General features: G+C 44.2%; 33 protein-coding genes and 1 pseudogene. 7 read left to right on the top strand and 27 right to left on the bottom strand.

Features of this window, described 5'->3' with window-relative positions:
* The 3 genes from KFO40_RS16965 to KFO40_RS25740 all read right to left on the bottom strand — a co-directional run.
* Nucleotides 1–1,220: SusC/RagA family TonB-linked outer membrane protein (locus tag KFO40_RS16965; protein WP_211146619.1), on the bottom strand; the 1,220-nt coding region annotated here is incomplete at its 3' end.
* Between the two features lie 29 nt (nucleotides 1,221–1,249).
* A complete protein-coding gene (locus tag KFO40_RS16960) occupies nucleotides 1,250–2,902 on the bottom strand; it encodes a glycosyl hydrolase family 18 protein (protein WP_004312871.1) in 1,653 nt (550 codons plus the stop codon).
* Nucleotides 2,903–3,148: 246 nt separating this feature from the next.
* On the bottom strand, nucleotides 3,149–3,547 hold the full coding sequence (locus KFO40_RS25740) for a hypothetical protein (protein ID WP_141408668.1): 399 nt from the start codon (nucleotides 3,545–3,547) through the stop codon (nucleotides 3,149–3,151).
* A gap of 175 nt (nucleotides 3,548–3,722) precedes the next feature.
* On the opposite strand from KFO40_RS25740, the gene KFO40_RS16950 reads away from it, so the two are divergent.
* Nucleotides 3,723–3,911: a hypothetical protein gene (locus tag KFO40_RS16950; RefSeq protein WP_008770498.1), complete on the top strand. Its 189-nt coding sequence runs from the start codon at nucleotides 3,723–3,725 to the stop codon at nucleotides 3,909–3,911.
* A gap of 48 nt (nucleotides 3,912–3,959) precedes the next feature.
* Here the strand turns inward: KFO40_RS16950 and KFO40_RS16945 are convergent, their stop codons facing one another.
* Both KFO40_RS16945 and KFO40_RS16940 read right to left on the bottom strand, forming a co-directional pair.
* Nucleotides 3,960–5,717, bottom strand: coding sequence for an AAA family ATPase (locus tag KFO40_RS16945; RefSeq protein ID WP_009040686.1), 1,758 nt, complete (start codon nucleotides 5,715–5,717; stop codon nucleotides 3,960–3,962).
* Between the two features lie 136 nt (nucleotides 5,718–5,853).
* Nucleotides 5,854–6,102, bottom strand: a complete 249-nt coding sequence (locus tag KFO40_RS16940; RefSeq protein ID WP_225450099.1) for a hypothetical protein — start codon at nucleotides 6,100–6,102, stop codon at nucleotides 5,854–5,856.
* Between the two features lie 142 nt (nucleotides 6,103–6,244).
* On the opposite strand from KFO40_RS16940, the gene KFO40_RS16935 reads away from it, so the two are divergent.
* Nucleotides 6,245–8,692 (top strand): glycosyl hydrolase family 95 catalytic domain-containing protein, encoded by a 2,448-nt coding sequence (locus KFO40_RS16935; RefSeq protein WP_211146618.1) that lies wholly within the window; start codon nucleotides 6,245–6,247, stop codon nucleotides 8,690–8,692.
* Nucleotides 8,693–8,728: 36 nt separating this feature from the next.
* Complete coding sequence (locus tag KFO40_RS16930; RefSeq protein WP_151921356.1) at nucleotides 8,729–12,673, top strand: hybrid sensor histidine kinase/response regulator transcription factor; 3,945 nt, start codon at nucleotides 8,729–8,731, stop codon at nucleotides 12,671–12,673.
* Nucleotides 12,674–12,830: 157 nt separating this feature from the next.
* On the opposite strand, the gene KFO40_RS16925 is transcribed toward KFO40_RS16930, so the two are convergent.
* From KFO40_RS16925 to KFO40_RS16915, 3 genes are read right to left on the bottom strand one after another with little or no spacing between them, the layout of a single operon-like run.
* Nucleotides 12,831–14,195 carry an efflux transporter outer membrane subunit gene (locus KFO40_RS16925; protein WP_117809331.1) on the bottom strand — a complete coding sequence of 455 codons (1,365 nt, stop codon included), beginning with the start codon at nucleotides 14,193–14,195 and terminating at the stop codon, nucleotides 12,831–12,833.
* Nucleotides 14,196–14,207: 12 nt separating this feature from the next.
* Nucleotides 14,208–17,387, bottom strand: coding sequence for an efflux RND transporter permease subunit (locus KFO40_RS16920; protein WP_087322053.1), 3,180 nt, complete (start codon nucleotides 17,385–17,387; stop codon nucleotides 14,208–14,210).
* A gap of 14 nt (nucleotides 17,388–17,401) precedes the next feature.
* Complete coding sequence (locus KFO40_RS16915) at nucleotides 17,402–18,508, bottom strand: efflux RND transporter periplasmic adaptor subunit (RefSeq protein WP_195564055.1); 1,107 nt, start codon at nucleotides 18,506–18,508, stop codon at nucleotides 17,402–17,404.
* A gap of 223 nt (nucleotides 18,509–18,731) precedes the next feature.
* Between KFO40_RS16915 and KFO40_RS16910 the strand changes: the two genes are divergently transcribed.
* Nucleotides 18,732–19,643, top strand: coding sequence for a helix-turn-helix domain-containing protein (locus KFO40_RS16910; RefSeq protein WP_004313768.1), 912 nt, complete (start codon nucleotides 18,732–18,734; stop codon nucleotides 19,641–19,643).
* An 87-nt stretch (nucleotides 19,644–19,730) separates the two neighbouring features.
* Here the strand turns inward: KFO40_RS16910 and KFO40_RS16905 are convergent, their stop codons facing one another.
* From KFO40_RS16905 to KFO40_RS16860, 10 genes are all read right to left on the bottom strand, one after another.
* A complete protein-coding gene (locus KFO40_RS16905; protein ID WP_049701447.1) occupies nucleotides 19,731–20,741 on the bottom strand; it encodes a type II toxin-antitoxin system HipA family toxin in 1,011 nt (336 codons plus the stop codon).
* 2 nt (nucleotides 20,742–20,743) lie between these two features.
* Nucleotides 20,744–21,067, bottom strand: coding sequence for a HipA N-terminal domain-containing protein (locus KFO40_RS16900; RefSeq protein ID WP_004308471.1), 324 nt, complete (start codon nucleotides 21,065–21,067; stop codon nucleotides 20,744–20,746).
* A gap of 11 nt (nucleotides 21,068–21,078) precedes the next feature.
* Nucleotides 21,079–21,273, bottom strand: coding sequence for a helix-turn-helix domain-containing protein (locus KFO40_RS16895; RefSeq protein WP_004298788.1), 195 nt, complete (start codon nucleotides 21,271–21,273; stop codon nucleotides 21,079–21,081).
* A gap of 808 nt (nucleotides 21,274–22,081) precedes the next feature.
* A complete protein-coding gene (locus tag KFO40_RS16890; RefSeq protein ID WP_211146617.1) occupies nucleotides 22,082–24,121 on the bottom strand; it encodes a fimbrillin family protein in 2,040 nt (679 codons plus the stop codon).
* A 30-nt stretch (nucleotides 24,122–24,151) separates the two neighbouring features.
* The gene (locus KFO40_RS16885; protein ID WP_061447914.1) at nucleotides 24,152–24,625 is read right to left on the bottom strand and encodes a hypothetical protein; all 474 of its coding nucleotides are present in this window, start codon (nucleotides 24,623–24,625) and stop codon (nucleotides 24,152–24,154) included.
* Nucleotides 24,626–24,637: 12 nt separating this feature from the next.
* On the bottom strand, nucleotides 24,638–25,819 hold the full coding sequence (locus tag KFO40_RS16880) for a glycoside hydrolase family 88 protein (RefSeq protein ID WP_117683662.1): 1,182 nt from the start codon (nucleotides 25,817–25,819) through the stop codon (nucleotides 24,638–24,640).
* 15 nt (nucleotides 25,820–25,834) lie between these two features.
* Complete coding sequence (locus KFO40_RS16875; RefSeq protein WP_117683612.1) at nucleotides 25,835–27,766, bottom strand: heparinase II/III family protein; 1,932 nt, start codon at nucleotides 27,764–27,766, stop codon at nucleotides 25,835–25,837.
* A 24-nt stretch (nucleotides 27,767–27,790) separates the two neighbouring features.
* Nucleotides 27,791–29,605 (bottom strand): heparinase II/III family protein, encoded by a 1,815-nt coding sequence (locus KFO40_RS16870; protein ID WP_117683611.1) that lies wholly within the window; start codon nucleotides 29,603–29,605, stop codon nucleotides 27,791–27,793.
* 20 nt (nucleotides 29,606–29,625) lie between these two features.
* Entirely contained in the window at nucleotides 29,626–31,437 is a 1,812-nt protein-coding gene (locus KFO40_RS16865; protein WP_134985294.1) for a RagB/SusD family nutrient uptake outer membrane protein, read from the bottom strand.
* 30 nt (nucleotides 31,438–31,467) lie between these two features.
* Nucleotides 31,468–34,740 carry a SusC/RagA family TonB-linked outer membrane protein gene (locus tag KFO40_RS16860; protein WP_087322066.1) on the bottom strand — a complete coding sequence of 1,091 codons (3,273 nt, stop codon included), beginning with the start codon at nucleotides 34,738–34,740 and terminating at the stop codon, nucleotides 31,468–31,470.
* A 266-nt stretch (nucleotides 34,741–35,006) separates the two neighbouring features.
* Here KFO40_RS16860 and KFO40_RS16855 point away from each other — a divergent pair, with 266 nt between their 5' ends.
* Entirely contained in the window at nucleotides 35,007–36,440 is a 1,434-nt protein-coding gene (locus tag KFO40_RS16855) for a sialate O-acetylesterase (protein ID WP_049701441.1), read from the top strand.
* Nucleotides 36,441–36,607: 167 nt separating this feature from the next.
* Nucleotides 36,608–40,618 (top strand): hybrid sensor histidine kinase/response regulator transcription factor, encoded by a 4,011-nt coding sequence (locus KFO40_RS16850; protein WP_151935834.1) that lies wholly within the window; start codon nucleotides 36,608–36,610, stop codon nucleotides 40,616–40,618.
* On the opposite strand, the gene KFO40_RS16845 is transcribed toward KFO40_RS16850, so the two are convergent.
* A complete protein-coding gene (locus tag KFO40_RS16845) occupies nucleotides 40,558–41,835 on the bottom strand; it encodes an ATP-binding protein (RefSeq protein WP_151923239.1) in 1,278 nt (425 codons plus the stop codon). The two genes, KFO40_RS16850 and KFO40_RS16845, sit on opposite strands and share 61 nt — an antisense overlap.
* Before the next feature lie 176 nt (nucleotides 41,836–42,011).
* Here KFO40_RS16845 and KFO40_RS25960 point away from each other — a divergent pair.
* Nucleotides 42,012–42,191 (top strand): annotated as a pseudogene (locus KFO40_RS25960) (helix-turn-helix domain-containing protein); the annotation flags it as partial.
* A gap of 210 nt (nucleotides 42,192–42,401) precedes the next feature.
* Here KFO40_RS25960 and KFO40_RS16835 read toward each other — a convergent pair.
* The 8 genes from KFO40_RS16835 to KFO40_RS16800 all read right to left on the bottom strand — a co-directional run bounded on the left by KFO40_RS16835 (nucleotide 42,402) and on the right by KFO40_RS16800 (nucleotide 56,375).
* Nucleotides 42,402–43,175, bottom strand: coding sequence for a radical SAM protein (locus KFO40_RS16835; protein ID WP_004298756.1), 774 nt, complete (start codon nucleotides 43,173–43,175; stop codon nucleotides 42,402–42,404).
* A gap of 115 nt (nucleotides 43,176–43,290) precedes the next feature.
* Complete coding sequence (locus tag KFO40_RS16830) at nucleotides 43,291–45,402, bottom strand: DUF5117 domain-containing protein (protein WP_211146616.1); 2,112 nt, start codon at nucleotides 45,400–45,402, stop codon at nucleotides 43,291–43,293.
* 25 nt (nucleotides 45,403–45,427) lie between these two features.
* Nucleotides 45,428–47,776 carry a zinc-dependent metalloprotease gene (locus KFO40_RS16825; protein ID WP_211146615.1) on the bottom strand — a complete coding sequence of 783 codons (2,349 nt, stop codon included), beginning with the start codon at nucleotides 47,774–47,776 and terminating at the stop codon, nucleotides 45,428–45,430.
* Nucleotides 47,777–47,791: 15 nt separating this feature from the next.
* A complete protein-coding gene (locus KFO40_RS16820) occupies nucleotides 47,792–49,459 on the bottom strand; it encodes a PKD-like family lipoprotein (protein WP_004298749.1) in 1,668 nt (555 codons plus the stop codon).
* A 17-nt stretch (nucleotides 49,460–49,476) separates the two neighbouring features.
* Nucleotides 49,477–50,160, bottom strand: a complete 684-nt coding sequence (locus KFO40_RS16815) for a DUF4843 domain-containing protein (protein ID WP_004298745.1) — start codon at nucleotides 50,158–50,160, stop codon at nucleotides 49,477–49,479.
* A 9-nt stretch (nucleotides 50,161–50,169) separates the two neighbouring features.
* Nucleotides 50,170–51,693, bottom strand: a complete 1,524-nt coding sequence (locus KFO40_RS16810) for a RagB/SusD family nutrient uptake outer membrane protein (RefSeq protein ID WP_004298743.1) — start codon at nucleotides 51,691–51,693, stop codon at nucleotides 50,170–50,172.
* 16 nt (nucleotides 51,694–51,709) lie between these two features.
* Nucleotides 51,710–55,063 carry a SusC/RagA family TonB-linked outer membrane protein gene (locus KFO40_RS16805; protein ID WP_211146614.1) on the bottom strand — a complete coding sequence of 1,118 codons (3,354 nt, stop codon included), beginning with the start codon at nucleotides 55,061–55,063 and terminating at the stop codon, nucleotides 51,710–51,712.
* Nucleotides 55,064–55,196: 133 nt separating this feature from the next.
* On the bottom strand, nucleotides 55,197–56,375 hold the full coding sequence (locus tag KFO40_RS16800; protein WP_004316101.1) for a FecR family protein: 1,179 nt from the start codon (nucleotides 56,373–56,375) through the stop codon (nucleotides 55,197–55,199).
* Nucleotides 56,376–56,480: the final 105 nt, after the last annotated feature.

The raw sequence follows: 56,480 nt of genomic DNA, 5'->3' as shown, positions 1-56,480 counted from the left end.
CGATCTTTATTTAGGTTGAATCTCAACCAGTCAGTAGGCTTCGCCTGTAGCTTTGTATTCAGATTATACTTGCTCAAATCATCCTTAACATGATCCAGAAAGCCCTCCTGATAGACATATCCCATACCGATATAGTAGTTTATCTTCTGCGATCCACCCTGTACACTCAAATTATGTGAATGACGAATGGACTTATCCTTGTAATAGTATTTAAACCAATCCGTATTGCCATACTGGGCATAATATGCACTAGCCCAGTCTTCTCCGTTACTAGATACATCTATTCCCGGAAATTCCTCTGAATATGGATTCTGCATGAATCCCTTAATCTTTTCTATAACCGAGTCTGAGATTCTATTAATCCCCGAAGCAGATGCACCGGCATCATACAAAGCATTATTATAATAAGCAAACTCCAAAGAATTCATCATCTGTGGAGTACGGATAGGAGAACTAAAACCAACTGTTCCCGAATAACTTACTTTAGCTTTTTCCGAATTTCCACTTTTAGTTGTAACCAATACCACACCATAGGCGGCACGGGCACCATAAATCGCGGCTGCCGAGGCGTCTTTCAACACACTGATACTAGCAACATCGGCGGGATTCACATTCTGCATACTTTGTTCGATTCCGTCTACCAATACATACGGTTCGCCACCATTGATAGAGCCAACACCACGGATATTGAATTTTATATCCGTACCCAACTCACCTCCTTTAGCTCCTCCCATTGCATCCGATGCGAAATTTAATCCTGCTACATTACCTTGCAAAGCGCTGGTGAGGTCCGTTATGGGACGATTGACGATATCATCTCCTTTCACTACAGATACCGCCGCCGTAATTGTATTTCTCTTTTGCGTATCCATACCGACAACAACAACCTCATCAAGCACTTCCGTGTTTTCCTTCAATACGAATCGATTGTTTTGTAATTTTGTAATTTTCACATCCAATGGAGTATAGCCAACATAACTTATAGAAAGCGTTTGCCCCGCTTTTCCCTGAACAGAAAAATTTCCGTCCAAATCCGTAATTGTTCCGGTTTTTGCACCTTTCACCATCACACTGGCGCCAATAACAGCTTCTCCCTGTTCGTCCACTACTTGCCCCGTAATCATCTTTTGTTGGGCAATGACCCCTATCGGCAATAAGAATAGGAAAATCAGAAGAAAAACAAGTCGTTCTTGTATCTTCATTAATTTTTCTTTTTTCATAATATTACATTTAATAATTAAGATTACATTTACTTGGGATTATTAATCTCATAAGCAACAAACTCCTCTTGTATCGCTTTCAACAATGATTTTTCATTATTTACCGACACATCGGACCCCCAACTCATTATTCCTCTATAGCCTTCCTCACAAGCATACTTCGCTTTTTTACGAATCGTATTCTGACCATTAAGAGTATACGTTTTGCCATTATACGTAAATTCATCCAAAGCAACATCCGAAAGTCCACCATTTATAAAATCAGAGTAAGAGACTTGTTCTCCATTTACACCGGTAGTCCCGATAAAAGGCACACCGAGAACCAGTTTATCTGCCGGAATCCCGTACTCAACAGCCATTTCTGCATCTTTTACAAATTGCTCGTAAGAATATCGCATCACTGCCGGTCCGTAGCATTGGTAAGACATAAAATCCAAAGCTTCAATCGCATTTTTCGAAATTTTATAAGCAACCGGATGAAGGGATACGGAGAAACATACGTCTTTGCCAAGTATCTGTCTGATTTTCACAATCGTCGCACTGTAGTTAGCATATTCTGTCTCCGTAGTAGGCCATTCAATATCAAGGTCTACTCCATCAAATTCATATTCCTTCAAAACACTCTTCAAATTATTAGCAAATGCGGTACGCGTATTATCAGCACTCATCATTTGCCTCCATTGCCCGCTGCCGAATCCTAATCGTAATTTTCGGCTGTCATTACCTACCTGAGCTGCCAAGGTTTCGCGTATTTTTTTCCAACGGTCCAACCAAGTGTGAGAGTCCTTCCCCGGATTGGTAGAATCATCATATTGCCAATAAGCCAACACTTTTGCTACCATATTCCAATTATCGAATTTTATACCATTCTTCCCACCAGTACCTGCTGCCATACTCCAAAAAGAAGTTTCATCCAAACGGCCTTTGAAGTTTTCACCTATATAAAAATCGGCACGGGCAGTAGGCAATACGATTTCTTTGTCAAGCGTAGAAGACCACGCATCTACAAAAATCCTGAATTGCTTTTTATTGCCATCATAATCTACCGCCAGATAATGCCAAGCTCCCGGAGCCAAACCCTTGGCATCCACATAGGTACCTGCTGTCACTGATGCATTTCCCAACGCCCAGCTCACAGTCTGCTCGTTAGCACCTAATTGTAAGGCAGCCAACACTTTATCTCCACTTGTTTTTTTAAAGATATATGCTCCGGGCACCCACTCATCTATAAATATATAGGTAGCAAAAGTGAAACTTTTATTAAATGTCTCTTCTGTAGAATGCAATAATCCATCTTTTCCATTCATTTTTCCGGTTCCGTCAAATTTTATCACACCGCTACGTCCCTCATAAGTAGCTTCATGCGAAACCCCGCCTGTAAAAGTTGCATCATTTATAGGCAAGTCAAAAGCTATATCTCCATTAGCATAAGGACGCGCAGCCAAATAAATAAGATCATTGCTGACAATCAGATTTTCTACCGGAATACGGTTTAATTCGAAAGGGTCACCACCAATGTATTGACAATTGATTAATGTTTTCTCAGCCGGATCATCCACTCCCGGCTGTCCGGTGATTGCTCCTTCAGGGGGCATTCCACCCGGAACTTCTACCCATTTAGTGTCTTTACAAGCTGTTAGCGATACTAACACGAAAAGACATAAAAAGAATTTGTTTCTCATAAATTTAAGTTATTAAGATTTTCTATTCGCTGACAATAAGAGTCTCCATTAATCAAACAATTGGTTTTTCTCCTAAAATCAACGTCACAAAAATAGGTACAACAACAAAAATCAATATTTAAAAAATAGCCATTAAATATTCACTTTTCACCAAATCAACCCGTTCCATCGGAGAAATGGTTCTTATCTCAAAAAGACAATGATTAAAACACCCAACTATCCGGTTCTGACCTTGCCAAAACCCTCTTATTGAATATTCATGTTATAATCCGGTTTCAGCCGTTTCAGTGTTGTCTGCAAACGCCTTGATAGGAGGAAATAGCGGCTGAAAGCGGAAAAAGACATCCCTCGCAGAAAGATACTGCAAACAAGGTAGAGTGCTTTCAGCGCATTCAGTTTTCTCAAATTAGCTGATGGATCTATATATTCAGCGTAGTAGGTATATATACTCACCACGCTGAATATATATGCCCAACAAGCGGGGTATATAGATTCATCACGTGGGCAAAAGTCGGTGGAATGTGGGCTTGGGTTCCTTTGAGTGGGGGATGGAGTACTACATACAATGAAATGATGTAAGAGACTTGAGCAAGTCAAGTACATGGCTCTGCTTACTTCAGTACTGGTTTGAACAAGTTCATCCACACATAGTTTTATTCCTTACCGCATCACCATCGAGCAAGATTAGTAAAGCTATTTCGTAATTAGTTTCAACCCTATTTGAAACTAAAAGTTTCACGCCGGGAAACAAAGTGTTTCACCGTATGAAACGAAGTGTTTCTCGGTGTGAAACGGATTGTTTCAAGCCTTGAAACAATTTTTGAAACTAATCGCCACAGGTGAAGAGATGGTGAAGTTATTGCACTTCACCCGCAAACTCCTTATTCATCGGAGAGACAGAGAAAAGGTGAAAGGGGAGATGGAAAGATGGAAAATAAATATCCAGTGGGGAAATTTATTCGATACTGTAATGATTCAGTACTATACCGAAATGAATATTACTTTATAAGCTCTCTACTTCTTTTCCTGATAATTAACAGCTATCGAATGCTGTATCTCAAGAATTTACCTCCTCGCAAACTCTCATTTCCATACCTTTATACACTACCACAATCTTGTGTAGTTGCGTAGTGCCAATAGCGTTCTTCACCCTGTCGGTGTCAGCATAGCGGTTGGTCTGGGCAATAGCTTCCGCCCGCAATTCCTCCACCCGGCTTTCGGGGTCTTTGTATCTGGCATACTTCAGCTCGATGATGTAGCTATGGCTCATGTCAGGGTAAATCTCCAGCATGGGAGACAGGAAAATGTCAACATATCCGGATTGCGTGTCTGCTTCGGAAATGGGACGGTAGAAACGGTTTTGCGCTGTCATGGCAAGCGTGAAGCCATGTACGAAGGACTCTCCTTTCTGCTTGTCGCGCTGAGAGGCGTAGCGTTTCAGGCAATCGGCGATGTAGTCGAAGTAAGATTGCCATGCGCCATCGTAAGCCAAAGCAGAGGATAACTCATCTTTTTCATGGTTGTTGAAACTGAGGTCGGCTTCATTGTATGTATTCAGCAGATAAGTATAGAGTTGTTCACGCACCACTTGGTTGGGAATGATAAGTTTAGTCTTACCTTTGTACGTTCCGCTCACGGTGAGCATGCCGAAGTAATAGAGCAGGCTCACGAAATTATCGGAATCTACAATGTTGGCAGCTGGGAAACCGTCTTTCAACTCGCCGGTGATGTATCCCTGGCTCACTAAAGTCTGGATAATGGAGGCATCGTGCGCAAACTCTTTATCCTTGCGGATAAGCATACGCAGTTTCTCGTAATCGATACGAATGTTACTTTCTATCATATTTCGCGGTGCCTTTCCGTTATTATCAATATAGTTCTTAACGAAATAGAGCACCATATTGGAGTTGTACAAGGTTGGCTGATCATAACACTCCTGCGCAAAGCAATAGTTGTCATACCACGGTTTCATAAGTTCTATCAACTCATCTACAGTGTGATGGAATGGAGCTTTAGTAGAATAATAAGTCAGCATTTCGCGGACTTCGTCCTCGGTGAAACCCATCATTGCGTTGAATTTCGGTGTGAGGGAATAGTTGGTGCCAATATTAAATCCACTGGTGAGGTCATCCATCGTGACGGGACTCACTCCGGTGATGAAGCAACGCTTGATGCTGGAATAGGTTCCGGCTTTCACCCTATTGAAGAAGGCGCGCAGGTAGCCTTCCTTGTGGGTCTCTTCCGTATATCGGTGAATGCTTTCGGCATCCGAGAGGATGGCATTGGTGAAGTGGTCATATTCGTCAATGAAAAGATATATTTGCTGCCCGGCAAGTTCACACTGATGATATAGATAATCCAACTGCTCAACAGCTCCTGCTTTTTCATTCAAGACTTCCTTAATGCCTTTCGGCAGGTATTCTGCATAAATATCACAGAAATAATCGAAGCTGGTATTGCAATGTGCATCCAACCCTTGACGGTAGTTGTGCAACTCTCCACTAATTCCTGAGAAATTGAGATACAGCACCAGATAACTGTTACGGTCTCGTGTGGGATGCTTTCCGATATAGAGGTCGCCAAACAGGGCATCGAACTTGTCACGTGTACGCACATCATAATAGTGTTGCAACATGTTCAGCGTAAGGCTCTTGCCGAACCGGCGCGGGCGGATGAAAAAGAAGAATCTGTCCGATTGTTCTATTACAGGGATGAACGAGGTTTTATCCACGTAATAATAATTATCAAGACGAATATCCGCAAAGTTCATCATGCCGTATGGCAGCAACTTTCTTTCTGATGATACATATTCCATAATCCGGTGTATTTATGAGTTCACTTTTTATCAGTGCAAACAAAGATACGCTCTTTCCGCTACTTTCACAAACAAATGATTTTAAAAATGTTCTCTGCCCTGATACTCTTCCATGAGTACTGCAAGAAACAATAGATCAAAATGGACTCATCATCGTTGCTTTCTTACACACCTTATCTATAAACATGTTCATTGGGGTCGATATTGCAATGAGGTCCTTATATGCTTCGGCATATAATTCTTCCCGGCTCATACCTGTCAGATACATACTTGTTTTTATATAGGAAACAAAGGTAGTATTTATCTCCAGACCGGACATCATCCGTCGGAGTGTTTTTCTTTGAAAATTGGATATACTGAATGTAAACCAGACCCGGTTCTTCATTAGAAACATCTTACCAAACCCACAAAGAAGCACTTTTAGCGATTTTTAAAAGCCTATTGGTAAAAATTGAAACCAACCCGCTAGACAGAATCTTAAAAAACAAGTACCTTTGTATCTCACATTCCTTTAAACAACACATATTATGAAAAAACTCTGCCCTCTTATTCTTTGCACACTTTTTTCTCTTTCCGCAGCGTCCATAGAGACGGTGGATTATACTCAAGGGCTTTCCGTATGGTTCGACACTCCCAACAATCTCGATGGACAAGCTATCTGGCTACGTGCCAACGGCACAGGGACGAATCCGGACAAAGCATGGGAAAGCCGTTCGCTACCTATCGGGAATGGCAGCCTGGGAGCGAATATCATGGGCTCCATATCCGCAGAACGAATCACACTGAATGAAAAAACTCTCTGGAAAGGGGGGCCGAATACCGCCAAAGGCGCCGAGTATTATTGGAACGTAAACAAACAGTCGTCAGGTGTACTGAAAGAAATCCGGCAGGCTTTCCTGGACGGGGATTCTAAAAAGGCGGGGTATCTCACGCAGGAAAACTTCAACGGGCTGGGAGCTTATGAAGAAAAAGACGAGACTCCGTTCCGCTTCGGTGCTTTTACCACGATGGGAGAGCTTTATGTGGAAACCGGACTCAGCGAAATCAATATGAGCAATTACCGCCGCATCCTGTCGTTGGATTCGGCGATGGCTGTGGTGCAATTTTACAAAGACGGGATACGGTATCAACGTAAATACTTCATATCCTATCCAGACAGCGTTATGGTCATGAAGTTTACTGCCGACAAAGGCGGAAAACAGAATCTTGTACTTAGCTATTGTCCCAACAACGAAGCAAAAAGCCATCTGGAAGCAGATGGAAACGACGGATTAGTATATACCGGCGTTCTCAATAACAACGGAATGAAATTCGCTTTCCGAATCAAAGCTATCCACAAAGGGGGAACACTGAAAGCAGAAAACGACCGGATTATTGTGAAGGATGCTGACGAAGTGGTATTCCTGCTTACGGCAGATACCGATTATAAGATGAACTTTGCCCCAGACTTCAAAGACCCGAAAGCCTACGTCGGCAACGACCCGTCACAAACGACTCTGGCTATGATGGACAATGCCCTGAAAAAAGGTTATGACGAGCTTTATCGTAATCACGAAGCCGATTATACCGCGCTGTTCAATCGGGTACGTTTTGAAATCAATCCGGAAATCGGCACTCCCAACCTGCCGACCTACAAACGACTGGCTAGCTATAAGAAAGGCGTGCCGGACTATCAGCTCGAACAATTGTACTATCAGTTCGGACGCTATCTGCTCATAGCCAGTTCGCGCCCCGGCAACATGCCAGCCAACCTGCAAGGATTGTGGCACAACAATACCGACGGCCCGTGGCGGGTAGATTACCACAATAACATCAACATTCAAATGAATTACTGGCCTGCGTGCCCCACCAATCTCTCTGAATGTACATGGCCTTTGATTGACTTTATACGCAGCTTGGTAAAACCCGGCGAGAAGACAGCACAAGCCTATTTCAACGCCCGCGGATGGACAGCATCCATCTCTGCCAATATCTTCGGATTCACAGCTCCCTTATCCAGCAAATCTATGGCATGGAACCTGAATCCTACCGTCGGTCCGTGGCTGGCAACGCATATATGGGAGTATTATGATTATACCCGTGACACGAAATTCTTAAAGGAAATCGGCTACGACCTTATCAAAAGCAGCGCACAGTTTGCGGTAGACCACTTGTGGCACAAGCCCGACGGGACTTACACCGCCGCTCCTTCCACTTCTCCCGAACACGGCCCGGTGGACGAGGGAGTCACTTTCGCGCATGCCGTAGTACGTGAAATATTACTGGACGCCATCCAGGCAAGCAAGGTGCTCGGAACGGACGCCAAAGAACGCAAACAATGGGAAAACGTACTGACCAAACTGGTTCCGTACCGTATAGGACGCTACGGTCAGTTGTTGGAATGGTCTACCGACATAGACGACCCGAAAGATGAACACCGCCACGTCAACCACCTGTTCGGATTGCATCCGGGGCATACCATATCTCCCGTGACTACCCCCGAACTTGCACAGGCAGCCAGAGTGGTACTGGAACATCGCGGAAACGGCGCTACCGGTTGGAGCATGGGTTGGAAGCTCAACCAATGGGCACGACTGCAAGACGGAAACCATGCGTATAAACTATACGGCAACTTATTGAAAAACGGTACACTGGACAACCTCTGGGATACCCATGCGCCTTTCCAGATAGACGGAAACTTCGGCGGTACGGCAGGAATAACCGAGATGTTATTGCAAAGCCACATGGGATTCATCCAACTTCTTCCCGCTTTGCCGGATGCATGGGCAAACGGCTCAATAAGCGGAATCTGCGCCAAAGGAAATTTTGAGGTTTCCATCTCCTGGAAAGAGGGACAACTGGAGAAAGCTATCATCCATTCCAAATCCGGAATCCCCTGTAACGTAAGATACGGAGACAAGACGCTCAAGTTCAAGACCGTAAAAGGGAAAAAATACGAAATCACCTTAAAAGGGGACAAGTTAGCCGTATTATAAAGAAGGCATCTGTCCTCATAAACAAACCTGCTTTACATGAAAACCAAATACGCTGTTCTGTCAAGCCTTTTCTTTATCATACAGTTAGTCGGTGTTCTCCCTCTCCGGGCAGAACACTATTACTTTAAACAAATCTCTCTGAAAGAAGGGCTGCCTTCCAACGTGCGCTGTATTCTCCGGGATGAGCAAGGTTTCGTATGGATAGGTACCAAATCGGGACTGGGAAAGTTCGACGGGCACGAACTGAAAAGATACAAACACCAGGCAAACGACCCGAACTCGCTTCTCCACAACCTGATTTATCAGATTGCCGAAGACAAGCAACACAACATCTGGGTACTGACTGAAAAAGGTATTGCCCGCTACCAACAGCAGAGCAACGACTTCACGTTCCCCACGGACGAGGACGGGAAGAATATCACCGCCTATTCCTTCTGCCTTGTCCCGGACGGAATCCTCTTTGGCGGCAAGGACAGGATTTACAAATATAGTTATAACGATTCTTCTCTCCGGCTTCTGCAATATTTCAACGCCAACTCTTTTAAAATCAACGCTCTCAGTATGTGGGATTCAAAGACGTTGCTTTGTTGCAGTCGTTGGACAGGCATATACCTCGTAGACCTGCATACCGGAGAGCACAGACGCCCCCCTTTCGACTGCGGGCCGGAAATTACCACCATGATGACCGACAGCCGGAAAAGAATATGGATTGCCCCTTACAGCGGCGGACTTCGTTGCTATTCATACGACGGCAAACTACTGGCTTCGTACTCCACCCGCAACTCCGCCCTCAGCAACGACATCGTCCTAAGCCTCGCTGAAAGGGAAGGGCAACTGTGGATAGGAACGGATGGCGGCGGAATCAATATCCTCACCCCCGAAACCGGGGAAATCTCCCAACTGGAATATATCCCGGGACGTGAAAACTACTCTCTCCCCGCCAACTCCATTCTCTGCCTGCACAACGACCACAATAACAATATATGGGCAGGAAGCACCTGCAACGGATTGATCAGCATCCGGGAAGTGTTCATGAAAACCTACACCGACGTAGTCCCCGGCAACGACCGCGGACTAAGCAACAGCACCGTGCGAAGCCTTTACCGCCAATCGACCGACAGTATCTGGATTGGTACGGACGGCGGCGGTATCAACCTCTTTAACCCGCGTACCGAGAAATTCACCCATTATCTTTCTACCTGGAACGATAAAATAGCGTTTATCAGCGGATTCACTCCCGGAAAACTACTGATTTCCCTTTTCTCCAAAGGAGTATTCATATTCAACCCCGCAACCGGGGAGAAACAGCCTTTTACCATTGTCGACAAAGAAACTACGACACAACTTTGCAACCGGGGTAAATCGGTCAACTTATATCAGAACACCCCCAACACCGTGTTATTACTGGGCGACCATGTCTACCAGTATCACCTGAAAGAAAAGAAATTCGACAAGGTCACCGGAGAAGAAGGGAAAAGTATTGTCGGCACGCTCGTCCCCTTCAAGCACGAGAACAACCGGACTTACATCAACGATTTCAAACATATCTACGAACTGCACGATGGGGATTCCTTGCTGCAAACAACCTTCGAATGTTATCAGGATACCGTAATCAGTTCGGCGTCACACGACGAGCACGGCGATTTCTGGATAGGAAGCAATTTCGGCCTTATCCACTACAACCCCGTTTCCCAAAAGCAGACGCACATCCTTACCAACCTGTTTACCGAAGTCAACATGGTGCAATGCGACCAGAGGGGCAAAGTATGGATAGGTGCGGATAATCTGCTTTTCGCCTGGCTTATACAGGAACAGAAGTTCGTTCTCTTCGGAGAGTCGAACGGAGCTATCCAAAACGAATATCTGCCCAACGCCCGGTTGGTAAACAATGAGGGGGATGTCTATATCGGCGGTGTAAAGGGTATGCTGCGCATTGACGGCCAGCTGCTGCTGAATACATCGGAAATGCCGGAACTGCAACTGTTGGATATTATCATCAATGGTGAGCCTGCACAGAACAAACTATATAGTCATCCGGCAGCAATCTCTGTCCCATGGGACAGCAATATCACCATCCGAATCATGTCGAAAGAAGAGGATATCTTCCGTAAGAAAGTCTACCGCTATCGGATAGAGGGGCTGAACGACCAGTATATCGAATCGTACCAGCCGGAATTGGTAATCCGGTCGTTACCACCGGGCAATTACAAGATTATGGCTTCATGCACAGCGAAAGACGGCAGCTGGATTCCCAACCAGAAAATACTAGAACTAACCGTACTTCCGCCATGGTATCGCACGTGGTGGTTCATTCTCGGTTGCACCATTCTCATTGCCACCATAATCATCGAAACTTTCCGCAGAACATTGAAACGTAATCAGGAAAAACTGAAATGGGCGATGAAAGAGCATGAGAAACAGATGTACGAGGAAAAGGTACGTTTTCTTATCAATATCAGCCACGAACTACGGACTCCGCTGACGCTGATTCATGCGCCACTCAATCAGATTTTGAAGTCGCTCTCTTCCGGAGACAGCCAATATCTGCCGTTAAAAGCCATCTACCGGCAGGCACAACGGATGAAGAACTTGATTAATATGGTGCTCGACGTGCGGAAAATGGAAGTAGGGGAGAGTAAACTGCAAATTCAGCCTCATCCGCTCAATCAATGGATTGAACACGTTTCGCAGGATTTTATCAGTGAGGGGGAAGCAAAGAATGTGCATATCCGCTATCAGCTCGACCCACGGATAGAGAAAGTTAGTTTCGATAAGGACAAATGCGAGATTATCCTAAGTAACCTGCTTATCAATGCTTTGAAACACAGTCCGCAGGACACGGAAATAACGATTGCTTCGGAACTGCTGCCCGAAGAAAACCGGGTGCGTATCTCCGTCATCGACCAGGGATGCGGACTAAAGCAAGTGGATACGCACAAGCTCTTTACCCGCTTCTACCAGGGAACGGGAGAACAGAGCGGAACAGGAATCGGCTTGTCTTACTCCAAGATTCTGGTGGAACTGCACGGCGGCTCTATCGGCGCACAGGATAATGAAGAAACCGGAGCCAGCTTTTTCTTTGAGTTGCCGTTGAGGCAGGAACCGGAAGAAATCATCTGCGAGCCAAAAGCTTATCTGAACGAGTTGATGATGGATGATAACAGCGGGCAGCCGTCCGCGAAAGAGGTATTCGACACCACTCCATACACTATTCTCGTAGTGGATGACAATCCGGATATGACAGACTTTCTGAAAAGAACGTTCGAAGGATACTTCAAACGGATAATTATCGCCGGAGACGGGGTGGAAGCCCTTCAACTGGTCAGAAGCCATGTCCCTGATATTATAGTCAGTGACGTGATGATGCCTCGGATGAACGGGTATAAACTTTGTAAAACGATTAAAGAGGATATCAATATCAGTCACATCCCAGTCATTCTGCTAACTGCCAGAGATGACAGGCAAAGCCAAATAAGCGGTTACAAGAATGGAGCGGACGGCTATTTAAGCAAACCTTTCGAAGTGGAAATGCTAATGGAACTTATCCGCAACCGGTTGAAAAACCGGGAATATACCAAGAAAAGGTATCTGAATGCAGGATTAATCCCCACACCGGAAGAAAGCACCATCAGCCTGACAGACGAAACATTCCTGATTAAACTGAATAGTATCATCCAGGAAAATATAGAAAATTCCAATCTGGGCATTCAGTTTATCTGCCAGGAAGTAGGATTGGGCCGTTCTTCGCTTTATAACAAACTGAAAGCACTTACAGGCATGGGAGCGAACGAGTATATCAGTAAGCTCCGTATAGAAAAAGCTATTACATTGATATCCGGCACGGATATGCCCTTCTCTGAAATTGCAGAGAAAACCGGGTTTACCACTCCGAGTTATTTCAGTACGGCTTTCAAGCAATATACCGGGGAAACACCTAGTCAATATAAAGAAAGAAAAAAGAAAGGTCTGGCTGGTAAATAATACCATCATTATTCTTTATGCTGGCTGAAGTTTCCGGCTGCAAGCCAATTCGCCGCATATTGACCGATATTGACCGATTAACAAACGGGCTGCCACAGAATCACTTCTCCGGCAGCCCTTCTTTCATTAAATTAGAAAACAGAGAGTATGATACAGTTTATTCCTGACCTCCTCCTAAAGCACGGTATAGGTTAATTAAACTTTGTATTTCAGTAAAATGATTGGCCGTCTGCGACAGTTGCGCACTAAGCAACGACTGCCGGGAGGTAAGCACTTCCAGATAGGTTGTATTACCATGCTCCATCAACAGAGTAGTGCTTCGCAGAGCCGTTTGCAGGGAAGTGATCTGTTTATCCAGCAAGATTCTTTTTCCCTGACAGGTTTGATAGGCAATCAACGCATCATTCACCTCACTACCGGCATTGAGCAACGTTTGCTGAAAGCCGAGCGCTGCTTCTTCCTGTTGCGCACGGGCAATGCGGTATTGTGCCACCACCTGTCCTCTGTTAAAGAGCGGCTGCGTAAGCGAACCTACCGCTGACGCGAGAAACTTGCCCGGATTGATAATCATCGCCCCAGCAGAGTTTGTCCATCCGGCACTCCCGCTCAAAGTGATGGAAGGATAGAAAGCCGAACGTGCCGCATTGGTGCCATAGAACGCCGCTTCCAGCGTCCGCTCTGCCGAGCGGACATCCGGACGGGAAGAAAGCATCCGTACAGGAATCCCTATCGAGAAGTCGGCAGGAAACTGTTGCTTTGCCAATACACCACGCTCATAGTTGCGTGGCGTCTCCGCCAATAATAAGGCAAGACTGTTCTCCACCTGATTGATCTGCTGCTGCAAATCGAGAACCGAACCCTGCACCTGATAATAGGCCGCCTCCATCTGCGACACAGCGGATTCGTTCGCCAGTCCGGCATTCATCAGAGCGCGGGTGGAGGCCACGGTTTCTTTCCATGCCGTCTCCGTCTGACGGGAGATGTCGAGTTGTTCGTCCAGCATCAACAAGGTGTAATAGGTATTGGCGATACCTGCTATCAACTGCGTACGGACTGCCTGACGGTAATCCTCGCTTTGAGCATAAAGCGCTTTCGCCTGTTTCTTGGAGTTGCGCATACGCCCGAAAACGTCCAACTCCCAACTGGCAGTAACGGGCAACGAATAAGTCTGCGTAGCCTTCTGCGTATCGAAACTGCTCACTGTTCCCTGCGGAACAAGAGCAAAAGCGGGCAGAAAAGCAAGTTTGGCAGACATCAGTACGGCCTGTGCTTCTTCCACACGGAGCTGGGCAGACTGATAATCGGTATTGGTCTGCAATCCCACTTCAATGAGGGATTGCAGATAAGGGTCGGTGAAGAGTTCCCGCCAGTCCATATTACCCAGACCGGCAGTGTCTTCGGTCACCACTTCCCCGCCGTACAGATCGTCGGGAACGACAGTGGCGGGTTCGTATTTGGTATAGATGCCACAACCGCTCAACGACAGACTGATGGCAACTAATGTGATGATATTCTTCTTCATTCTTTCTTTCATTTATTTACGTTCGCGTTCAACTTCACTCTTTTCTTTCTCTAAAAGCACCTGCACATCTGGTTCCTCTTCCATCGGTTTGCGGATTTTCTCCTGCAAAAACTCAAAGATGATGTAGAAAACCGGAACGACAAAGAGCAATGCCAGTGTCCCGACAGCCATACCGCCCACAACACCCGTACCCAACGAACTGTTGCCATTGGCACCTGCACCGGAGGAGAACATCAGCGGAAGCATACCGAAGATCATCGTCAACACCGTCATCAGGATAGGACGCAAGCGGACTTGTGCGGCAGAGTAGGCAGACTCCACGATACCCATTCCCTTGCGGCGACGTTCTATGGCGTACTCCGTAATCAGAATGGCCGTCTTAGCCAGCAAACCGATCAACATAATCACACCTGTCTGCAGATAGATATTATTCTCCAACCCGAGTATTTTGGCGAAAAGAAACGACCCCATCAGTCCGAACGGCACGGAGAAGATAACGGCAAACGGTATGAGGAAACTTTCGTAAAGACAGGCCAGAATCAGATAGATAAGGAAGATACAGATGGCGTAAATGAAAACCGTCTGCGCACCACCGCTACTTGCTTCTTCGCGTGCCATACCACCATATTCATATCCGTAGCCTGCCGGCAAAGACTGTGCAGCCACTTCTTCAATCACTTTCTGCACCTCGCCGGAGGAGTAACCGTCGGCAGGATTCACATTGGCGGTGATGGTGCTGTAAAGATTGAAACGGTTAGCCGTTTCCGGTCCCAGCACTTGTTTCAGCGTCACGAACTGGCTCACCGGAGCCATCTGCGTACCATTGCGTACAAACATATTATTCAGTGCCTGCTCGTCGAGGCGATATTCAGGCGAAGCCTGCATCATCACACGATATACTTTACCATACTGGTTATAGTTGGAGATATATGCGCCACCGCAATAACTGCCCACCGCATCGAGCACCGCACTCGGCGAAATTCCTGCACGCTTACATTTGGCAGCGTCCACTTCCACCGATATCTGCGGGAAGTTGATAGCATACGATGTATAAGCCATCGCTACCTCCGGACGCTCGTTCAAAGCACCGAGGAATTGTATAGCCGCTTCATAGAACGTAGCCAGTTCTCCACCCGTCATGTCCTGAAGGTTCAGTTCGAGGGAGTTACCCATACCGTAACCCGGAATCATGGCAGGCTGGAAGCTGAATACCTGCGCTTCCTTTATCGCCTGGAATTGTCCGTTGAGGCGGGACACCACAGCATCCGAGCTATGCTCCTTGCCCTTTCGTTCGCTCCAGTCTTTCAGGCGGATAATAATCGTACCGTACGAAGTTCCCTGACCGGATATCAGTCCGTAACCTGCTACGCGGGCATAGTGTTCTATTTCGGGGGTATCTTTCAACATATCTTCCAGGCGGTCCATCACTTTCGTGGTTTCTTCGAGCGTGCTTCCCGGTGAAATGCTGACATTCACCATTATGACACCCTGGTCTTCCTGCGGCACAAGTCCCGTTTTGGTAGTACTCATCAGGTAAACCAGCAAGGCAACGGCAACAGCCAGCGAAGCCCATACCATCCAGCGATGGCGGATGAAGAACATCACTCCTTTCTTATATTTACCCAATACGGCATTGAACGAAGCATTGTAAGCAGCACGCACTCGTCCGTTGATGCTCTTAGCGCTCTTGGTTCCGTCCGACGGGCGCATCATGATGGCGCACAAAGCGGGACAGAGCGTCAAAGCCGAAACCATCGAAATACCTACGGCGGTTGCCATCGTGATACCGAACTGTGTATAGAATACGCCCGAAGTACCTCCCATGAAGGTTACGGGAATAAACACGGCCATAAATACACAGGTACAGGAGACAATAGCCATCGTCACGTCGCCCATTGCATCTTTCGTGGCAAGATAAGGAGATTTATATCCGGCATCGAACTTGGATTGCACGGCCTCCACCACCACAATGGCATCATCCACCACCGTACCGATGGCAAGCACCAGCGCAAACAGTGTCAGAATGTTCAGACTGAAGCCCGCAGCCACCAGACAGGCAAACGTACCCACCAACGACACAATGATAGAGATGGACGGGATCAGCGTACTCTTCAGATCCTGCAAGAAGAAATAGACCACGAGGATGACCAGAATGATGGCAATGACTAATGTCTCCACCACGTTGTGTATGGAGGCGAAAAGGAAGTCATTGGAACTCATCATCGTGACGAACTCCGTTCCTTCCGGCAGATTCTTCTCCATCCGCTCTATCTGCGTAGTGATTTCTTTGTTGACAGCGGTAGCATTGGAACCTGCCGTCTGGAATATCATATAAAGAACGGCAGGCTGACTGTCCATCTCACTGCGGAAACTATACGTCATCGTACCCAGCTCCACCTCTGCCACATCTTGCAGGCGAAGTATGGAACCGTCTTCGCGCGAACGGACAACCGTGTTCCGGAATTCTTCCACGCTTTTGAGGCGTCCGCGATATTTCATCGTAAACTGGAAAACATTCTTCGAGCTCTCGCCCAATGCACCAGTGGGAGCTTCAATGTTCTGCTCACCCAATATGGCGGTAATGTCCGACGGAACCAGTCCGTATTGCGCCATTCGTTCCGGTTTCAGCCAGATACGCATACTGTATGTATCACCCAGCTCCATCACGTCTCCCACTCCTTCGATACGTTTAATCTGCGGAATGACATTGATGTCCAGGTAATTGGCAAGGAACGTCTGGTCGTATCGACCGTCCGTGCAGACCAAAGCACCAATCTGCAAGAAGCTGGTCTGCCGCTTCATCGTGCTGACGCCGACTTTCGTTACTTCAGCCGGAAGCAATCCCTGTGCTTTCGCCACACGGTTTTGCACGTTGACTGCCGCCATATCGGGGTCTGTGCCCTGCTTGAAATAAACTTGTATAATAGCCAAACCTGCATTGGAAGCACTGGAACTGATATACATCATGCCTTCCACACCGTTGATACTCTCCTCCAGTGGCATGATGACACTGTTCATCACTGCCTCGGCATCGGCACCCGTATAACTGGCAGTTACATATACCGTTGGAGGCGCAATGTCAGGATATTGCTCCACCGGCAGCGTGAAGAGCGAAATAAGCCCTATGGCCAGAATCAGGACAGAGATGGAGATAGCCATCACCGGCCGTTTTATAAACACATTTCCTTTCATAATCAATCTCCTTCTTATTTAACTTGCGTGCCTTCGCGCACCAGTCCGGCGCCTTCCGATACGATTTCATCACCTGCTTTCAGTCCGTCCAGCACCACATATTCGCGCCCGTCATTGTTTTCGGCCACTGTTATCAGGGTAGAGACAGCCTTCCCGTCCACTACCTTATATACAATCGTCTTATCCTGCATCTTCACGGTGGCCGTCTGCGGGATGGCGATACAGTCTTTATAAATGCTCGGCACTACCACCGTGCCCGATGCTCCGCTATGAAGCAACCGCGATTCGTTGGGAAACACCACGCGCGCCACCACAGTACCCGTTTGCCGGTCGATGACGCCGCTGATGGATTCGATGACACCTTTCTTATCATAAACCGAATTATCATTGAGGCGCAATTCCACTTCCGGCATGTTCTTCAAGGCTTCGTCCATGTCGCCATACTGGCGGGTGAGGGCAAGCAACTGATTCTCGGTCATGGAGAAATAGACATACATATCCGAGTTGTCGCTGACCGTAGTAAGCGGATAGGGCATATTGGCACTTACCAATGCGCCTGCACGATAAGGCAATGCGCCTACGACTCCGTCACTGGGACTTTTCACCTCGGTATAAGAGAGATTGTTGCGGGCACTGATCTCTTGTGCTTCGGCCTGCGACAGTTGAGCTTTGGCGGTGAGGTAAGAATTCTCGGCCGTTTTCAGGCTGAATTCCGAAACTACTTTCTGCGCATACAGTTCTTTGTTGCTCTTGTAGGTCAGTTCGGCAGTACCCAGCGCGGCACGTGCTGCTTCCACATTGGCAATGGCGGTTTTGAGTGCGGCCTTGTAAGGCACCTGGTCGATAATGAAAAGCGATTGCCCGCGGCGCACTTTCTGTCCTTCGGTCACACAGAGTTTCTCAATCGTTCCCGACACCTGCGGATAGATATCAATATCCTGCCGCCCACGTATGCTCGCCGAATAGGAAGAAGAAAATTCCTTATCCACCGCTTCTATCTGCATTACTGCATAAGAAGAAGATTTCACTCCCGCATCCGATGCCTGCTTGCAAGATGCCATCCACACTGTACAACCGACAATCCCTATCAGCCGTATCCATTTTTTGCTTACTGTAATCATACTTTCTCTTTTGATCTTTTGTTAAATCCTGGACAAAAGTAGGAGAAAAGAACAAGGCAAGAGTGACCAATTTCCCTCCATAAATGTCCCATTTTCGCCATTTACGTTTATTATAGCTAACTATTTGGTAATAAACGACATATCAAACAAATCTGAAGAAGTATGGGACATTCTGTTTTCCCGATTATTCACCAACTTTGCAAAAAGTAAAAAAGGAAAGAACATGGAAAAAGAGAACATTATAACGGTGGATATAGAAGATTTTAAAGACAGTCAGCACGTCCTTGATTATATTGATGATGACTTTGCGATAGTCAACAGTCTGGAGGGGACTCCTTATAGTAATGATACAATCAAACTGAATTGTTTTCTCATCGCGGTTTGTATAGAAGGGTGCATCCAGTTAGACGTCAACTACCGGACCTATAAGTTGCAGGCGGGCGAGCTGCTGCTCGGTCTACCCAACACGATTATCAGCCATACAATGCTAAGTCCTAAATATAAGGTCAGGCTTGCCGGATTCTCTACCCGTTTCCTGCAACGTATTATTAAAATGGAAAAGGAAACGTGGAATACTGCCATTCATATCCACAACAATCCGGTGAAGTCGGTTGACAACGGGGAGGATCAAACAGTCTTCGGATTCTACCGGGATTTAATTATAGCGAAAATAAACGATGAGCCTCATTGTTACCACAAAGAAGTGATACAACATCTCTTCTCCGCTATCTTTTGCGAAATGATGGGGCAGCTTCATAAGGAAATCGAAGCTTCCGGCAACATGGAAGGTTCGAAAGAAGGCATCAAACAGGTGAATTATATTTTGCGGAAGTTCATGGAACTGTTATCGAAGGACAAGGGTATGCACCGTTCGGTGAGTTATTTTGCCAACGAGCTTTGCTACACTCCGAAGCATTTCTCGAAAGTCATCAAACAGGCGTGTGGCAGAACTCCGTTGGATTTGATTAACGAAACTACCGTGGAGCATATCAAATACCGATTAAAACGTTCGGAAAAGTCTATCAAGGAAATTGCCGAAGAGTTCAACTTCCCCAATCAGTCCTTTTTCGGGAAATACGTAAAAGCGCATTTGGGAACATCACCGGCCAATTATCGGAACAGAAAAGAAGAATGACAAAAAGAACAGATTCTTATGTTAGACAAATCTTTTTGGGGATCTTGTTCATCTTAATATAAAAAAAGAGTAATAATGTGCACATTATTACTCAATAACACTAAGATAGCTCCCGACTCTTGACTTATACATAAGTCTATATTGCTTTTTCAATTCTTTAGAGAGAAAAGAATGTTCAATCAGTTGATCAGTCAATTCATATATCTTACTATATTTTTCGAGACAAGAGTTTACCAAACGCTCGGGTAGACCTATTTTTAAGCCAAAGTGATAAAAAGTCTTCCCAGTAACCGCCGATGCACCACCGAAATAATCCGGTTCAGGATTAACAAACAAACCTTTGCTCATGGCAAAGATACCATCGTTTATATGGAGATGAGTATTCAATAAATCGTAAGCAGGAGATAGGCGGAATCTTCCTTTCTTCTCTTCCAATAAAGAAAAGTTCTTTAAATGGGCATCGCCGTTAGAATAGACAAAGTTGAACAAGATAAGTTCAAAAAAACGCAATTTATCCACTTGGGGGACAGAGCTGTATTTATCTATAATTCTTGCAAACTCTTCATAGGCCAGATTGTCATATTTATAATCGGAACCTCCATTTTTCCTGGTAAGCCCGGCTAAAGAAGCAAAATCCTCCTTTTGTAACTTTCCTTTCTCCGACAAATCAAAACGTCGTACAAAATAAGCAGGGGTTCCGTCCTGAAAAAAGCATAATCCATTAGGAGCTGTCGGAATCCCATATACTTGCGCAGCTATCTGCATTGTCAAATGTTCGTTGGCAGGACAAAACTCCTTGTTACGGAGATTATTGGGAACAGGCTTTAATATGAATTCGCCCTGTTCTCCCTCTTTGGTCAATCGCAATATCCCGTCATCGGCAACTAAAGAATACTTAATCTGGACTCCAGAAACGGATATGCGTTTGCTATTGTTATTGAAGAGATCAATACCGACATTATCGTCAAAATGCCTGTAAGGTAATTCACAAGATATATTTTTCCCATCAGAAAGCTGCTTCAAGGCTTTGGGTGAATATCCGCTTTCTCCACCAGTCTCCCGTAAAAGTGAGGGACAAATATGAATATCAGTTTCCATTATCACATTTTTTTAATTGTTATTGCTCCGATTGTATCTGTATGGGCAGTAGCCAGAAGAATACCAAAATCATCCTCTTCATCAATATGCAGGTTTCTAGCTTGAATAATCCGATTATCCCCTTCAGATGTCATATTAAAAAAGACAGGGAAAAGATAGGAAGAGGTATATTCCTGCTGTGTCTTGGGCATGGTCAGTGAGACAGCTGGGAGTTGTGGATTATTATAATAGTCCGTATCATAACAGAATGAATAGTGTTCACGATCTATTTCTGTTAACAGACCGGCATAAATACCTTTTATATAGACTTTGGCAGATCGACTCATATGTGTGTCTATTATTGAATATGAATACTAAGTCCTAAAGTTTTCAGGACATTAAAAAGAACATCGAAGCGGGGATTACCACTTCCACGTTCCAAGCGGACCAAAGCATTAATCCCTATTCCTGCAAGAGTTGCCAACGTAGCCTGGTCCAATCCCAACTCTTTACGCCTTTCGCGAATATGTTTTCCTATCTCTATTAAATCCATAATTCACCATATATAGTGATTTTCTCACAAAGATAGAATCTTTTTAGTATAAAAACAAGTAAATTCACCATATACAGTGAATTTGCACATAAATAGCATAGTATTAAAGCATACTATCATGCTTTTCACCATATATGGTGATTTAAAAGAGATACATGCTTATAAAGGAAAGACATTGATTGCTGAAAGAAGTGCCAACATGAAGAATTGTATATTTTACCTATCCTGCTCTTTATATTTCGAGCCCTTCCTTGCACTTCATGAAAAACGCCCTCCATTTAGAGTTACAGATTTCGCAAATAACACAAAATAGGCATTATTAGCAAACAAGTTACAATAAAAGCAGTTAATCAAAAGCATAAATAGCTATCATATCACAAAGGATATATCAGATTGCTATTTATAAATAGGCAGTAGAAAAAGACAAAGTAGCTCAATATATCCTCTTCAAAAACCCAATTCAGCTTCCTTTAAAAGAAACCGATGGTTTGATTATAGCAAACGGAAGGTTTGTTTAAACCAAACGGAAGGTTTGATTACGGCAAACGGATGGTTTAGTTACACCATATCGTGCATATTTCAAGGAAATAAATACAAGATAAAGAGAGATAATGCATATTCTTGCAATTGTTCATGCAGTTTATTTTCTATTTGGCCCTTTTCTTTCTTTCCTTTTTCTGTGAAGTTCTTAAAAACAGAACAGATTCCCCGTTATATGAAAGTACCTTGTATCCGGAGACAGGCAGAAACTTTCATATAACGGGGAATTCTATTTCATATTCTCAATGAAGAGAATCCATGAAGAGAATCAACGATTCTCGGTATCTTTCATACAACGCACGGAGAATGCATGGGAACGACCGGAGGAATGTGTCCAGGTCTTATCGGAGACTTTATAATACAGAGAAGTAGCTCCCTGATCCTTGTCATTTCCATAACTGCTTGCCGATGAGTTAGACCAATAACAAGCGGCTCCCTTAGCGGTATCCAATCCTGTATTGTTACCACTATTACCGCCGTTAGAACCCCACTTACAACCTGCCAACGGCCAATATGCGTAATTCGTACCGTCATAGCAATATTTAAATACCGCAGTTGCGCTCTGTTTCACAAATTCTCCTTTCTGCTCTATCTCATCCAATACTCGGGGAGATACAACCCGGTAGCCTTTCGGACAAGGATCATAAATAGATTTATGACCGTCAGAAGGATTGAGATAAGTGCTCGATTCGTTCGGATTACCCCAGAAGTCATCTTTACGATCGGTACGTGCACCGGTCCATGCACCCAGATACCAGTCGGATTTTGTATTCTCCACATTATTGGTATAAAGCAACGCACGAGGATTTTCTATAGAGAAGCGGACGTTGGTGGCTTCGGTAGGTATATTAGTACCTACGGTTCCCGACCAGCCGACCGGCGTAGGACGTCCCCATTGGAAGTAAACACCGTTTTGCTTCCAGTTGTCTCCTTCACACGTCATATAAGTACCCAGATTACGATCCAACACTACATATCCCGTATTACCATAAGGATGTTCTGCCGGAGTAGGGGTCATCCAGATAATAAAACTCCAGATGACGGTAGTCTGATCCGCTCCATAGATAGCCACCTGACCGCAACCGCCAGGTAGTCCGGCGTATGTTTGAATCCCTGTTACCGTAATCGTATAATCACCATTCACAGGAGTAATATCTGTAGCAGAGCCGTTTACCCGAACCATTTTATTCGCATTACCCAAATCGCAATTAAGTATAGTCTTGGCATACTTGGGTTCTTCCACTTCCATGAAATTACCACGGGCTTTCACATTTATCACATTATCCACACCTTCTGTTGAAATATTCGTCAACAGACAGTTGGACTCGCCATAAGCCCATCCTCCTGCCAATAAACGTGTCTCTACCGGCTCATACCATTCGCAGGAGTTATCCGAAAGTTTCAGGTTGTTGACAGCAATCGTATTGACAGCATTGGCTTTCAGTTGCTTTCCTTCTTTGAGAATAGGAATGGTAACAGTCTGCTGGTCATTCTCCAGAGTGATGACAATGTACACTTCTTTGCCACTTAAATCGGCAGGATATGTAGTCAGGTATATATCCTGTGCGGAAGCGAGCAGTTCGGGAGTAGTCAGTGAAACAGTGGCATACGGTTTCACATCCGTACCGTAGGTCAGTTCGTCCGTATCCAAATCTGCTGTGAATACACCGGAAAGAGGAGTTTTTGTCTCCTTGTCATATAAAGAAACACTCTTTAGCTTGTACGTAGAAAGCTCCTGGGACGAGATGCTGAACTTCACATAAGCCATCGCATGGTTCAACGTAAATTTAGCAAGCATATCCGGACTGCTGACCGTAGCCTTGGCAAACGCAAAACCATACTTTCCAATATGATGGCTATCGCCGGGACGACTTTGTTCCTGCTCAACAGACAGGGTAGAAGTAATCTTGTTGCCATTTTCGGCCAGTTCCGTACTTGCCCGGTAAGGATAGTAAATAAGAAGTTCCGTAGCTCCTTCTTCCGCCATTTTCACGTCGTCCGAAGTAAAGACACCGGAGTTTTGTCCGATCGACTCATCACTCAATAAAGACTGCACATTATTGATGTCGGTCCCTGCCGTACGGGAGAACACACCCAAGGCATCCCCTTCGCTCCAAATCACCGGATAAACATCCCCTGTTTTGTCACCGATAGAAACACGTGTCTGCGGAGACGAAAGTCCAACCAATGTCAGACATGAACCTGCCGTTGCCGGTTCTTTGCCGTTATCGGACGAAATAAGTTCGTCCTGCGTGCAACTTGTCATCATGAGAATCATTGCACCTATTGCAAATAATCTATTTTTCATACCATTCATTCTTTTGAGTTACACCATTCTTTACCATTCATTCTCTTCCAGATCACCGGCAGAACCGCCGTCACTCCATGCTCCTTCCGTTCCTGAAGCTTTCCAGGTCTGGAAAGCGGAACACACGGCACGCCCTTCGGCATTATAGGCGATGATCGCACTGATGTAATTCACTCCCGGACGTAATCCTTCGGTGATTTTACGCGTATAGGGCAGAGATACGGGTTCTCCGTTCTCTTCTACAAATTTCACCAGTTTCACTTCAATGTTATAGTCAAAACCGATGTCGGCCACCGGATAGAATTCAATGACTTTCGCTCCGAACGTAGTTCCTGTTTGCTGCTCGGAAGTAATCAGAGCCGTATTGTCCGCAATCTCCGAAACTGTCAGGTTCATGGTGGGAATGACACGCGGAGCCGAATCATCCTTGTCCGAGCAGGAGGCAGTTATCAGCAGTAGTACGAAGATAAATGCCATATTTATATATAAGTTCTTCATAATCATATTGTATTAGTTTTATTTTTGTAGATTCTTATACCGCAGCAATGCTTCTAAAAAGTAATAATCGGCATACGTCAGGGGGACATCCACTTCGCTTTTATCAGGAAGTGCACCCACGCTGTGCTTCAGGATGAAACATTCGTTCGTACCCGGTTCTGCCAGATACTCTTTCGAGGCAAGCGTACGGAGTTGCTTTTCTGCCATGGCAAGATAAGATTCCTTGGCCTCCGTGCCGGGGATATAACGGCTTAGTTCGATAAAGGCGGAGGCCATGATAGCCGCTGCGGAAGCATCCCGATAGGTCTGTTCTTCTACCGGAGCGTCGAAATCCCAGTAAGGAATACCGTCGGCAGGCAAACGGCGGAGCAGCATATCGGCGATATGCCCGGCTTGCAACAGATAATTCTGATACCCCGTCAAGCGGAACATCATCGTATAGCTATACAAGGCCCATGCTTGTCCGCGGCTCCAGGAGGAATCGTCCGAGAAGCCCTGCACCGTTTGCTTGCCGCGCACTGCACCTGTTTCAGGGTCATAATCCACCAGATGATACGTGGAATAATCATCCCGGAAGTGATGCTGGATAGTGGTATTGGCATGCGTACAGGCAATGTTCTGCAAAGAGTCGTCGGCATAGGCTTTCGACATGGACAACAGCAGTTCAAGATTCATCATATTGTCAATAATCACCGGGAACTTCCAGTCACAGCCTTTGCGCACAAAGTCCCAGCTACGAATCACACCGGCAGCAGGATTGAAGCGGGTTGACAAGGACTTGGCGCCCTGATAGAGCACTTGTTTATAAGCCTCATTACCTGTCAGCCGGAAAGCATTGCCATAACTGCAATTCAACTGGAAACCGACATCATGATCTCTGGTCACGTATTGTATAGAGTCGAGTTTCAGCGTGTTCTTCTCGGCCAGTGTTTTCACTGCGTCCTTCCGGGTATATTCGTAGATATACCAAAGGGAACCGGGATAGAAGCCGCTGCACCACCAATAGATATTTGAGGGAACAAACTCACCGTCGGCAGAGAGCGTGCGGGGAAGTGTCTTTTCTGTCAGGCGGGTGTCCATAGTCGTGTATTGTTGCTCCGCAACGGCAAATACACGGTCAATCAATGCCTCCATCGGCTCCTGCTTCGTGCAGGAGGCCAATGTCAAAAGTCCGAGTATAGATATTAATAGGATTCTCATACGTTCCATTCTTTTTTATTTAGGGGACAGGGTTGTGGTAAATGTGGCGGTCTGATTGGCGGTGACCGTTGCTTCAAAGCCGACCATATAGGTGCCCGGATTAGCCTGGTCATAAGAGTTCTCACTGGTGGTACTCCATTGCTTGTAGGTAGGCTTCACGCTTCCGCTGGCTGTGAGATACATCACTTTGCTTCCGTTCGTTAGTACGATGCGGTTACTTTCCACCGTCGGAACGGCAGGCGTCACCATACACCAACGCACTTTGGCGGATTTATCCGTTCTTGCCTTGATCTCATCCATAACCACTAAATCTTTATCGTTCACGATTTTCACGGTACGGGTAGCGGACGCCGCCTGATCGGACACTACTTCAGTCAGATCGAAAGTGGCTCCCAATTCCGTAGCGGTATTGATAGTAGTAGTCAGTGTAGCCACCCCATTTACCCGGTGACGGGCGTCGTTGATTGAAATCGTGCTATGATTCAAGTTATTCAGGCGGAATACATCCCAACGCATCGAGTTCTGTCCCATATCCCAAAGATTACCACCCAAAGCTGACAATTTCGACTCGAGCGTTGTATAACTTTGCAGACCGAAATCCATCGACCAGCGCACTCCATACGCGTCGTACACAAACGAACCGGCATCCATGTGTCCGTGGCTCGAACCTGCCTTGCCACCTTTGATTCCGAGGTATTTATCCGTATCGGTGTACGTCCAGTCGGTATGTACCATCACCACGGGCGTTTCCCCTTTTCCACTCCATAATTTATTGGAAGGAGCGGAGATTGCATCCAGATTCAGATTATTGGCAAACGCCATAATCATCGGCAACAGGCGGTTTTCGGCACAGGAAGCGTATTCGCCGTTCTTCAGCATTTTCAGCTCATTATATAATAAGGATGGATTACTGTATTTATCGGCAAACCACCACGAAGCCAATGCCGCAGTAGAAGAGGGAGCACAGTCGGAATAATTAAAGAACTTGCTGTTCAAGCCTGTCATATACAGCATATATTCTGCCGTTTTAGAGAATCCCGGTGTATCGGAAAGCCCGTTATCCGTGCCGAGCGTACTGTTAAGGGCGGCAAGCATCAATACCTGATAGAGCGTGCCGTAACACCAGTAACTGCTGCCCTCCGGATAGTTGCCGTCGGGAGAGTACATCACTTCCAATGCAGGTTTGTTGGATTCCAATGCCTTTTCAATCATGTCCTTTGCTTCGGAAGGATTGTTTTCATAAGAAGCCAGTGCCGCACAGACCAGTCCGCCATTACAAACCTGGTTCCAGTTGTTGGTGGCTTCGTAGAAGTTGAGGTTCCAGTTCTTGTTCTGTGCCTGTTGGAAGGCAAACTTCAACAGCGCGTTGGCCGCTTTTGTACGGGTGGCTGCGCTTAGTTCGTTGTAGAGCCAGTCGTAGCCGAACGCAACAGCCGTAGCCATTTCGCCTACATCGAGAAAGTGGCGTTTCGAGTTCCAGTCGGGAAAGTTGCAGACAGCGTTCATATCCGTCTCCGCTTTAGTCAGGTATTTGGCATCGCCGGTCATCCGGTAGGCATAAGCGCAGGTGAAAATACGCAGTAACGCGTCGCGGGACACATCGAGGATACGTTTGTTGCTGGCATCCAATTTATAAGTCAGTGCCGTGGCGTTCATCCCTTTGCTGTTGCATACACTCATAATGGTATTATGGAGCAAGGTCAGATTGGCACTCGAATTGGCATCCACTTTGGCTTTCAACGCAGTGAAGGCCTCGGCGTTCATCAACAGGCGGGGATGATTATCCGCGGTCAGTTTGGAATAATCCAGTCCGCCCTCCGGTTCCGTGGGGTTCGGTTTCTCATGGGTAGATCCCGGACGGAATCTGTTCTCATCTTCATCGGAACAACTAACGGCTGTTCCTACAAAGAAAGCTATGATGATTGTTTTAAAAAGAATCGTTTTCATGGTTCAATGAATTTATTTGTATTACTACTTCAAAGGAATAAGTCGTACTTTCAGTTGCGCGGCACGATTGGCAGGAATCACCGTCTCAAAGCCAACGCGGATGGTTCCCGGATTGCGGAAATCATATTCATGCGGAGGCACGTTCGACCAGGTTTTCATTTCTACTTCCGTATCGGCATCTACCGTCAGCAGCATCCGTTGGCCGTCTTTGGTCAATTCTATACGGTTCTTGCCCGTTATTTGGGCTTCCGCCGGAGTGACCATTATCCAGGATACGGCAGCTTCCTTGTCTCCCGTCTGCAACCGGTCGGTTACTTCCAAGTGGTCTTTCTGATCCAATATCACGGTGCGGACGGCTTTCTTCACACTGTTGGCAAACACACTCGACAGGTCTACTTCCGCCCCTTTCTGTTTCTTCGATTCGAAAGTACGGGTGATCGGAGCATTGCTCTCTACCAAATGCCGTTCGCTGTTAATCGTCAGGGTGTTGTGAGCAACATTACTTAGCCGGAATACTTCCCAACGTTGTCCGTTCTGCGACATATTCCACAGGTCTACTCCCTTACTTTCGAGCGTGATGTAACTCTGCATACCCAAGTCCATCGCCCAACGAACCCCGTCTCTCTCGAAGATAAACGAACCGGCATCCATGTGCGCATGAGAGGTAGAAGGCGAACCTCCTTTCACTCCCAGATAGGTATCTTTCTTGCTGTCCCATCCGCCACGGTAAATAAACACAGGTGTATCTCCGCGACTGAACCAGAAGTTTTTCTTCGGCTTGCCGATATGCTTCAAATCGAGCTGCGAACAGAACACCATCAGGCTGGGCAGTAAACGGTCTTCGGCAAACGGCATATCCGGCCGGTCGAGATACTGACGTTCGATCCACAACAGGGAAAGGTCTTTTGCTTTGCCTGCAAACCAGAACATCATCATGTTGCATTCCGCCTCTACCGGAGAATCCGAGAAACAGAAACAGTCTCCACCCGGAGCCGTCATATACTGCATGAAACGGGCAGACTCCATGAAGCCGGGGGCTTGGGAGAGCCCATTGTCTGTGCCGAAAGCACTTTCGAGCGCAGCAATGAGCATTACCTGAAAACTTGTCCCGTACCCCCAATATCCGAATCCTTCGGGATAGCCTCCGTCGGGACCATAACCTACCATCGCTTTCGGATTTGTCTCCATGCATTTCTCAATGATACCTTTCGATACTTCCGGAATCTCTTCAAAAAGAGCCAGCGCGCCATACGCCAATCCACTATTACATACGGAATTCCAGTTGTTCTTGGCTGTATAGAACCAGGCATGACGGGTGTTCTTTGCCGCATCGAAGCCTTTGGCGATGATTGCTTCGCGCACCACCCGGCGAGTGTCGGGCTGCAAAGAGTCATACAGCCAGTCATAACCGATAGCCAATGCCATTACCATCTCGCCCACATCCAGGAAATGAGTGGGGTTCCAGTCGGTGAAACGACTGACGGCCAGCATCTCCTGTTCCGCACGGAGAGCGTATTTCCGATCTCCCGTCATACGGTAAGCGTAGGACAGGTAATAGATACGCTTCAGCGCAATGCGCGAAATCGCCAGCAGGCGTTTACCCTCTTTGATACGTTCCACAGGTGGTTCCGTAAGTGTCCGGTCGCAAAGTTCCATGATCCGCTGGTGAACAGTGGCCAACGGGGGATACTCCGCAATGGCTTTCCTGATGGCTTCTTCTCCTCCCGCCGGCAATAACAACCGGGGATGAGGCGCTATCTTGCCATAATCAAACTGTTGCGCAACCACACCCGTGCAACCGGATACAAAAATGAGTAATAGTAAAAGTATTTTCTTCATCCTTATTCAAATCTTTATGATTAATACGCCCAACCGCTTCGTTTAGTCAGGTTCGGGTTCTTTTGCGTTTCAACGATAGGAGCAGTCCACGGCCACATGTAATCGGTGTAATACCAGTTATACTCTACCAGTTCGCCCCACCAGGATTTGCCGCCATTGATGTCTTTCCCCTGGAATTTGGTTTCTTTGTAGGTTCCCCAACGTACTTCATCGAAGAAGTTGATTCCTTCCAGACAGAATTCCACGCGACGTTCATAGCGTATCCTTTCGAGCATGTCTTCCTTTCCGTTCACTGCGCACGGGCCGCTTCCGCCCTCTGTCAGTGCAGGCATGTGGGCACGGGTACGCACTTTATTCACCAGGCGGATGGCTTCTCCCAACTGATCGGTCTGCGCCAATGCTTCGGCATACTGCAACAGTACATCGGTATAGCGAATCAACGGCCAGTCGGTATGGCAACGGCTCCGGCTAATCAAACGGCCTTTCTCAAACTCATTGTACTTGCGATAGCAGTAGAAAGCAGAAGTACGTTTATCGAGCCAGAAGTCTCCACCATTCGTGCCCTGTTCCTTCAACGGCCAACGGAGTTGTTTACCGATCTGGTTGGCATCTCCCGCATAATTAGGCTTGTAGCAGTCTACCGGCACATAAGGAGTGACGACGGTCTGTTGCAGACGCGGGTCACGACTGTCATACGCCTTTTTGATACGGGCTTCATTACCGCTGTTCAGGTAATATTTCTGATAGATATCTTCGCCTACCCGTTTGATAAGCGCATTCTTTTGTGAGGACATGGATTCCAGTCCGTCACGGCAGAAGAAGATTTCACGCTGTTTTGGAGTCAGCAAGTCCCAGTCTTGCAGGCCGTCTACTTCCGACCATTTGAAGTCCGATCCGTCGGCGTTCTTATAGTAGTCCACAAAGTCTGCGGAAGGTTTTATTTCCGTCCAGCCATCATACGTATCGCGGGCACCGGTCATTTGCTGAATGTTATCACAATAACCGGTTTCTTCGCTGAACTGGAGCGAGAAGATCATTTCTTTATCCTTTTCGTTTTCATATTTGAAGAAGTCGGCATATTCGCCTGTCCACAAGCCATAACCGCACGCTTCCACTTCTTTGAAATCGTTGCCTGCTTCCTTGTATTGCTTCTTCCACATATATACCATACCACGCAGGGCATAAGCGGCTCCTTTAGAGGGACGGCCGTAGTTTTCATTCAGCGTGTTATTGGGGAAGTCGGGATTGTTGATGCAATACGTCAAATCATCCAGAATGACTTGCCATACCTCATCTACCGAAGATTGACCACGGGTACAGTCTTCGTTATTGATGGGTTCCAGATAAACGGGGACGCCCTGATAAAGCATATTCAGACGATTGTACGCCCAGGCACGAAGGAAGCGGGCTTCGCATTGGTAACGCGCCAGTTTATCAGCGCTCATATCCGCTTTATGCAGATTGGCAATCGCATCGTTACACGCATGGATGATGGTGTAACAGAACTTCCATTCATACCACACCTGAAAGTCATTGGCAGGCTTGGTAGCCAGCGAAAGCAGTTCCACCGGATAGTTATTGGAATAATAATCGGTTGCAAAGCTCATAGCTTCGATTCCCTGACGGTTCAGTCCGTCGGCACGGCGAAGCTGGGTAGAGGAGAGTTGGGTGGCATAGAACGGGAAGTAGAGTCCTGCCATTCCCTTGTCGGCAAGCTCCTCCGTGGTCCACATGTTTTCACTTGCAATCTGGTCTTCCGGAGCCACATCGAGAATATCCATGCAGGAGGTAGCCGCCAGCGCCATCGTTAAAATCATTAATATCTTTTTCATATCAGATTCTGTTTTTTTAGTTCTACATCATTAAAAGGTAATCTGTCCGCCAAAAGAGATCTGACGCATCAACGGATAACCGATGGCAGTTCCTATTTCCGGATCGAGTCCCGGATAACTGGTAATCGTCAGGATATTGTCCATCGACACGAAAGCACGGAGTTTATTAACAAAGAACTTGCTGGAAATCCGTTGCGGCAACGTATAGCCGATTTGGATATTCTTCAACTTGAAGTAGTCGCCCTTATATTCGTTCCAGTCGCTCTGGATTCTGTTATTATAGGTAGTACCGTATGTCAGGCGGGGATATTTGCCCCACTGGTTGGTGCGCGGATCGTCCGGGTTGGAAGGATCGAAGAAGTAATGGTTATCGGCGATATGCTCGATAATGCCATATCCGTGGCTGACCAGTGTCGAGTTGTAGTAATCCGTATTCCAGTTGAGGTAATGCCCGAAAGCTCCCGACCATAACATGGAGAAATCAATGTTCTTGTAAGAGAAGGCACAGTTGAAGCCCAGGTTGAATTTGGGGACACTGGTGTGTCCGGAGAAATCCCGGTCGTTGGTATCGCCGTAGTTCATATCACCGTTGCTGTCGGCATAGAGTATGTCACCATACCAAAGCTGGTCTTTGGCAACCGTCTTCATTCCTCCGAACGAATAACCGGAGTCAATCATGGCCTGCACCCATACCATATCTCCTTTCGTACGTATCATTCCGTCCTTCGGTCCCGCATGGATATCCACCGCACCTCCGGTATAGCCTTCGCCGGAACCTCTGTACACCTTATACATATAGGTTTCTCCCAGTTGGCGGCCTTCGCAGATGTAGCCTCCGAAACCAGATTCAGACACATCACTGAAGTTGTTGACATAGCTCACTTTGTTTCCCTGTGCATCATACGTCCAGTATTTCTGGAGTTCGCCTTTGAACTTCATCACTTTGTTGGCGTTGAAAGAGAAGTTCATACCCACTCGGTATTCGAAATCTTTTCCGATACGGTCGTTCCAGTTGAGGGTAAATTCAACACCACGGTTGCGCACTTCACCCAAATTCTCGGGAGCAGAGCCTACAACACCCATCGAAAGATAGAGTTCGGGATGGTAGAGAATGTCCGAAGTATACTTATTATAATAGTCTATCTCACCCGTCAGGCGGTGGTTGAAGAAGCCGAAATCAAGTCCGATGTCGGTGGTGGCGGTACTTTCCCAATGCAGCTTGTCGTTGCTTAGTTTCTTGCGTACCAATCCTTTCGTTCCTTCACCGTCGATTACGACATTGCCTGTGGCGTAGTTTGCCTGCCAGTCGTAGTTGCCCGTTGAGTTGTTACCTGTCTTTCCCCAGGAAACACGCAGTTTCAGGTTAGAGAGATAGTCCGATGCTCCCTGCATGAACGATTCTTCCGAAATACGCCATCCACCGGAGAACGAGGGGAAATATCCCCAACGCTGGTTCACACCAAAACGGGAGGAGGCATCGGCACGAAGGTTGGCTTCGAAGAGATAACGTCCTTTATATCCGTAGTTGACACGGCCGAAATAAGAGAGCAATCCCCATTTGGCGGGTGCCGAGCTGGAAGAGCTGACGAGCGTCTCGTAAGTGCTTAGTTCGTTCAGCGTCCAGTCCGTAGCGCCTTTACGGGAAACGGCAAAGCTCTTGCTGTAATATTCCTGTGCGGAATATCCGAGCAGTGCGCCCAGATCGTGGTCTTTCTTGATGGTTGTATTGTAGCGTACCAGTATTTCGGCACTCTGACGCCAGGTGCGTGCGCTCGTATTAGTGATGGAAGCGTTCTCCAACGCGCTTTCGCTGACACGCTGGTCGGTGACGTAGTCCCAATAACCATTTTGGCGGCTATAAGAAGACTTGTCGGTGAATGTCGGCGAATAGTTGAAGGTACCTTCAATGTTGAGCCCTTTATAGGGAGTGATAATTCCGTAGACTGATGCGTTGAGACGCCATACGGTATTGAAACCGGTGGCTCCTGCCATCTGACCGAAAATATTATTGGCATTGGAAGATTCTTCGCTGGCTAGCGCGGCACGTCCCCAGTAGTTCGGCTCGCCGGGGTATACACCCGGAGTGGTCTGATAGAGATACTTGAATCCGTTGCTGATATTAGCCATTCCGTAATCCTGCTTTTGTCCGTAAAGACGGGTGCCGACAGTCATCCATTTCACAATCTTGGCTTCCAGGTTGGTACGGAAATTGATTTTCTGCGTACTTGAGTCGAGGTTCCAGCGATTCATCACTCCCTGATTGTCGAGATAGCCCAATGAAAGCATGTATTTCACTTTCTCCGAACTGCCGGAGACAGACAGGTTGTGTTCTTGCGAATATCCGGTGTCGAATACTTCGTCGAACCAATCGGTGTTGGGATAAGCCACGTAATTGGGTACTCCGTACTCGTTCAACCCGTTCGGATCGGCAGAAGCAGCCCTCCAGCGGTCGATGCTTTCCTGCGAGAAGATGCCTTTGGTATTCACATTGTCGCAAGCCTCGTTCACCAGTCCCATATAACGAGCATAGTCGCTTACGAAAGAGAGGTTGTTGTAAGGCATCTGCACGACTCCCGAATAAGAATAGGAGATTTGCGGTTTGCCTTTCCCGCTTTTGGTGGTGATAAGGATGACTCCGTTGGCGGCACGCGTACCGTAAATAGCTGTGGAGGCAGCGTCTTTCAGTACGGAGATGCTTTCGATGTCGTTGGGATTCACATTATCCATGCTCCATTCGATACCGTCCACCAGGACTAATGGGGAGTTGGTATTGAACGTACCGTTACCGCGGACGCGGATGGTGGCACCGTCCGAGCCGGGTTGTCCCGAAGCTTGTGTGACGTTCATACCGGCGGCGAGTCCCGAAAGGGCGGAAGAAACACTCATGATGGGTCGTCCTTCCGTCTGGTCGGCAAAGTTGATGGAAGTCACGGAGCCGGTCAGGTTCACTTTCTTCTGTACACCGTAGCCCACTACCACTACTTCATCCAGCACTTTCGTTTCCACTTTCATCTGTACATCGAGTTTCGTACGCCCGTTCAGGGGAAGCGTGGTGGTCTGATAACCAATGTAACTGAAAGAAACGGAAGGTTTGGCAGAAGTTGTTTTTAAGGTATAGTGTCCGTTCAGGTCTGTCAGGACACCGTTTGTTGTACCTACTTCGACGACGGAAACACCCGGCAGGGTTTCTCCATTCTCATCGATCACTACTCCATTTACCGTGGCAGATGTTTGTGCCCACACCACATCTGTCAGTAAAAAGAGCGAAGCCAATAAAAATAATAGATAATGCTTCTTTTTCATTTTATTAGATTTAATGAAACAATTAGGTTGTTAAATACTCACCCTGCAAAGAAATGGGATATTTAGCCAATCTAATAATACTGTTTAGGCGATTGATGCCACTAATTAAGAAAATTCAGCGGAGAATGGAAAGGAAAAACAAGCTTTTAAGATTTCGACCAGCTTTTATCAGAAAATGACTAGCTAGTTTTATTCCATATTTAAAAATAGGTTGTATTTTTGCCTGATACCTAATAATTATTCGTCGAATATCTAATAAAAACAGTATGAAAAAACATTTTCTACTTCTTATTTTATCACTTTTATTCCTGCCGATTGCACAAGGCAAAGTAAAACTTCCTGCAATGATGGGAGATCACATGGTACTTCAACAGAACAGTTCCGTTAAGTTATGGGGTTGGGCAGACGGTAAGAAAGTAACTGTCACCACTTCGTGGAACAACCGGACCTATCAGGCATCTACGGATAAAGACGGGACTTGGCTGGTGAAAGTAGACACTCCCGAAGGGGGGTATACTCCTTATTCCATTACTATCAGTGACGGAACTCCGGTCACTCTCTCGGATATACTGATAGGAGAGGTATGGATCTGCTCCGGACAGTCGAATATGGAAATGCGTATGATGGGAAATACGGCACAACCCATTGACAACTCACTTGAAACGCTGCTGAATGCAGGTAACTACCGTGACCGTATCCGGTTTATCACCGTGCCAAGAATAAAAGATGTACAGCGAAGGGCGGACTTTAAAAAAGAAAAATGGAAAGTCTCCACTCCTGAAACAACTATTGATTGCAGTGCAACAGCTTATTTTTTTGCCAAACAAATTACCGAAACTCTAAATCTACCGGTAGGATTGGTAATCAATAGCTGGGGAGGTTCCCGAATTGAATCCTGGATGACCGAAGAAACACTGTCATCCATTCAAGGAATAGATATAGAGACAGCCAAAAGTTCTAAACTGGATGTACGTAATCGATTAGGGTGTCTGTATGATATCATGTTATGGCCTGTCAAAAATTATACAGCACGTGGATTTCTTTGGTATCAAGGAGAATCGAACATTTTCAATTATCAATTCTATGCTCCGATGATGACTGCTATGGTACAACTATGGAGAAATGTGTGGGAAGCGCCCGATATGCCTTTCTATTATGTGCAGATTGCTCCTTACAAATATGAAAACAGCCGGAATACAGGTGCCGCCTTGCTGCGTGAAGCACAAGTGGAAGCACTGAAAACAATCCCTAATTCGGGCATTGTACCCACTACGGATATCGGTGATGAATTCTGCATCCATCCGCCACAGAAGGATGTAGTAGGGCTTCGGTTGGCTACGCTTGCACTGACTAAGACATACGGTATCCGCCGGTTGCCATCCAACGGCCCGATGATGACCAAAGTGGACTATGCGGACAAAAAGGCCATAGTGACATTCGATAATGCACCTGCGGGGTTGTTCCCTACTTTCTCCGAACTGGAAGGATTTGAGATTGCGGGAGCGGACAAGAAGTTCTATCCGGCGAAAGCAAAGATTGTAGGACGTACCAACACAGTAGAAGTGTGGAGTGAAGAGGTAGCCCAGCCGGTTGCCGTGCGCTATGCTTTCCGTAATTATGTGGGAAATATCACGCTACGGAATACTTTCGGATTGAGTGCTTTCCCGTTCCGCACAGATACGTGGGATGATGTGAAATAAAGGCTTCTATAAAGAGGGTAATTACCCTGTTTACAGGAGCTATATATCCAATCTGTTGGGCATATATGCCCAGCGTGTTGGGTATATATATCCAACGTATTGGGCATATAGATCCACTACGCAGGATATATAGCTCCTGCAAACAGGGGATATAAAGAAAGGAAATTATGAAACGATCCATCTTATCTATATGTATACTGCTGGCATCGGTTTCTCTGGTCTTCGCCAATATCTACAAGAAATATGACGTTAGATCGGGGTTATCGGGCAACTGTGTCCGGAGCATCCTTCAGGATAGCATCGGCTATATGTGGTTTGCAACGCAGGACGGGCTGAATCGTTTCAACGGTATCGAGTTCACCAACTACGGACATTCGTCAGAAAACGGCGGAAACAGCTATATGAATATAGTAACGATTTGCCGCCATCAGGATAACAATCAGATTTGGGTGGCAAGTACGGAGAAGCTGTATTTATTCGATTCGTGGGAAGAGAAGTTCTCCGTATTCGATAAACAGACGGAAGACGGGGTGTCAGTCAACAGCGTCTTCGGAATGGCATACGACAATGACGGGCAGTTATGGATCGGAACAACCAACGGGCTGTTTGTCTACAACGAGAAAAAAGGTACGTTGAGGCAATATCTGCATTCTCTTTCCGATCCTCATTCATTGCCGGATAATCACGTATGGGTGATTTACAACGACTCGTTCGGGACTATCTGGATAGGTACCCGGAATGGGCTGGCGAAATACAACCAACGCACGGACAACTTCACAGGGTATATATCCGAGGACACTTCTTTCGGACGTCCTGCCTGCAACGAGATTATCTCTTTGATGGAAAGTTCGCAGGGAGTATTATGGGTGGGTACATGGTACGGGGGACTGGCACGGTTCAATAAGGAGACAGGGCAATTCCGCTATTACTTCGGAGAAGGGGACACGCTTACCATTCCGCGCATCCGCACCTTGTTTCAACGAACAGCCAACTCTTTCTATCTCGGCTCCGACGACGGACTTTATACATTCAACACCACGACAGGAGAATGTCTGCCTACCGACGACGAACAAAATAAAGAAAGTATCTATGCCTGTTATCAGGATAGGGAAGGGGGAATCTGGATCGGGACTTATTTCAGTGGAGTGAGTTACCTGTCTCCCAAGCATAAGGATATCGAGTGGTATTATCCCAATGGTACGGAAAATTCTCTTTCGGGAAATGTAATCAGCCAATTCTGCGAAGATCCCGACGGTAACATCTGGATTGCTACCGAAGACGGGGGGCTGAATCTCTTTGATCCCCGCACGAAAAAGTTCAAAAACCATCTGTTGAGAAGCAGTAACCCTAACATCGGTTATCACAATATCCATGCACTACTATACAATGAAGGAAAATTGTGGATTGGCAGTTTCTCACGGGGATTATATATCCTGGATACTCAAACGGGAAAAATGAAAAACTATCGCCATAACCGCGCAAACCCACATTCAATTCCTAACGACCATATCTACTCCATCTATCAAACGAAGGATGGCAGCATTTATCTGGGAACGCTTTCCGGATTCTGCCGGTATGACCCGGAAAGTGACTCTTTCCGAACATTGGAACCTTTAAGCCATATCTTTATCTACGATATGGTTGAAGACCAACATGGGGACATGTGGCTGGCAAGCAAAAGGGACGGCATTTGGCGTTACAACCGCCAAACCGGTAAATTGCACAACTATCGCAACGACCCGGCAAATCCTGATTCTCCTTGCAGCAACTGGGTAATCCGTGTGTATATTGATCATAAACAGCATCTATGGTTCTGTACCGAAGGCGGTGGTATCTGCCGTTATCACTATCAGGAGGACCGTTTTGAAAACTTCTCTACCAAAGAGAATCTGCCAAACAATATCATCTATGGCATACTGGACGACCAATCGGGTAACTATTGGCTTTCTTCCAATAGGGGACTGATCCGGTATGAGCCGCAAAACAAACGGGCACAACTCTATACCATCGAGGATGGATTGCAAAGCAACCAATTCAATTTCCGCTCTTCCCTGCAAGCCAGTGACGGGAAATTCTATTTCGGTGGGGTGAACGGGTTTAATTGTTTCTATCCGTTCAAGTTATCTATTAATAAGGTAAGACCTACGGCGTCTATTTCGGCGGTATATATGCACAGCCCCGACGACAAAGTAAGCCTTAGCAAGCGTATACCTGCTCTTAGCGGACAAGTAACGATTCCTTATCAGGTGGTATCGTTCGACATCGCATTCGAAAGTCTTAGTTATGTGGCTCCCAGCAAGAATTTATATGCCTACAAACTGGACGGTATTCACAAAGAATGGATATATACGGATAAACATAACGTATCTTTTCTCAACCTGCCTCCGGGTGAATATACTTTCCGTGTGAAAGCCAGTAACAACGATGAATATTGGAGCAATGACGACTGTTGCCTGCATATTGAAATTCTTCCTCCACCCTGGAAGACCATTTATGCCAAGATTTTCTATTTACTAATAGCGTGTGGCCTCGCATATTTCCTGATACAGCTTTATTTGCGTAAACAGCAGGCTGTGAAAGCAAGAAAGATGAAAGAGATGGAACAAATCAAGAATCAGGAATTGTTCCAGTCGAAAATTACATTCTTCACCCAAGTGGCACATGAAATCAAGACTCCGGTTAGTCTTATCAAAGCTCCGCTGGAAGCGATTTTGGAAACACATGAATGGAACAGTGAAGTGGAAAGCAACCTGTCTGTGATACAAAAGAATACCAACCGGCTGATGGAGCTTATCAAACAATTGCTCGACTTCCGAAAAGTGGACAAGGAAGGTTATACGCTTTCATTCAATGAAGTGGATATCAACCGGATGATAGAGGACATCATCGACCGTTTCCGTGCCATCTCCCTGACCGGAATCTCTTTCAGTGTCTCCCTGCCGAAAGAACATCTGCAATATAATGTAGACCAGGAGGCGCTGACTAAAATTGTCAGCAACCTGCTGACGAATGCCATGAAATATGCCCGCACCCGCATTATGGTGATTTTGGACGAACATCTGTCTGCAGAAGGGCGTACGCTCTTCTTGTGTGTACGCGACGACGGTCCGGGTATTCCGCAAGAGGAATGCAGCAAGGTTTTCGAACCGTTTTATCAAGTGGGAAACACAGGAAACAACGGTTCGGGAGTAGGAATCGGATTGAGTCTCGTCAAATTGTTGGTGGAAAAGCATAAAGGAAAGGTTTATATCAATCCCGGCTATACGGAAGGATGCGAAGTATGTGTGGAAATTCCGTATTTGGAGAAAAGCATCTCTGTCAGCCCCTCCATTACTTCCATGCCCGACAAGGTTCCCGCTCTGGAGGAAGAGAGCGAACCCGCCGGTTACTCTCTTCTGGTAGTGGAAGACACGACGGATATGCTGGAGTTTCTGGCTAAGAATCTGGGAAATACCTATACCATCCATACAGCCGCCAATGGCAAGGAAGCCTTGGAATGTCTGGAGACAACAACAGTAGATCTTATTATCAGCGACATCGTCATGCCTCACATGGACGGATTCGAATTATTAAAGTCCATCCGTTCCGACAATATGCTTTGTCATATCCCGTTTATCCTGCTTTCGGCACTCGACAGCATCGATTCAAAAATTGCGGGTCTTGACTATGGCGCGGACGCTTATATAGAAAAGCCTTTCTCGCTAAGCCACATGAAAGCCACCATCAATAATCTGCTGGAAAACCGGCGCATGCTGTTCAATCACTTTTCAACGGTGCCGAATATGTCATACGACCAGACATTAATGAACAAAACAGACGTGAAATGGCTGAACACGATCAATGAAATCATTATCCGCAATTTCACCAATGAAGAATTTACCATCGATAAGATGGCAGAGGAGATGGCTATCAGCCGTTCCAACTTACAGCGCAAGTTGAAAGGGCTGACCGGAATGCCACCCAATGATTATATCCGGTTGATACGGCTCAAAACAGCCGGAGAACTTTTGCGGAAAGGGGAGTACCGGATCAATGAGGTTTGTTTCATTGTAGGATTTAATAATCCTTCGTACTTTGCCCGTTGCTTTCAGAAGCAGTTCGGGATATTGCCGAAAGATTATGTGAAAGGTGGTGACATAACCCATTCCCAAAAGGGAACAACTTCAATATCCCCATAAGTTTCCTTCTGGTTGTAAGTAAGCAGTATCTTCTTTTCGAGCATCACATTTTCCAGTTCGAATCCGTACAGTTCACGTTTCAGGTTCATGTCATTCAGTTCATAGCAAACCTGAAAGCCATAAGCTTTCCCGTTTTTATACGCCAAAAAATCACATTCCGTCTTACTATTGTCGAATGAAATATTCATATACCCTTTATTTCTCAGCTCATTATAAACAAGATTCTCCAAGGCACTACCACTTTGCGGAGAATAACGAAAGACATTGGCTGAAACCAAGCCATTGTCAATGAAATAACACTTATGCTGGGAACGGGAAGTCTCTTTCAAAGAATAAGAAAAGTTACGTACATCGACGCAAATATAACTGTCACACAAAAAGTTGAGATAGGACGCAACTGTATTTTCATTGCTTTTCAGTGCCTTACCCACAGCCGGTATAGAAAAACGACTCCCCATATTCTGCATCAAGTAACTGACCAGACGAAAGAACAAATGGGTGTCACGTATGCCACTATAAACGATGCAATCCTTCTGCACAATGGATTCGAAATAGCTTTTCAATAATTCCTGTTTGATGTCCTCATCAGCATCACCCAATACGATTTCAGGAAAACAACCTGTAGAAAGGACATTGTCCATGATACGCAGAACTTTCGGTGTTTGGGTATAACAATCAAGCAAAGTCGTTATTCCTTGCGAACGAAAAACTTCCCGAACAGAAAACGGACGCACTTCATTCTCGAAATAACGACCGGACAACAAGGCGGAAAAACGGTTCTGTAACAATTGCGAGTTAGACCCCGTAATATATATCTTTTCAAATATCTCAGTGTCATAAGCACTCTTTATGAATATCTCCCAATCACATAAATGTTGTACTTCATCCAAAAACAGGAATTTCACTTTCTCTCCCGTCAGACGTTCTGCATTTTCAATCACGCCGAATAATTTGGAGGAATCATCCCAAAATGGAATGAACTGCGGATCATCCAAATTAAGTACAAGAATCGACTTACCGCTCACTCCTGATTGCAACAGATCATTAATTAATAGTTTGAAGACAGTAGATTTGCCACAACGACGTACACCGGTCAGTATCTGAACATGACGCATCGTTTTCTTTTTCAGAAGATTGTCCATGATGTCTCTCGGACACAAGTGATCAAACATTTTGCCATTCCATTGGGCATTCTGGCGTATCAGGGTCTTTTCCATACCAAAATCAGTTTTTTAATAACCTTCAATTCATGCAAATATAAGAACTTTATTTTGTTTACCTAACTATGTTTCGGTAAAATGAGTATTTACAGGAAACATAATTAGGTAAATAAGCCCTTTAATCTGGAAAGAGTGTTCTTTATAAAGAACGTTTTGCAGATAACACTTGGCGTAAATACCGGATCAATGAGGTTTGTTTCATTGTAGGATTCAATAATCCTTCGTACTTTGCCCGTTGCTTTCAGAAGCAGTTCGGGATATTGCCGAAAGATTATGTGAAGAAAGGAAACATTATCAGGGAAGTACACATTCTCAAGCATTCCCACTGCGATGAGAAAAAATACTCATTATAATGAGAAAAAACTCTCACTGCAATGAGAACTTTTTCTCATCGCAGTGAGAATATACCCTTGTCAGAATAGGCTGAAACAGCTCATGAAGCCAATAAAAGGGCGAGCAATAAAATAGGAAATATAAAACTTCTGAATTCTATTAGTTCGCCCTCTTATATTAATTTTCTTACGTATTATCAAGAAGAAATATATCCCTGTTTGAATTATATTTTAATAAGAAGCTGTTGCCGGAATACCTTCCTTTTCCAATAAAGCCACAATACGGTCTAACTCTTCATGCGTAGCCTTTTGCAAATCGTGGTCGGGAGTCTCCCGGTCGATCGTATAAATCATCACTTGCCGGGGAGCGATTTCTTTCACTGCTTCTATCCAGGGGAGCACATACTTGTCGGATGTATTATCCATGTCTTTTCCCTGATAACCTCCTTTCAGAAACATCGTCTGTACGATGCAGTTTCCTTTGAACTCTTTCATTCTTTCGATAATCTTCTTAACAGAATATTTTCCGTTAGGACGGTCCAACAGATGAATGTATTCTTCATCCACCGTATCCAGTTTCAGGATATTATTATCTATCTTGTTCAGTGCTTCGAATACAGCAGGACGGTCGATAAATGTAGAGTTACTCAATACGCTTACTTTTGCTTTTGGGAAATACTTGTCGCGAAGCGCAAGTGTATCTTCTATGATTTCCGGGAAATGGGGATGCGCAGTCGGTTCACCGTTTCCGGCAAATGTCAGTACATCGGGAGCAGGGCCGTTTGCCTGCATGTCTTTCAGTTTCTCTTCAAGAGCCGTACGGACTTCTTCACGGGTAGGAAGAAGTTTCTTCGTACGATGTTCAGCATTGAAACCACACTCACAATAAATGCAGTCGAATGAACAAACCTTACCGTCATCCGGCAATAAATTGATTCCCAATGAAACGCCCAAACGGCGGGAATGAATAGGGCCGAAGATGGGTGAAGGAAAAATAATAGTCATCTTATTCTAATTATTTATTCATAAATCATAGCAAAGATAACCCAAAACTTATAGGTTATTCTATCTGTACGACCATTTTTTCATCATCCCAAACAAATTATTACTCTAACGCCACTCAAGAAACCACACGGAAATATTGCTCCATTCTTCTCAAAAGCAGAATATACATATCACGTACTTCCCTTTGGGAATGTGTCGTGCTAAGCTCCTCCAGTCTATCGTGCAGACTATGCAATTCGTTCGTCAAACGTTTCTTTATACTATTATGTTCAGTAGCTTCCTGCATAATATCCAGCCATGCTTCCAAACATATCAGCTGAATATCCATCTGTTCATAACTAACGGCTGACTGCGGATCAAAACCATTAAACAACCCCTTATAAAGATCCCGGAAAAAATCAATATCGTCATACCCCTTCCGGTCACTCTGCAACGCCTGCAATCGAAGAGCTGAAATTGTCTTTACACTCAACAATTGTTTGAACAACCTCGTCAGTTCCGGATACAGAAGATTGTTTCTTGTTTCCAACAAATTCTCTTTTACATAGGTACATTCTATCTTTTTAACAGAATGAAATAAATAGTTGTCCAAATCAAGCATTGCCTGACGCTGTGCATCTGCCGGTTGAGAACTACCCACCACCTTTGCCATTTCCATCAGATAACTCCCATACAGACGAATAGCCTTTCTGTATATATCAGTGAGCGAACTCCCTTTATCGTATTTCTTCCCCTTATACACAATCTTGTCCAACCGACTCACTACAGTCTGTAAATCCGATATTTTGACCGTATAATCTTCTGGAAATGAAGAATTAGAATTCTCCTTCCCTGATGGTTGGAATAAACGAATGTGATCTGGTAAATTATGCTCTATCCATTGGCGGAGCTTCTCCCGTTCATCATAACAATTTTGGTCTCCTTTGAAAGGATGATAACCAAAATAAATAGTACGGCAATCATTATCTCCAACTTTTAAAGTCTTTCCACACGAACTTTTCGATAAACTTCTGCGCAAACCTAAAAGATATCCAATTTCTTCCGTTATTTCATTTTGCAACAATTCTTTTTCCACTTCTTTAGAATAACGGTCAGCCAGAATACGCGAATCCGAGGCACCGCAACTTAACAGATAGTCGTCTAATTTTCCTTTTAGGAATCCATGTCCGATATTCAGACGACATGAAAGTATTTCTCCGGTACGAGGATGACAGATAAAGTCACTTTTGATCCCCGGTATTCTTAAATCATAAGATATAAAAGCACGTTGTTCCGCCGGAATTATCTTTCGGTCTGCATACCTTACTTGTAAAGCATCATGAATACCTGCTTTATGGAAGGCGGTATTCCATGCTTCCACTCCTTCCTTTACTGCCTGGAAGTATTCCTTCGGAAAAAGGGTATCTACATAGAAAGTAAGCGGTTGTGACATATCCCAACGAAGAATCAATGAATCTTCTACCATACAATAAGGATTTTGCGAGTAATCTTTGAAACTCAATGTCCGGTAAGGTATTCTGTAATCTGCCAAGCGGATCTGATCTTTTTTCAGAGGTAGCAAGCGTACTGCACAAGTGACTTCCAAAGGCATACTACCTTCAGGCAATATAATGGCAGAACTGGACAGCATATATCTTTCCGCTTCAACTCCATGATAGCGCCTGACCGTAAACGACACACCTTCCTTAAAAGGATGTATTTTCATTATTTCCGACAGTTCCGGAACCAAGGAACGAATAAAACTATCATTATAGCTGAACCAGTCATCGCCAGTCATCAGATACTCTGTTATCCGAATAATAGCTCCCTGCTCTTTTGAATAGGCCACCACTGGATAACTTTTACCGGCAGGTTGCATATTTGACAACGAGAAAGATTGCTGATATGTGCTTTTTTCATCTAAAATACGCTCTGTATAAAACGGTTTTTGAAAGCAAATTGTAGCTTTATCCGGAGATATAATACGCACTACTCCCAGTCCGTCAACCGGACGATTCAACAAATCAAACCCTCGGTCTATCTGTCCACTGACTTCAATTTCCCGCCCGATATATTTTTCGGGTATTTCCAAATAGATTTCTTTTTCCGCTACATACACAGGAAACACACCGTCGATCTTATCCATCCCGGCAACAAAAAACTCGTCAAATGACTTGACGGAATCCTGTGCCTGAAGCAAAGCTGTGACACACAACAATATACCAATCACATATCTTCTTCTCTTCATGAATTTCTTTATTTACTTTTCATCATTAAAACAAAATACTATCTACAAGAAACATTGCCCGTTTTTTGGCAACCGGATCCGTAATCTTATGGCTATAATCAAGACTTTCCTCCTTTATTCTATTCAAAGCCTGCATGATGGAAACCAATAATCTCGACGAAGTTATCTTTTCTGATCTATCCAACAATTTAACAAGTTTACTCACATAAAGCAGCTGCACTTTATACTTGGCGTCACTTACAGGAATATTGTCAGCCCATTCGGTAAATAATTCTTTATGTATGCTTTCCAAAAACTCATCTACAGACAACATATCCTCACAAACATTCTCCGTTCTTTCCACTTCCCGGAGGGAACGAATCATTTCCGACATCAGCTCTTCATAAAAGCGATCGAACTCCCGACTACCATTTATTTCTAATTTAGCGGTAAGTTTTTCATCAAACATCCACACAGGCGGTTGTAATATATAAGCCTGTATAAAGCTCATAACCTTCTTATTGTAATCGGCTTTTTCAGGTATGTAAATATTCTCATCATCCGGCTCAGCAAGACGTTTCCCGCCCAAATGAGACAAAACGTGCTGTACCCACTGTTTATAATGCTCCAATACCGCTTCATAACGCCCCTGTAATACACGCAAAGACGTTTTATCCGTCACATTCCAGACATCCGGATGTTCACACAAATATTTCAAGTTCTCTATTCCCTGTGTATTAACCATAACATGGTCATTACCCAAATCTTCTGCCTGAGCCCTTACATCCATTCTGCCCGAAAAATGTAACGAGGGATCTTTCTGTTTTTCCTGATTCCAAAGGCTCCTGTTCTTTTCTCTTTCAGAAGCATCTTTACCCGGAAATATACGGTAGCCCCATTCAATAGCCCACTTATCATATTCGCCGACACGTACCCGCCTGTTTCTCAAATCAACTTTATCTTGAGGACGCAAAGCATAATTACACCGCACATAATCCATTATGGAACTACCAATACTATATTGACTTAAAAAGTCATTATCACGTAATTGATCGATGGAGTAATGAGAACTACCCAGAAAGTTATGTTCCAACCCTAATGTATGACCCACTTCATGTGTCAATACTTGTTTTATCTGTTCGTATTGCAAAGAGTCCGGCAACTCTATATTCCATGCCTGCGGATCATTCGCTCCACATTGAGCAAAATACCATTTCTGTTCCAAATTCAAGACACTGCAAAAAATACCGATGTGGCAAGCTATAATCTCACCGGACCGGGGTTCGCATGGAGTCGGTCCATAAGCGTTATTTTGTCCTGATATCTTCCATGAGATGAACGGATAAGTACTGTCATAAATACTAAAATCAGGATCTTCCTCAACGGTAGGAGCCAGTCGCGCATCAATGGCGTTCTTAAATCCAGCTTTCTCGAAAGCCGGACGCCAGTCACGCACCGCTTCAATGATACAGTCGATGTACTTTTCCGGTGTATTACGATCTATATAAAAAATAATAGGTTGTATGGGTTCTACCAGTTCCCCCCTCATGTATCTTTCTTCATCTTCCGCCCTTATTTCCAGCCGCCATCGTTTGACAACAGATTTCCGAATAGCAGGCTGATTCCCTTGAAAACACTCCTTGCTGATAGAAAAATAAGCTCCGGTATTTGCAGCAACTGCCTCCAACGGTCTTTTTGACAGTAATTTTATGCAGATACCTGTATCCCAGTCTCCAATATAAGGAGGTGCAACAGGCTTACCTGGTATTTTCATTGACGAACTTCGATAAGCTCGTGATGCGTGTATCAACAAGCGGTTGTCATATCCTTTAATTTCCTTAATATAATCTTTCTCTCTTAAACGCGTACCTATCAATAAATCAAAAGATACAATATCAAGAGTAAACAAAGGAAAATCTTTTAATACTTCACCAATCTCTATCAGGCTGCTTCCCTGATTCCTAGCTTTAATCGGTAATATTTTATAAAGCCTTTCATTCCCACGTTGGGCGGCGATTTTTGCATACGTTCCTTCAGGATTTTCTATCACCCTTTCATATTGTGGATCCATCATCCACAACTCGTCACCCTGTTTACGGAAACTGAAAAATACCGGACCTATCATGTCACCCGCATATCCGAATTTCTTTTCCATATCCCGGTCCGGACGGGCAGGAGCTGTCAGGATAGTTGTCGTTACGGCAAACTCACGTCCAATCAATGAATCCGGGATTTCCCAATAGATATGTTTATCACTTCGGTAGGTAATAAACATACCGGGAATAACTTCCACTGGTGCTTCTTCTTTAATAAAAGTTGTAATACTTTGCTGTTGCCCGTACAGACAAGTACAGACAACAGCAAGAAATACAGCACCGATAATTCCTTTTAGCATAAAGACCGGTTTATACTATTCATAATTATAGCTAATATCAACAATCTTCCCAATAGGCTGATCGGGATCTTCGTAAACACAAATGCTGTTTTCTTCACGAGCTACATCACCCGCCACTGTCAATTGCAATTCTACAACTACACCTTTATCAGCAGTATTGATACCCAACCCGAGAGACATGCCTAGTTTCTCCTTATATTCGCCCGTTTCCTCATCGTCACCTTCCTCTCTCACACTTTCAGGGTCCTTAAATTTTAAACTAACTATCTGTGCTGACGGATCAGTTTCATAAGTATAAAGTTCAATTGCCCTTCCGCGATCAAGATCAATGCGATATAATTTATTACCCGATGTCATAAATATAAGGTTTGCCGTATACGCGTAAGAAGCTGCAAATTTTGCTGTTTCTACATTTACTTCGGACGGTAAAGCAATCGTATACCGGGCAGCACAAATAGGATCTTCATCTTGCGCACTGAATTTAAACACAGTCAGCTCTTTTCCGTTCCGGGGAGAAGCAATCGCATAAGCAAAATTTCCCCAATTTCCACCCGTAACAATATCATGTACTTCTAAAGACGGATCAATTACATCCGGATCAAACAAATTAGATTCGTCTGACATTGAATACGTGGATACAGGCTTCTGGTCACTCCATTTAGTACCATAATTACGTATACTTTGAGTAGCCTGATTCCCCATATAATCACCAACCCCCGGAATAGATGCACTAAGAAAACGATGATTTTCAGAATCAAAAAACAAAAAGCCTCCTCCATACGAACCATAAGCGGAAATAGCAGGAAACTCACTTTCTTTTTTTACCGAGAATGGTACACAAAACCCATCCATAGGAGCACAATATGCTTTTCCACTATTTACAAACAATTCACCATGAGTACTCATTTTATAAAACTCAATATTCAACGGTTCCCCTTTTCCAGTCGGTTCAAAAAGTATTTTATTCGACGGATATCTCGTTATTAAAGTACTTGGAGTCAATAAGGCCAAGTCCTGATCGGTTACCACCATTAACGCCGGACTTACTTTAAAACCAAAAAAACCCAGCATACTACTTAAAAACGAATCTCCATAGTTTTTTCTTGCACTTACCGCCAAAGGTTTTCCTTCTAACGGAAATGACTGATTCAGTTCTGATTTAAAGACATCCGGATAAACATAATATCCTTCCGGAGTACCCTCTATCGCTCCTAATACTCCCTTTCCTTCTTTTTCCTGCAATACAAACCAGCAAGGATTTAAAGGACGAATAATTGCAACTTCACCTATCTGATACCAGATTGTTCCACTCTTTTTATCCGTAATGACCAACATTAAACCTATATTTTCCGATTCATAAGGCTCGACTGTTACTTTACATTCTTTGCCTACGGAATAATCTTTATAATCACTAAGTCTGTCCGACCCCGCTTTCTTTCCTTCGATTGTTTTCTTCCATTGAAACACAAGGTTTTCCTCATTTTGCTCCAAAGTCTGAGAAATCTCGGGTATAATTGAAACTTCCACTGCTTCCTCTTTAGGCATACGTACCTTCGTTTCAGGTATTACGATATCCATCGTATTTACATCATGATAATCGTAATCTCCCTTGTCATCGTAACAGCCTGTTTGCAATAAAGCCGCTCCGATAAAACTTACTATACAGATGATATATTTCCTCATAACGTTTCTTTTTAATCTTATTCATATTCTATTTCATCACCTTCTTCACCTAAAATCGGTGGATTCCCCGCCTCCTTATATTCTCTATAAGCTTGCTTGATTACATCAATATCTTCATCTTCCAAGTCATCCCATACACGTTGGCATACATCCATAATAAACATATATTTAGCATCGCTATAGCTACCAAATCCCACATAATCACTCCATTCGGTCGGTTTCAACTCCCATCTGACATTTAAAACGATTTGATTCTTTTCTACCAGACCTTTATCAAACTGATGAAGAGGGTTATTCAAATCAAACTCCAGATAACAACCATAAACATTTCTACCTGCCTGTACTTTCGGACGATTTATTTTATAATAGAATATCTGGCAAACTGTATCAAGGTCAGTATATGTATACTTGCTTTCCAATAATACATCCACTGAATTCTGATAATCATTATTCGGAGTTACTTTCACACAGAAATCACGATTCTCTTTCAAAAAATCTCCTTGTATTCTTACCTCGAAACTGTCTACAGCATAAGGTTCTTTCTTCACATAATCCGTATCAACCAAAGTACGGACATGCGTAGTGCTACCATAGAAATTGATACGAGGTGTCTGGTCATATAAGTCTATCTCGTTTTCACTGCATCCTACATAAATGCCGCAAACAAGAATAGCTAAAACAAAATATATAATACGTTTCATAATGCTTCATCATTTAGAGTTGTTTCCAAAAATATACTCATCATCCGGCAACGTCATCTGATAATGGGCTTCAGTCATCGTTTCAATCCCACAACCATAATAAGTGCTATAATTATGCGCTTTCAAGAAATAGAAAAGTTGACCTTCCGCGAAATATTCTTTCCTATATTCTTTCATTATCTCATTAATACGTTTAGTCTGGTTTTTGTCTTCTTCCGAAGTATTATCAAGGTCATCATATCCGATAGACGATATCTCATCACTATAAGAAATACCACGTGCAAAACGTACGGTATTTAGTGCATCAGCACTTTCCGATGCAGAAGGAACACATTCTGCAACAATATAATACATTTCGGGTAAGCGTATCAAAGGGATAGCGTCAGCACCGGAATAAGCATATCCGCCATTCAAAGGTTTCTGATTATATTTTCTACAAAAAACATCTGTCCGACTTGCCCCATTAATAACCTCAAACATTTCCGTATTTTTTCTCCAGTCAGTATTCCCTGCATCGGCAGTTTCATAGAAGAATTTAAATTTATCTCCATCCAGATAGAAATGTTGCTGAGTATTGGTATTCTCCATATCCATATAATTTCCAATAAGCAAATTGGAGAATTCATTGACTGTTATTCCAAAGATTTGCTCTGCGTAGCGTATGGAATTGTAATTGGAAGCAGTCTGCGATTTATACAATGTAAAATACTTAGAGGCAGCAATCACTTGTTTAGCGTACTCTGTGGCCAATCCTTTACTTTCCGCATCACCTTTGTAACAATATACACGAGCCAGCATAGCTTTAACCGCATATAAATTCATACGAAACTCACGATTGACAAGAAAATGATTTTTATCTGTAAAATCTTCATCCGTCTGATCGGTAAAGAAATCAAGAGGATCACTCTCTTTCAGTAATTTTTCAGCGTCATTCAAATCTTTGAGAATAGCGTCAACCACTTCGCTGGCTGGTAAAACAGGAGTGGCATCCTTATCAAAAGCAATACGGTAGGGTATAGCTTTGGATGCAGGATGTTCTTTATAAACAGGACCGAACATACGCAACAAATCAAAGTGAAGAAAAGCGCGAAGCCCGAGTGCCTCTCCCTTCATAGTTTCATAATAGCGTTCGGTAACTAAAACATCTTTATTTTTGTCTACGTACTCCAAGAAGTTATTAATATTGGCTATGATGTTATACATCGTTGAGTAAATCCCATTCTTCTTACTCAAAAACATGTTCTCATAATCGAATACGATACTTTGATCGAAAACAGCATTTGTATTATACCCCGGATAATCGGAATATAATCCTGCCAACTCATCCAAATAAGCATAAGTCAAGTCTCCGGCATACAATGTCGTGGTTCCCAACTTCAAATAAATACCTGTAAGCGCATCCTTAAATCCTGATTCCGACTCAAATTGCTTGTCGGTAGGAATAGAAGTCTTCGGAGATACATCCAACCAGTCGCTGCAAGACATAAGTCCCAGCATTGTTGTTGTTAATAGTATATATATTATCTGTTTCATACAAATAGGTTTTTAATTAGAAAGCAACATTCAAAGCAAATGTAAACTGACGGGAATACGGATAGTACAAACCTCTTTCGCGTTTCACTGTAGACCAATAGAAAAAGTCTTCCATATTAAACGTCACTTTAGCGGAACTCAATCCCCAATGACTAATAAATTTTGTATTAGTACGATCCATACGATAGTAAACAGACAACGAACTTCCCTGGAATATATTTTCATCCATTATAAACCGGGAAGTGGCTTTCGTTTCCAAACCGTTAGGATTAAGAACACGGAACTGTGCCTTATCACCCGGTTTCGCCCAACGTAGCTGAGTTACCCGTCGATCTACATTATATTTCAAATTAGCATTTTCCACCTTGTCAAGCAAGGTCTGATTATATACCTGACCGCCAAACTGATACCTGAAGCTGACATCTGCTCCCCAACCTCTGTATGTAAAGGAAGAATTAATATATCCTTGCCATTTAGGTTCTGTATTACCAATAGGTACTACATCATTCGCACTCCAGTTAACGGCACTCGTCATCTCCCCGTTACGTTTCAATAATATTTCATCTCCGGAAGCCGGATCAATACCTAATGAACGTACTACCCAAATACGGGAAAGAGATTCACCTTCTTCATAACGTGGCAACGGCGTATCTTTTAAATCTGATGCACTTTTATCATTTCTGTATTTCATCGCTTCCGATATTTTCAATAGTTTGTCAGTATTATGAGAACCGTTTACTGTAATTGTCCAATAAGCTTGTTTAGCAGTGTTTTTATAAGGAATAGCCGAGAGAGAAATTTCCCAACCCTTATTCTCTATCTTTCCCAGATTTTCCGGATAACTGCTGAAACCAAGAGAAGGAGCAAGACTTATATTGGCAACCATATTATCTGTTATTTTCCGATAATATTCCACACGTGCAGTAAAACGCTGATCGAAAAACCCGAGTTCCAAGGCAAGATTAGTACTTTTTGTAGTCTGCCATTTTAAACTTTCATTATGCATAGCCAAGATTTCCGAACCTGTTGCATCCGACGAGTAATAAGGAAGCAGTAAATTGGAATATGTATAATAACCATGTGCCTGATAAGGATCAAAACCTTGGGAACCGGTCGTACCGTATGTACCCCTCAAAATGAAATCGGAAATAAAAGATACATCTTTCAAAAAGTTCTCTTTTTTCAAATCCCAACGTAATCCGGTTGACCAGAAAGGAGCCCAACGGTTATTTTTTCCAAACTGTGATGAACCGTCCAAGCGTATATTAAAGTCGAACGAATACTTATATTTATAAGAATAGCCTCCAGCAGCTACCCAACCAATGGAGCGCGTTGTCCTCTCATCTCCTGTCACCTTCTCATTATATTTCTTACCAAACAACAAGTTATCCATATTATCATTCGGGAAACCAGTCACATAGTTTCCATAAGTCTCCGAATTATTCTCCAATACACTCATACGTGCATTAGCAGTCAGGTAGTGATCTTCCAGTTGCTTATTCCAGCTTCCTGTTAAATCTATGCCCCAATTGACAGCTTCGCTCTGACTTCTGCGGTAATCACCTCTTAAGGTAGGATCGGTCACATTATCAAAAAGCGTATGTTGTGCAGGACGAAAAATATCACGATGTCCTACGCTTTTGGACAAATTAAAAGCTCCTTCAAACCGTAATTCATTAGTAGGATTATATTCCACCTTGAAAAGTTCACGTACTGTAAAGTTTTTACTTTGGTCTTTACTGTTGAATGTCGTATTATACATCGGATTCAGGTAGCTCGACTCACCACCCACTCCTTCGAAATTATCAAGCCGTTTTTGTATTTCTCCGTTCTCTCCATATGGACGCAGATAAGGATTCAAGCGGGTATATTCACTAAAACTTCCCCACGGAGACTCATTAGCTACCGAATTATCCAACGTAATGCTATTCTTTAACAACACTTTTTTCAGGCGATACTGAAAATCAAGTGAACCGGTCAATACATCACGCTTACTGTCTTTCATCACACCCGGAGAACTATTATATCCGACATACATCCGATAACGCAAGGCTTCGTCACCACCTTCCAACGTAACCGTATGTCGTTGTTGGAAAGCTGTTTGCAAAGGCTTGTCCAGCCAATAAGTATTTACTCCTGCCAGCACTTCACGCAATTTAGATTGATAGAGCTGCCATTTTTCAACTGTCTCACCACCGTATGTATAAAGCCCGCTTTGCAACTCTGCGTCTATCTTCTCTCTTGCATTCATTAAATTATATCCGGTCATATCCGGAGCTTCAATACGAAGTTCCCCACCATAAGTCACCCAAATCCGTCCCGGTTTGGGAGTCTTGCTTTCGATAACAATTACTCCATTTGCCGCACGCGAGCCGTAAATAGCTGTAGCTGCCGCATCTTTCAACACAACGATAGAAGCAACACGGTCGGGATCCATATCGGCAAGTGTCTGTATGGTGATTTCAAATCCGTCCATGATAAGCAGCGGTTGATTGGCATAGGTCTCATATTCGCCCTGAACTGCTAATACGTCATTACTGGTAGAATTAAAATCTACCGTAGCCTGTGCATTCAAATCCATATTTGCACCGCCACGCATACGCATATCAGGCAGATTATTCGGATTAGACCCCATATTGATATTATCCATGATGCGAAGCCCAGGAGCGACAGCAGCTATTGCTTTAGCCACATTATTCGTACTATATTTTTTCAGGTCTTCACCCTTGATAGTAACAGCAGAACCGGTGAATCCCTCTTTCTTCCTATTGAACATACCTGTCACCACTACCTCATCCAGCGCCTTTGTATCAGACTTCATCACTACCGACATATAGGATGAAGGATTCAAGAACTGGGTTTCCAAACCTACATACGATATTCTGACTCGGCTATCTTTCGAAACATTAGAAAGCTGAAAATTACCATTATTGTCCGTGATAGCCCTAATATTATTGGCATCTTCTACGATAATAGTGGCACCGATAACAGGAAGTCCGTCTTCCTCGGAAAAAACTTTTCCTTTTACTTGTGAAAAAAACTTTTTAGAATCCTCTTTTGTGATATTGATGAATTGTCCGTCAATGTGGTATTTCAACGGATTTTTCCCGATAATCACTTTCAATGCTTCATCGACTGTAGCTTTTTCTACTTTTCCGGTAGAAGTATAAGAACTGATTTCATCGTAGATAAAAAGAACTTTATATCCCGATACTTTTTCAAAACGTTTAAAAATAGAGGGTAATCCTTCATTTTTAAACTCCATTGTTATTTGCTTTTCCTTACCTGTTTGCGCTTCAACACGCCATGAATAGGCAAAAAGGAAAAACAAGAACAAGACAATGAACTTTTGTGCTTGATTCTTTTTCATAAGCCCGAATAGTTAAATAATATTTCATTCTTTTAATTATATACGAAGTTTAAAAAAGAATGGTTACCCTTAAAAGAATTTATTTTTCAGAAATATATATTTCTATTCAGATTTATGACTTTTTGCTCGTTTTTTATTCAATAATTAGTTTTCCTGTTTCAAAATGAGCATGTATCCTCTCCATTCGATTCAATAATTCAATCAAGTGAAAGATGTCTTGGTGACGATTTGCAAAGAAATGCATACGAAGATCCATAATTTTGCTATTGCGGAACTCAATATCTATATTATACCAACGCCCTATTTCTTTCATCATGTCAACCAGGGCAACATCGTCAAAATAGAAAAATCCTTCCTTCCAATATAAAAATGATTCAATGTCCACCTCGTTCACAGCAAACGTTCCGTCAGAAGAAAGCTGTGCACTTTGTCCCGGCATCATTTCAACACTATGAATTCCACAAGTATCGCTAACAGCCACTTTTCCTGTAATGAGCGTAACACGGACATCAATAGGAGAGTAGCTACGCACATTAAATTCCGTTCCTAATACGCGAACCTGTAGATTTCCACTTTTCACAATAAAAGGATGTTTTGCATCTTTAGTAACTTTAAAATAAGCTTCACCTTCCAAAGAGACGACTCTTTCTTTTCCTTTAAAAATCGTAGGGTAAGCTAATCGGCTGTCTGAATTCAAGAAGACTTCGGTTCCTTCGGATAAAACAACTTTGAATGTCTCTCCCCTGGGAATACTTAATCTATGTATCTGTACTTTCTGCTTTCCTACTTCCTTGGTTTCTGTCTGAAGAAGAGCACGACTATAATCTATTTCTTTAGAAGACAACTGTGCAGTAGAGGAAGACGAAAGAGATTCTACCACTTCTTTTAGTGGTTTTATTTCCTTCTCATCATTCACTTGTAAAGTGACTTCTTGGGCAACATGATTGGCTTGAAACACTTGAATGATTTCCGGTTGCGACGAAATCATCATTGCACGCAAAACTAAAATTATGACAACAGCTGCCGCTACACCTGTGATACTGGCCCACAACAGCATGCGTGTATTTTTTCTTCGATTGTTTTTAGAATGTTTATTATGAAAATCTGCCATTTCATTCCGGACATCAATTGCCAGCATATTTTGTTTTTTCTGCATCTCTATCACAATTTCTGCCAAATCAGAACATGCTTGCAAGCATTCCTCATCTTCTTTCAAATTATGTAATTGATCAGCAGTTATATGAGAACGATTCTCCATAATTTCCAGGAGTTCTTCTTCCGACTTACTTATATTTATATTCTTTTCATCCATAAATAATGTATTCAATATATATATTTACGGTGCGCCAGTCAAGGCTATATCTTAATCGTCCCTTTGGCAAGGATTAGGCAAGTGTTCTTTGAAAACGACCTATCA

Origin of the sequence: Bacteroides sp. 1001302B_160321_D4, assembly GCF_015667765.1 — a bacterium.
Lineage (GTDB): Bacteria > Bacteroidota > Bacteroidia > Bacteroidales > Bacteroidaceae > Bacteroides > Bacteroides xylanisolvens.
Note: the sequence above shows the minus strand (reverse complement) of the source record. Positions and strands in the feature narration are given on the sequence as shown.

Coding starts and splice junctions, on each gene's coding strand:
- KFO40_RS16900 (WP_004308471.1), bottom strand. CDS start 21,067: ATGAGTCGATCTGCCAAAGTCTATATAAAAGGTATTTATGCCGGTCTG.
- KFO40_RS16905 (WP_049701447.1), bottom strand. CDS start 20,741: ATGGAAACTGATATTCATATTTGTCCCTCACTTTTACGGGAGACTGGT.
- KFO40_RS16915 (WP_195564055.1), bottom strand. CDS start 18,508: ATGATTACAGTAAGCAAAAAATGGATACGGCTGATAGGGATTGTCGGT.
- KFO40_RS16830 (WP_211146616.1), bottom strand. CDS start 45,402: ATGAAGAGAAGAAGATATGTGATTGGTATATTGTTGTGTGTCACAGCT.
- KFO40_RS16880 (WP_117683662.1), bottom strand. CDS start 25,819: ATGAGAATCCTATTAATATCTATACTCGGACTTTTGACATTGGCCTCC.
- KFO40_RS16895 (WP_004298788.1), bottom strand. CDS start 21,273: ATGGATTTAATAGAGATAGGAAAACATATTCGCGAAAGGCGTAAAGAG.
- KFO40_RS16825 (WP_211146615.1), bottom strand. CDS start 47,776: ATGCTAAAAGGAATTATCGGTGCTGTATTTCTTGCTGTTGTCTGTACT.
- KFO40_RS16945 (WP_009040686.1), bottom strand. CDS start 5,717: ATGGAATATGTATCATCAGAAAGAAAGTTGCTGCCATACGGCATGATG.
- KFO40_RS16930 (WP_151921356.1), top strand. CDS start 8,729: ATGAAAACCAAATACGCTGTTCTGTCAAGCCTTTTCTTTATCATACAG.
- KFO40_RS16800 (WP_004316101.1), bottom strand. CDS start 56,375: ATGGATGAAAAGAATATAAATATAAGTAAGTCGGAAGAAGAACTCCTG.
- KFO40_RS16865 (WP_134985294.1), bottom strand. CDS start 31,437: ATGAAAAAGATATTAATGATTTTAACGATGGCGCTGGCGGCTACCTCC.
- KFO40_RS16805 (WP_211146614.1), bottom strand. CDS start 55,063: ATGAAAAAGAATCAAGCACAAAAGTTCATTGTCTTGTTCTTGTTTTTC.
- KFO40_RS16845 (WP_151923239.1), bottom strand. CDS start 41,835: ATGGAAAAGACCCTGATACGCCAGAATGCCCAATGGAATGGCAAAATG.
- KFO40_RS16855 (WP_049701441.1), top strand. CDS start 35,007: ATGAAAAAACATTTTCTACTTCTTATTTTATCACTTTTATTCCTGCCG.
- KFO40_RS16820 (WP_004298749.1), bottom strand. CDS start 49,459: ATGAGGAAATATATCATCTGTATAGTAAGTTTTATCGGAGCGGCTTTA.
- KFO40_RS16890 (WP_211146617.1), bottom strand. CDS start 24,121: ATGAAAAATAGATTATTTGCAATAGGTGCAATGATTCTCATGATGACA.
- KFO40_RS16875 (WP_117683612.1), bottom strand. CDS start 27,766: ATGAAAACGATTCTTTTTAAAACAATCATCATAGCTTTCTTTGTAGGA.
- KFO40_RS16940 (WP_225450099.1), bottom strand. CDS start 6,102: ATGAAGAACCGGGTCTGGTTTACATTCAGTATATCCAATTTTCAAAGA.
- KFO40_RS16870 (WP_117683611.1), bottom strand. CDS start 29,605: ATGAAGAAAATACTTTTACTATTACTCATTTTTGTATCCGGTTGCACG.
- KFO40_RS16850 (WP_151935834.1), top strand. CDS start 36,608: ATGAAACGATCCATCTTATCTATATGTATACTGCTGGCATCGGTTTCT.
- KFO40_RS16835 (WP_004298756.1), bottom strand. CDS start 43,175: ATGACTATTATTTTTCCTTCACCCATCTTCGGCCCTATTCATTCCCGC.
- KFO40_RS16885 (WP_061447914.1), bottom strand. CDS start 24,625: ATGATTATGAAGAACTTATATATAAATATGGCATTTATCTTCGTACTA.
- KFO40_RS16815 (WP_004298745.1), bottom strand. CDS start 50,160: ATGAAACGTATTATATATTTTGTTTTAGCTATTCTTGTTTGCGGCATT.
- KFO40_RS16860 (WP_087322066.1), bottom strand. CDS start 34,740: ATGAAAAAGAAGCATTATCTATTATTTTTATTGGCTTCGCTCTTTTTA.
- KFO40_RS16910 (WP_004313768.1), top strand. CDS start 18,732: ATGGAAAAAGAGAACATTATAACGGTGGATATAGAAGATTTTAAAGAC.
- KFO40_RS16810 (WP_004298743.1), bottom strand. CDS start 51,693: ATGAAACAGATAATATATATACTATTAACAACAACAATGCTGGGACTT.
- KFO40_RS16920 (WP_087322053.1), bottom strand. CDS start 17,387: ATGAAAGGAAATGTGTTTATAAAACGGCCGGTGATGGCTATCTCCATC.
- KFO40_RS16960 (WP_004312871.1), bottom strand. CDS start 2,902: ATGAGAAACAAATTCTTTTTATGTCTTTTCGTGTTAGTATCGCTAACA.
- KFO40_RS16935 (WP_211146618.1), top strand. CDS start 6,245: ATGAAAAAACTCTGCCCTCTTATTCTTTGCACACTTTTTTCTCTTTCC.
- KFO40_RS16925 (WP_117809331.1), bottom strand. CDS start 14,195: ATGAAGAAGAATATCATCACATTAGTTGCCATCAGTCTGTCGTTGAGC.